The sequence below is a fragment of the Planococcus sp. ISL-110 genome (assembly GCF_018613575.1).
Classification (GTDB): Bacteria; Bacillota; Bacilli; order Bacillales_A; family Planococcaceae; genus Planococcus.
The window spans coordinates 1-57,671 of the sequence record NZ_JAGGPX010000007.1 but is presented as its reverse complement, the minus strand read 5'-3'; the positions used below and the strand labels follow the sequence as shown (position 1 = coordinate 57,671).

Genomic DNA, 57,671 nt, shown 5'->3' with positions numbered 1-57,671 from the left:
CTTATTCAGGTGGCATGAAACGGCGGCTGTCGCTGGCAATCGCTTTGGTCCATGATCCAAAAATCCTGATCCTGGATGAGCCGACCGTCGGCATCGACCCGGAGCTGCGGCTGTCGATCTGGAGTGAATTGATGCTTTTGAAGATGGAGCAGGGCAAGACTATCATCGTGACGACACATGTCATGGACGAAGCGGAAAAGTGCGACCGCATTGCCATGGTCCGTGAAGGCGGGATCCTGGCTGCCGGAACCCCGGACGAATTAAAGGCGGCATATGGTGCGGCTGATTTGGAAGGCGTCTTTTTGCAGGCGGGGAGGGATGCACGATGAGAATTCTGGCATTGATCCAACGCATCATGCTGCAGCTGCTGCGCGACAAGCGGACGATGGCGCTGCTGTTTTTCGCGCCACTTATTGTACTGACTTTGATGTATTTCTTTTTTAATGGCGACAATGAAAATCCTCAGCTCGGGGTTATAGGAGGCAATGATCCGCTCATCGCTGCTTTGGAAAATGCGTCGATTGATGTAGTTTCCTATAATGATGCTGATCAGCAAACCATCATCACGGATGAGCTCGATGGTTTGCTGGAAATCAACGAAGGCGGCTTTCGGGTCACGTTGGAAAATAATGACCCGAGCACTTCCCGGGCGTTATTGATGCAGGTCACTCAGGCGGCAGCCATGCAAGCCGGGGGAGAGGCGCCTGCCAGCATTGATACGGAATACATTTATGGTGACGCGGAAACAGAATTCTTTGACGTATTGGGACCGATACTGGTCGGTTTTTTCGTCTTCTTTTTCGTGTTTTTGATTTCGGGGATCGGTTTGCTGAAAGAGCGAGTGTCGGGAACCTTGGAACGGTTGCTCGCGACGCCGATCCGGCGCTGGGAAATTGTCCTGGCCTATCTGACCGGCTTTGGTATTTTCGCCATCATCCAGACCATCATCGTCGTGTTCTATTCGATTCAAGTATTGGATATGATCATGGTCGGCCAGGTTTGGCACGTCATTATCGTTAACCTGCTGCTGGCTTTGGTAGCATTGTCCCTCGGCATTCTGCTATCAACTTTCGCATCTTCAGAATTTCAGATGGTCCAGTTTATCCCGATCGTTGTCATTCCGCAAATCTTTTTCGCGGGGATCATCCCGCTCGAAGGCATGGCCGATTGGCTGCAGAACATCAGCCGCATCATGCCGCTGTACTATGCGGCCGATGCCCTGAAAGCCATCATGTACAGAGGGGAAGGCTTAGTGGATGTATACAGCAACCTGCTGGCACTCGCTGCTTTTGCGGCGGTTTTCATTTTCCTGAATATCATCGCCTTGAAGCGCTACCGGAAGTTATGAAATAAAAGAGGGCTGTTCACTTTGGTGAATGGTTTTTCTGTGTATTGAGGCTTTGCTTCTGATGATTTTTTAGGTGAAAGCAGCTGGCTTAATAAAATCAGCAATTCCAGTTAGTGAAAAGCAGTGCGCGCACTGCTTCCTTTTGCGGGCTTGAAATGGGGTGTGATAGGGGAATGTGAGTTTGGCCGCATGAGTATGTGTAGCGAGGTAGAAGGTTGAGGTAGAGAGATGGAAAGTTGCTGTAGAGGGGTGGGAAGTTCATGTATAGATTGAAAACTTTCATGTAGCCACACAAAATCCTTATAGGAACTCCAAACCTTCATGTAGAAACTACAAAACCTCACTTAGAACCTGGAATCCATCACATAGAAACCCAAAATCTCCATATAGAAAAATGAAGTCCGTGTAAGAATCCAAAAGGTTCAGGTAGCAGGCTCGAACGGTCATGTAGAACTCCGAAACTTTCATGTAGCCACACAAAATCTGTGTAAGAATGTTGATCTTTCATGTAGCCAACTAAAATCTTTACTTTGAAACCTCAAACCATCATCTAGAAACCCGGACCATTCACATAGAATTCAAAAATCCTTTCTAACAGCTACCTCTATCGGACGACATTTGGTAAAATTAGCATGCAGGGAAAATTTAAATTATTTACAGTACCTAAAGGAGAGAAAATAGCATGAAATACTTTTTAATTGGAATCTTAATCGTCTTGGCTGGCGTGCTGGTTGCTTATTTGACGAACGATTGGTCATTGGTTTTCGTTATTAGCGGCCTGGCTGCCGGCATCGCATTGATTTGGGGTGTATTGGCGCTTGGAAAAGGCAAGAACAAGTCGACAAGAACGACGAGTTCAGAAAAGCGTCGGGAAAAGCAGCAGCGCGTGACAAAAATGAAGAACGCGGTATTAGTAGCTGTGCCGAATATCATCGCAGTCATCGTCAACTTGACGATGATTTCATAAAGCGGATGGGGTGAGGAGTTGTTAGGGTATTACAGCAGATTGTCATCGGAAGTGTATGATCTCGATAAGCCGATCGGCAGTTCATTCGGTGACATCGAATATTACCTGGAGCGCTTGGCTTCGTGCAAAGGGCGCATCCTGGAGCCGGCAACGGGAACTGGGCGCTTGCTCGTGCCGCTGCTGGAACAGGGATTCCAGGTCGACGGTTTTGACGTTTCTGACGAGATGCTCGAAGTGTGCCGCACCAATTGCAAAGAGCGGGGATTAGCACCGGAATTGTTTGCCGGAAAAATGGAATCGTTCACGATCAATGCAAAGTACGCAGCGATCGTCATTCCAACTGGAACGTTCCTTTTGCTCCACGAACGCGAAAAATCGCTTCAGGCTTTGCAGAATTTCCATCGCCATCTGGAGACAGGCGGCCGTTTGATTGTCGATTTGCATGTACCAGCCGTTATCGAACTCGAGAAAACTTCGACTCGGACTTGGCAGGCTGCTAACGGCGATACGCTGACCGTGGAAAGCAAGAAAATCGAAGTTGACTGGATCCGGCAATATTTCGTTTCGCAGGGGCGCTATGAACGCTGGCGTGAAGGCCGGCTGGTCGAGACCGAACTTGAGCGTTACCCCATGCGCTGGTATGGCGTCGAGGAATTCAAGGCAATTCTGGAAGGGGTCGGCTTCAGCGACATCAGCATTTCAACCGGCTATCGATATGGGGAGTGCCCGGAAAACACCGATTCCCTCATTACTTTTGAAGCGATGAAATAGAAAAAACGAGGCGGATTGCGCCTCGTTTTTTTATGGTCAAAAATAGCTTTTTAAAAATATTTCCGCTTTTCTTTATTGTCCAGGCTCCAGCGCCTAGCTCTTCGGGATGTAAGCCACTCTGGCTGTGCGGCTGAAAACATGCCGCTTTGCCAGACCGGCTTACCCCTGTCAGAGCTGAACAGGCGCTTCCGCTTTTCTTTGTCCAGCTCCAGCGCCTAGCTCTTCGGGATGTAAGCCACTCTGGCTGTGCGGCTGAAAACATGCCGCTTTGCCAGACCGGCTTACCCCTGTCAGAGCTGAACAGGCGCTTTCGCTTTTCTTTATTTATCCCCGATTTAATTCCACTGCATCCCAAATCAGCCGCTTCAGCACATCGCTCTGGATTTCATCGGTTCGGTTCAGCCGAACATGGCGCATTTTATTGCCGTCGCCTTCCAGCAGATTGGACTCGTCACGAAGCTCCACGCCCCGGTAAAAGCCGAAGTTGACATGGCCTTTGGCGGTCTGCATATAGCATACGAGGCCTTCCTTGGCATAGCTCGGATTGGCCCATTTAAAGCCCTCGTCCATTTCCGGATAAGCTTCGAACACCAATGTGCGCAGCTGCGCCACGATTTCCTGCGTAGGACTTTCCAGCCCCTCGATAAATCGATCTACTTGCGGATCTTTAATCGGATGCATAGACGGACTCCCCTTAATTCGTTTTGGATGATACTAGTAAAAACCGTACATCTTGCTGGGTTAAGTTGAACCAATAATGCTTTTTGCGTGCATCGAACAGGGTCGACTGCTGCGGTGCGAGCTCGGTGCGATCGCCTTCGACTTCCACCGTCAACACTCCATCCACGACGAATAAAAACTCATAGCCGCTGTGGGCAAAGGCATTACCCTCTGAATCACCTGGCTTTAAAGTGACCAGCATCGGCACGAAGCTGGCTTCTTTCACGCCATGCGATAAATCCTGGTAATAAAATTGTTCGAGGCGCGTGGCCCAATCGATTCTCTCGGCTTCGTTCGTGAAAAACAGGCTGGGATCGACGTTCAGGGCATCTGCTATTTTGCGCAACGACTCCAGCGTCACGCTTGATTTGCCGCGCTCGACCTGCGACAGGAAGCTGATGGAGACATCGGTCTGCTCTGCCAGCTCCTTCAAGGTCATGTTGCGTTCCTTGCGAAGGCTTTTTAATGTAAGCCCAATTGTTCCATCTGACATGCAGAACCCCCACTTTGCTAAATGTTCTGCCCTCATCATACCGTACATGTGCCGGAAAATAAAATTACCGCAGGTTATTGACAGAATATTGTTAACTGCTAAACTGTTGAAAAGGGAGAATTAAAGTGTCACTTCAATTTATTCGCAAGGGGGAAAATAGGATGGATAAAAAGCAAACACGCAAAGTATTAACGGCAAGTCTCGTGGGGAGTTCGATTGAATGGTTTGATTATTTCTTGTACGGCACAATGGCGGCATTGGTTTTCAACCAATTGTTTTTCGTCAATGAAGATCCAACGGTCGGGCTGATGCTCGCTTATGCATCTTTCGCGCTATCATTCTTTATCCGTCCATTCGGCGGCATCATCTTCAGCCATATCGGCGACCGCATCGGCCGCAAAAAAACTTTGGTCATCACTTTGAGCTTGATGGGATTTGCGACATTCGCGATGGGGCTCCTGCCGACCTATCAGGCAATCGGCGTCGCGGCACCGATCCTGCTGATTACGCTTCGCTTGATCCAGGGAATTGGCATTGGTGGTGAATGGGGTGGGGCATTATTGCTCGCGACCGAATACGCACCACCTGAAAGACGCGGATTTTTCGGCAGCATCCCGCAGATGGGAGTCACCATCGGAATGGTTATGGGAACCTTGGCGTTATACATCATGACTTTATTGCCGGAAGCGGCGTTCATGAGCTGGGGCTGGCGCGTGCCGTTTATCCTGAGTGCATTCCTGGTGGTCTTTGGCTTGTGGATCCGTAAAGGCATTGATGAAACACCGGAATTTAAGGCAGTTCAGGCATCCGGTGAAATTCCGAAGCTGCCGATCGTCGATACCCTGAAATACCATTGGCGTGAAGTGCTGATCGCCATCGGTGCCAAGGTTGTCGAAACGGCTCCATTCTATATTTTCAGTACATTCGTAGTGTCATATGCGACAACAAACCTCGAATTCTCGAGAACAGCCACGTTGGTGGCAGTCATGATCGCGACTATCATCACGACAATTTTGATTCCCATCATGGGTGCATTATCCGACCGTGTCGGACGCAAAAAAATGTACGTCACCGGATCAGTGGCGATGGGTTTGTTCGCCTTCCCGTATTTCTGGATGTTGCAGCAAGGTTCTGTAACATTATTGATCATCGCGACCATCATTGGGCTTGGCATCATCTGGGCGCCGATCACAGCGGTTCTCGGCACGATGTTCTCGGAAATCTTTGATGCTAAAGTGCGCTATACTGGGGTGACATTGGGCTATCAGATCGGTGCGGCCTTAGCGGGCGGAACGGCGCCTTTAGTTGCGACATTCCTGTTGGCAACATTCGATAATTCCTATGTGCCGGTGGCGCTTTACATTATGCTGACTGCCGTCATTTCGCTGCTGTCCATCTGGGCAGTGAAGGATTTGAGCGGCAGACAGGTTGAGCCTGAACCAAAACTAGTAGTAAAAGAAAGCCGTGTTTAAGAAAATATAACTTTTAGCTCGTCAAATAATGTCTAAACTACAGCGCCCAGAATCAATGGGCGCTTACGCTTTTCTTAGGAGGATATCCATGCTTATCATCAACGAACAACAAATTCAGCAGCACTACCATATGGCCGATGCCATCCGTGATGTAACGGACATGCTCCGTGCCAAGCAGCAGGGCCAGATCAACAGCCCGCATCGCACCGTTCTCGATTTTCCGGAACGGCAGGCATCAGCGCTTTATATGCCGAGTGCCGATATGGCGAATAAAATCTCAGGCGTTAAAATTGTCACCATCTTCCCCGAAAATCCGGCACAGGGCAAGCCGACCACCCAAGGCGTCATCTTGCTGTCCGACGGTGACAATGGCGAGCATGTCGCGATGATGACCGCTTCGTATTTAACGCGATTGCGCACAGGCGCGCTCAGCGGGATCGCTACAGACTTGTTGGCGCGCAAAGAAAGCCGAGTGCTTACAGTCATCGGAACCGGTGCGATGGCGTTTGAGCAGGTACTGGGCGTACTGGCGGTACGGCCGATCGAAAAGATTATCCTGGTCAACCGGACTCCGGAAAAAGCGGAGCGCTTTGGCGAAAGCCTCATAGCATTCGGCATCGAAATTCCGTACACCGTTGAGACTATCGTCTCGTCAGCTGTTCAGCAGGCAGATATCATTTGCTGTGCGACACGTTCGAAAGAACCGGTCTTTAATGGAGAAGATTTAAAACCAGGTACCCACATCAACGGCGTCGGCTCCTATTTGCCGAGCATGCGCGAAATGGACGAAACGACCATCCTGCGTGCCGACAAAATTGTTGCAGATGACGTGGCCGGCGTCAAAAGTGAAGCAGGAGAACTGATCCACAGTGCAGAAAGCGGCGCCTGGTCATTTGATCAGCTGCACGCTGAACTTGGCCAACTCGTGGACGGCAAGATAGCAGGACGACAAGCAGAATCCGAAATTACTTTCTTTAAATGCGTCGGTGCCGCCTATTTCGATTTGGCGGTCGCCAAAGGCGTCTACAGCAAAGCAGCAGCGAGCGGATCGGGCATGAAAGTGGAGTTGTAGGTTTGAGTGTAAGGGGATTCCGTAAGCGGCAGTTGGCGCTTACGGGATCTTTTTGATTTGTGTGAGGGAGAAGTGGAGACTTGAGATTGCTGCATGAATGGCTGATTTTATATAAATGTCTCACAGTTACCTGGGGATAGAACTATAAAAAGAAAGGTGAATTTACAAAAGACAACGAATAAAAATACAAAATTTACACAAAAAAATCATTCGATTCATGGATTTTTTTGTATAATGATGGAAAGAGATGGAGGCTACGGCACCGCGACGTCCTGTCGCGCCAGCTGCATGACCCACATCCTGTGGGCCCGAAAGCGTCCGCCTGAAGCGATTTCTTCATACTGGCTTATTCAATCAAGTTAAAGAGTTATTTACTAAATTCAACTAAAATAAAAAAGCAACACGCCAGAACGCATTGCTGGTTATTCCCCAATATGGCCGATTGCTTTCGCAGGATTGCCGCCGAATATGGAATTGGCGGGCACGTTTTTGGTGACGACGGCGCCGGAAGCGATGATGGCATTGTCGCCGATCGTGACGCCGGGATTGATGATAGCACGGCCGCCGATCCAGACATTATGGCCGATGGTGACCGGCTTGCCGTATTCTTTTCCGGAATTACGGGCTGCCGGTTCGAGCGGGTGGGTCGCCGTGTAAATGTGGACGCCTGGTGCAATCATGCAATTGTCCCCGATCCGGATTTCGCAGACATCGAGAAAAACACAGTCGAAGTTGGCATAGAAGTTGTCGCCGACATGCATATTGAATCCATAATCGCAGCGTAAGGTCGGTTCGGCATGGATGATTTCACCGGTCGTACCGAACAATTTTTTCAGCAGGTCTGTGCGGTCCTGGCCATCCATTTCGGTTGTTTCATTGAACAGACGACTTAGCCGACGGGCATTCATGCGGTTTTGACGGAGCTCGGAATCTTGCGGATCGTACATTTCACCAGCCAGCATCTTTTCTTTTTCCGTTTTCATTCGTCAACCTCCCTGCAAGATATAGTAGTAAATCGATTGTATCATAGCCAATTTGAAAAATACTTAGTAAATTTATGGAATATTCTTTATAATAGAGAGAGACAGGAGTGAGATTTATGAAAACAATCGACAACAAAGTCACAGGCTATAAAGGGATTGAAGTTCCTTATACAGTCGTGTTGACAGAAGACTACACAAAAAAATTGGCCATCTTTTTGCCGGGTGCCGGATATACGACCAAAAGTCCGCTGTTTCATTTTGCAGAAGAAATTTTCCAGAATAAAAACTATGACGTCTTGCGGGTCAATTACCAATACACCAACAAAGCGTATGATGGATTCACGATGAAGGAATTGGACGAAGCGATTCTCCACGACGTGCGTTTGGTCATCAGTGAAGTGCTTAAAGGAAGAGACTATCAGGAATTCTACCTGATCGGCAAATCATTGGGCACAATCGCCATGGGCGCCGAGATGAACCGCACGGAATTCAGCGAAGCCAAAGCCGTATGGGTAACGCCGCTGCTGAACCGTGAAGAAGTCCTCAACACCATGGTCAACAGCAAAAATCCGGCCTTATGCTACATCGGCGACAAAGACCGCTACTATTCGCCGGGCGCATTTGAATTGCTGAAAACGAACCCGTACCTGGAGGCGAACCTGTTGCCCGACATCAACCACCGGTTGGATTGCGAAACCGATGCACTCAAATCGATCGATACTTTAAAGCAGATCATCGATGGAATCAAAAACTTTTAATAGAGAGCTGCCCGTGCACTTACGGGCGGTTTTTTTGTGGGCGGAAAAGGGCGGGGTTCTGCCTGCAGCTCTGCATTCGCCTCATCAAAACAAGAAAAAGCTGCCGGAAGGTGCCCGGCAGCTTGTAGAGGTATTCTTACAATAGAAACACCAGCTTTTTAACTTAGCGGATGCGCAGTTCAGACTCGCTATCAAAGAAATGTGCTTTATTCATATCAAAAGCCATATCGATTGTCGTACCTGCTTCAACATTGAAGCGTGAGTCGACGCGCGCTACAAAATCCTGGTCGTTGACTTGTGAGTAGAGGATGATTTCCGAGCCCATCAATTCCGCTACTTCAATGTACGCTTTGAGTTTGGTATGCGGCGAGTGCTCAAGGAAGAGCGGCTCGTCATGAATGTCTTCAGGGCGGATGCCGAGGACAACATCTCTCGTTTCATAGCCTTGTTCTTTAAGCATCTTCAGCTTGCCTTCAGGGATGCGAATATTGTTGTCGCCCATAACAAAATGGTCGCCGACTAATTTGCCTCGCAGGAAGTTCATGGATGGCGATCCGATAAATCCTCCAACAAACATGTTTTCTGGCAAGTCGTATACTTCTTTAGGCGTACCGATCTGGTGGATAAATCCGTCTTTCATAACGACTAAGCGCGTTGCCATAGTCATGGCTTCTGTTTGGTCATGTGTTACGTAAACAGTTGTCGTCTGCAGGCGTCGATGCAATTTCTGGATTTCTGCACGCATCTGGACACGCAATTTTGCATCCAGGTTGGATAAAGGCTCATCCATCAAGAAGACTTTTGCATCGCGTACGATGGCGCGGCCCAGAGCGACACGCTGGCGCTGTCCGCCCGATAACGCTTTTGGTTTGCGGTTCAAATAGTCATCCAGTCCAAGAATCTTAGAAGCATTGTCGACGCGGGCTTTGATGTCGGCTTTTTTCATCTTGCGCAATTTCAAACTGAACGCCATGTTTTCATAAACGGTCATGTGCGGATACAGCGCATAGTTTTGGAATACCATCGCGATGTCGCGGTCTTTCGGTGAAACGTCGTTGACTCTTTTGTCACCGATGTACAAATCACCTTCCGTAATATCTTCCAATCCAGCGATCATGCGGAGCGTTGTTGATTTCCCGCAGCCTGAAGGGCCAACGAGCACTAAAAACTCTTTGTCGCGGATTTCCAGGTTGAAGTCTTGTACAGACACCACACCTTTTTCGTATTCTTTTTTGATATTTACTAATGATAAGCCAGTCATTTGCTTTCCCCCAGTGTTGTATTGTCATTGGTAACAGCATAACCGAAAGGCGATGTTTAGAGAATGTCAAAACTGCCTAAAAATGAAAGCGCTTTTTTGTGCACATTTACTTTTGGATCAATATCGCCAAGTAGACAGCCATGGCATGATGGAACTTGCGGACATCGATGCCGGTATTTTCATGAAAACGGTCGAGCCGGTACTGAAGGCTATTGCGGTGCATATGCAATGCTTTTGACGTTTCGGAGATATTCAAGTTATTGCGAACGAAAGCTTCCAGCATTTTCACGGTTTCTTCATCGTCCTGGTACTCCTGCAGAATGGTTTGTCTGATGTCACTGAGCAGGGGCTCCTTGGATTGATCGATCAACAGATAGGGAACAGCGTCAACATAGCTGGTGACTGCTTTATTGGAATAAAGCACCATGGTCTTAGCGGTATTGGTCACTGAGCGGTAATGGGCAGCTGCAAGGGTCAGGCTATCCCGGAAAGGGCCGACAAAAAAACGGATTTTGATATATAAGTCGCTCATCAGTATATCGATGATTTCCTCGTAGGAGACGGGACCATCCTCTTTTGCCAAGTATTCGACAAGGATGCCCTCGTGATCGTTTTCCCATAAGATGGAAACTTGTTGGGCGGAAACATCGTTGACTGCATGTTTAAATGCCACTGGGCTGATCTGTTTTTCCTGTATTGAGAAATGGACAAAACGGTATAGGGAATCCAATGGAAAGTCGACCGGATCTTCCTGCGCTGCAGGGTTTACCGCAGCCAGCCATTTTGTTTCTTCAGCCGTATGGACCGGGAACTTCGGGTTATAAGGAGTGAGAAATGCCGACAACAGCGACAAATCTTTTTGCGCAAGTTCTGTTTCATGGATGCCGACAACCAGGCCATCTGCTGCGGAAAACCATCTATAGTCCGGGTCGGCAGCAAGAGCACCGTGTTTATGGATTTGAAGAGAAGGATAGATTTTACTTAATTGGTCGATCATCGAATACCTCTTTTCAAGATGAAATTTTCAGGATGAGACTCTGCTGACAGTTGTTGCAGGTCTGAAGGGGTTCTAGTTTATTCATTATACAGCAAAACAGTTTGCTGTTAGAGGACAAACATCCCCTCCTTGTGTATACTTGGCCTAGAAAAACCATGTATGGTGGTACTAACTTATTAAACGGATGATGAATTTCACAAAAATATGCTTGAACTTTTTGACGAACGGCACGATGCCCATGTGCTGTATTCGTACGATGAAACCCACAATTACATCGATCAAGTCGTTGCTTTTTCCAAGCATGGGATTAAAACGGGGGATTACGTTATCCTGATTGAAAATCCCCGGTTGTCTCCAAAGATCCTTGCTGAGTTGAAGATCCAGCTTACAGAGCAACAAATGGAGTTTATTCATTTTGTGAAAAGCTACGATTTTTATTATTCAAGCGGCAGTTACCATCCGCCTGCAATCCAGGCATATTTTGAAAAAATGATTGAGCCTTATTTAGAGGAGCAAGCAACTTTCCGGTCCTGGGTACATGTAGAGTGGGAGACGTCGCGGTGAAGGAATTGCAGTTTTCGTTGATTTGCGTTTACGCAAGCCAATCGATGTCGGAAGCCATAAAAACGATGCTGCTCGAAACACATCCGTATATTCTGGTCGAAGACGATGTGATCGTTTCAGCTCTGTACATTGCAACAGAATCCTAATATCCACAGCAATCCACGTGCCGAGCAATCGGAACGTGTTCAAACACTGTCGGGAAACTACGGTGGTTTTTATTCTACGAAATTTTCTTGAGAGACCAAAATGAAATTGGAGCTGACAAAAATATATTTTTAATAATTAGTTGGCAATTCAGCAAATTCATGTATGATGTTAGAATAATATTCACTTAAAGGAAAAGAGGGGGATTTATGGACGAATGGTGGAAAAAATCAACTGTCTACCAAATTTATCCGAGGAGCTTTATGGACTCGAATGGGGATGGCATCGGCGATATTCGGGGCATCATTCAAAAACTTGATTACTTGCACGGCCTGGGTGTGGACATTCTCTGGCTGTCGCCGGTTTATGATTCGCCGAACGACGACAACGGTTACGACATCCGCGATTATTATAAAATTATGGCAGAGTTTGGTACGATGGCCGATTTTGATGAGCTGTTATCGGAAGTCCATGAACGCGGCATGAAACTGGTCATGGACCTTGTCGTCAACCACACTTCCGATGAACACGAATGGTTCAAGAACCATCCGGATTTCTACATATGGCGCGACAAGCCCACGAACTGGCGTTCATTTTTCAGCGGCTCTGCCTGGGAATACCAGAAAGAACGAGGCCAGTATTACTTGCATCTGTTTTCCAAAAAACAGCCGGATTTGAATTGGGACAATTCGGAACTGCGCAAGGCGGTTTACGAAATGATGCGCTGGTGGCTCGACAAGGGCGTAGACGGTTTCCGAATGGACGTTATCAACATGATTTCAAAAGTGCCGAAAATGCACGATGCACCAGGTGGCGATGGCAGCCACCAATTCCTGAACGGACCGAATGTCCACACATACCTGAAAGAGATGAACCAAGAGGTGCTGTCGAAATACGATATCGTCACCGTAGGCGAAATGCCGGGTACGACGCCAAAAGAGGCGCGCCATTATACCGCTGCAAAAAATCAGGAACTGAATATGATTTTCACGTTCGAACATATGGGCCTTGACCAGGGCGGTGAAAAGTGGGATTTGAAAGCGCTGTCCCTGATCGACTTGAAAGAAAACATGGAAAAATGGCAGCAGGGCCTCCACGACGAAGGATGGAACAGCCTGTATTGGAACAACCACGACCAGCCGCGCATCGTTTCGCGCTTTGGCGAAGACACGGAATGGCGCGTTGAATCAGCGAAAATGCTTGCTACATGCCTTCATTTCATGCAAGGCACGCCTTATGTCTATCAAGGTGAAGAACTTGGTATGACCAATGTTCGCTTTGACTCGATCGATGATTATAAAGACATCGAGACCTTGAATATGTATCAAGAAAAGCGCGAAGCCGGTGTTCCGCACGATGACATCATGCGGAAAATCCACGTCAAAAGCCGCGACAATGCCAGGACGCCGATGCAATGGTCCGCAGAGCCGAACGGCGGTTTTACGACAGGGACGCCATGGCTGAAAGCCAACCCGAATTACAAGGACATCAACGCCTTGCAGCACATGGACCCGGATTCGGTTTACCAGTATTATAAACAACTGATCGGCCTTCGCAAGAAGCTGGATATCATCACCTATGGCAATTTCGAGTTGCTGTATCGTGAAGATGGCGAGCTCTTCGCCTACACACGTATGTGGAATGAGGAAAAGCTGACCATCTACTGCAATTTCTCGAAAGACATCAAATCGGCAGTTCGCCCGGAAGGCAGAGTGCTGATCGGCAATTATGCAGAGGCGAATGGTGAGGGCGATATTCTGCTCAGACCATATGAAGCAATCGTCTTTTATCAACAATAAAAAATACGAACAGTAATAGGAGGAGCTATGGTAAAAGTATTAGGAATCGACATTGGCGGCACCAAAATCCGCATGGGCGTTATTGACGACCAGGGCCAGATTTTATACGAAGAACAAATTCCCACCCAAATCCCGCTGTATCCCTATTTGGAAAAGAACATCCTGCGCGTTTTGGCTGAACAGCCTGAAATCAGTGCAATCGGTGTCGGTACGCACGGCTTCGTCGATCCGAAGCAAGGGAAAGTAATCTATGCGGCAGAGACTCTTCCGGGCTGGACCAATACGCCTGTCAAGGAATGGCTGGAAAAAGCGACAGGCAAACGCGTCGAAGTGGAAAATGACGCAAACGCTGTAGCGCTTGCAGAAGCGAAGTTTGGTGCTGCACAAGGGCTCGACCGTGTAGTTGTATTGACGCTCGGCACCGGCCTTGGCGGCGGAGTGCTGTGGGACGGCAAGCTTTTAAGCGGCGGCCCTCATGGGGGAGCGGCAGAACTTGGCCATATGATCCTTTATCCAAACGGCGTAAAATGTGCGTGCGGGAGGTTGGGCTGCAGTGAAATGTACGTGTCCGGGACGGCGCTGCGCCGACGGATCAGTGAAGCAGGCCTTGCCATCACACCGCCTGAGCTTTTTGAAAATGCAGGGACGGATCCGGCAGCCAAGCAAGTTGTAGAAGAATTCACCGCAGACCTGGCGCTTGTTATCAGCAGCCTTCAAGCAGCATTCGATATGGAGATGGTCATCATCGGCGGCGGTGTTTCAGAAGCTGCGGACTTGTGGATGGAGTCGCTCCAGCAGCAGCTCAAACCGGTGCTGTTAAATCCATTGGCTGTAGAAGTGGCACGTTTTGAAAACGATGCCGGCATTTTAGGGGCGGCATTGCTGGTACTGGAACATTAAAGAAATCAGCTTGATCAAGGGCAAGGCAGGGACGGCGAAGCAAATGGCGTTTCGGCAGATGAAATCCATGAGTGGGTCAGCACCGAGACGGGCAAATTCAACATGATCTTCCAATTCGAGGACATTGACTTGTGGAATGTGGAAGTGCAAAACGGTGTAAATGCACCCGAACTGAAAAAGGTGCTCAGCAAATGGCAGGAAAAAGTCAATGGCGTCGGCTGGAATGCCTTATTCATCGGAAATCATGACAAGCCGCGCGTCGTGTCGACTTGGGGAAATGACCATTCACACTGGCGCGAAAGCGCGACGGCACTCGCCTGCATGTATTTCTTCATGCAGGGGACGCCGTTCATCTACCAAGGCCAGGAAATTGGCATGTCCAACGCGCCGTTTGAAGAACTCGATCATTTTGATGATGTCCATACACATAATTTATATTTCCACAAAAAAGAAACGGGCATGGAACACGATGCCATCATGACCTTGCTGCGAGCAACAAGCCGCGACCATTCGCGGACGCCGATGCAATGGAGCAATGGCCCCCATGCCGGCTTCTCAACGGCTTTGCCATGGATTGGCGTCAATCCCAATTACCAGTGGCTGAACGTCGAGGCGCAGGAAAACGATCCGCATTCGGTCTTGTCCTTCTATAAACAGATGATCTGGCTCCGGAAGAATATGGACGTCTTGGTCTACGGGGAATACCAACTGTTGGAGCTGGGACACGATGCGGTGTTTGCTTACACGCGTGAATACGGCGACGACAAAGTGCTCATTGTTACAAATCTTGGCCAGCACGCGTGCCTGTGCGACATCGATCCGGAAGACGCAACGCTGCTTTTGGCGAACTACCAAAACATTGATCCGGCGCAATTGCTTCCATATGAAGCGCGGGTCTACAAAATCCCTAAAGAATCGTTTGTTGGTTAAGAAAGAGCGGCCCATAAATGGCTCTAATGGAAAGACCGGAGAAGAAATCGACTTTCTCCGGTCTTTTTATCGTCAAACAATCACTTTTCCTGTGGATTCACTTGCCCCGATCAAGGGTATAAGCCTAACAAAGCACAAAGCAAAAAGGAGTCGATCTGCATGGCGTTTGATTATGAGCTGGACTACGAGAACCTGGATTTGCGCAAGCATCCGGAGCTGTACCGGGTGGGCAAGGGCGAGCAGGGCGTGTTGATGGTAGAGCCGTATAAGGGTGAGATTTTGCCGCATTGGCGTTTCAAGACGCCCGAGATTGCGCAGGAGTCGTGCGATAAGATTTCGGAGATGTTTGAGGAATACCGCAAGCAGGATGATTTTGTGGGAATGGACATGGCGCGCAAGTTTATCCAGATGGGCTATACGCGGGCACGCCGCTACACCAATTACAAAGGCGGGCGCAAATACAACGAAGACGGCAGCATCAAGGAACGGGAAATCGATCCGGTGAAAGCCGAGTCGGCGGCCATTTTCAAAAAGCGCTGGGACGAAATCCGGGAAGACGAAGATTACTTGATGCGCAAAAAAAAGCACCAGAAAGAATTTGGCTGAGGCGCATCTTTTATTCAGGTCAAGCGTCAAATAGCAGGAGAGCAACTTACAGAAAATGGGTGATGGGATGAAGAAGATCGTATTGGCTGGAGGCACCGGCTTTGTCGGGCAATATTTGGAACGGAAATTTACAGACCAGGGGTACCAGGTCATCATCATTTCACGGAAGCCGGACCACTTGAATTGGACCAACCATACCGGAATCGTCAAGGCGTTGGAAGGCGCCGAGATGCTGGTCAACCTGGCAGGGAAATCGGTGAATTGCCGGTATACCGAAGCGAATAAACGGGAGATTTTTGATTCGCGGATGGAGACGACGGAAGCGCTGGGCACAGCACTTCTGGCCTGTGACAATCCACCGCCGCTGTGGATCAACTCCAGCACGTCGACCATATACCGCCACGCGGAAGACCGGCCGATGACGGAAGCGAACGGGGAATTCGGCAGCGGCTTTTCGGTGGAGGTCGGCAAGGCTTGGGAACAGGCATTGTTCACTTTCAATTTGCCGAACACGCGCCAAGTGGCATTGCGCTTGTCGATTGTCCTCGGCAAAGACGGCGGTGTTATGGCGCCCTATGAAAACATGGTGCGCTTCGGACTCGGCGGCAAACAGGGCAACGGGCGCCAAATGTTCAGCTGGATCCACCTGGAGGATGTTTACCGCATCATCCTGTTTGTGCGCGACCATGAAAACATCAGTGGTGTCCTAAATACGACCTCGCCTGAGCCTGTCACGAACCGCGAGCTGATGAAGCAATTGCGGATTGCGATGGACCGGAAAATCGGGTTGCCGGCAACCAAATGGATGCTAAGCATGGGAGCGGTGGTCATCGGGACAGAAACGGAATTGATCCTGAAAAGCCGCTGGATCTTGCCGGAGCGCCTTCAGCAGGAAGGATTTAAATTTACTTATCCGACACTCGATAAAGCGCTTGAAAACATCCTTCATCAATAAAAGTAATCTGATAGCACTAGAAAACTCTACTTCGGTAAAGTTTTTCTGGTGTTTTTTTATTTATTCTAACTTATTGTCTTTATTTCGAGATAATTGGGTTTAGGATGATTGCTTAACGGCTATGACAAAAGGAGGGGGTGACAAATTGACCATAGACGAGAAATTGATGACTGGAATTTTGAACCGTGAAAAACAGGCACTGTCTGATTTATACGACCGCTACCACCGGATTATATGGAATATTGCGCGCCAATCCGGTTCAGATCCGTCCGTCTGTGAGCAGCTTGTCGCCCAGGTGTTCCGCACTGTCTGGACCGAGCCGCAAAACTTCCAACAGAACCGCAAACTGCTGGCGCTGCTGATCGATTGCTGCCGGTCGCATAGCGCAGCAGCCACGATAAAAAAATGTTACTGAAAACTTCGCACCTCCGCCAATCCCCTGGCAGGAGGTGTTTTTATTGTGCCGAAAATCCGGAACTCTAAAGTTGACGAACTGCAGCAATCGGAGTAGCTTAAAGGCATCGCGAGAGATTGTTCCATTTGGAACGGTTCGGAAATGAAAGATGGTGTAATAAAATGAAGGAAAAGAAAGAAATGGAAGCGTATATGCAATTGATGCTGTCCTTTGCCAATGTGCAGAAAAACATGGTGCGTTTTATTCAAAAGTCAGCAGTGGAAAAAGGGCTATCGATTCCGCAATACTCGATTTTGATGACCATCATCAGCTGCAGTGAAATGACGCAAAAGAATATTGGGGAGAGGACCTTTCTGCCGAAAAGCACCTTGAGCCAAGCGGTGGATGGGCTGGTCAAAGAAGGCTATCTGGAACGTCAGCAAGTAGAGGACAACCGCCGTGAAACCCTGCTGGCGCTGAGCGAAAAAGGCCGGGCTTTGGTAGAAGAGCTCCATCTCCAGGAAGACGGGCTGCATCAGGTGTTCAAGGCAGCCAGTGAGCAGCTGACGGCCGAGCAGATGGACGAACTGCTCCAAGCGCACGAAAAAATCTCGGCATATTTAACAAGAGTGGAATTAGAGGTGGCTGTAAAATGATCAAAATCCTGAAAAACCTGAGCCCTTATAAATGGGTCGTGCTGACGGTAGTCGTCCTGGTTTTCGGCCAAACGATTGCGGAGCTGTTCCTGCCGACCTTGATGGCAGACATCATCGACAACGGCGTCATCAAAGGCGATATTCCGTATATCTGGAGAATCGGCGGATGGATGCTGGTGGTTTCTGCAATCGGCGCTATCGCAGCGGTCTTTGCCAGTTTTTATTCGGCCAAAGCGGCGATGGGGATGGGCCGCGACCTGCGGCAGAAAGTCTTCAAGCATGTCGGCCAATTTTCGCTGCAGGAATTCGATGAAGTGGGAACCGCATCACTGATTACACGCACCACGAACGACATCACTCAAGTGCAGCAAGTGGTCATCATGATGCTGCGCATGGTCATCAGCGCCCCGATCATGCTGGTCGGCGGAGTTATCATGGCGGTCTCGAAAGACGCCCAATTGTCACTGGTCATCATCGGCGCCATGCCGGTATTGGCCATATCGATCCTGTTGATTTTGAAATACGGGATGCCCTTGTTCCAGGAGGTTCAGCAGCGTCTGGACGGTTTGAACCTGGTCGTGCGGGAAAACTTGACGGGCATCCGCGTCATCCGCGCATTCAACCGAGAGACGGAGGAAAAAGCGCGTCTTCAAGGAGCCAATCGTGAACTGGCCGACGTCTCCATCAAAGTCAATAAAGTCATGGCTTTCCTGATGCCGGTCATGATGCTGGTCATGAACATGACCGTTGTCGCTGTCATTTGGTTCGGCGGCATCCGCATCAATAACGGCGCCATGCAGATCGGGGATTTGATGGCCTTTATCCAATACGTCATGATGATCATGTTCGCATTGGTCATGGCATCATTCATGTTCGTCATGGTTCCGCGTGCAGCGGTATCGGCCAGACGCATCAACGAAGTGCTGGAAATGAAACCGGCCTTCACGAACGATGGCACCGCCAAAGCTGACCGCAGACGCGGCACGCTGGAGTTTGAAGACGTTTCCTTCTATTATCCAGGAGCGGAAGAACCGGCGCTGTCAAACATCAGTTTTACCGCCAAACCGGGAGAAATCACGGCTTTGATCGGTGGGACGGGTTCCGGCAAGTCGACACTGGTCAACTTGGTGCCGCGCTTCTACGACGTCAAGAGCGGAACAATTCGCGTCAACGGCGTCGATATCCGGGAAGCTTCGCAGCAGGAAGTCCGGTCGAAAATCGGCTTTGTGCCGCAGAAATCGATTTTGTTCACCGGAACGATTGCAGACAATATCCGCTTTGGCAAACAAGATGCCAACCAGCAGGAAATGGACCATGCGGCATCTATTGCGCAGGCCACAGAGTTTATCAATCAAATCGAAGGCGGCTACGCAGCGGAAATCGAGCAGGGCGGCTCTAACTTATCAGGTGGGCAGAAGCAGCGCCTGTCGATCGCTCGGGCATTGATCCGTAAGCCGGACTTGTATATTTTCGACGACAGCTTTTCGGCGCTCGATTTTAAAACCGATGCCAAGCTGCGCAAAGCCTTGAAGAACGAAACAAAAAATGCCACCGTATTGCTGGTCGCACAGCGCGTCAGCACAGTGGTCGATGCGGACCGCATCATCGTGTTGGAAAAAGGCAAAGTGGTCGGGATGGGCACGCATAAAGAACTGCTCGAATCCAATGAGGTCTACCGCGAAATTGCCTTATCCCAGCTGTCAGAGGAGGAAATCGCATGAGCAGAATGGGACCTCCACATGGCGGAGCAAGTATGCCGGCGGAAAAAGCCAAGGATTTCAAAGGAACATTCCGCCGCCTTGTTTCTTATTTAAAACCGCGCCGCAAAAAACTGGCAGCCGTTTTCCTGGTCGCAATTCTTAGTACCGTATTCGCCATCGTCGGACCAAAGATCATGGGGATGGCGATCACCGAATTGTTCGAAGGCGCATATGGCCAATTGCAAGGCGTTCCGGGCGGCGGCGTCGATTTTGGTGTCATCGGCCAGATTCTCGCAATTCTTGCCGGACTATATCTGTTCAGCAGTTTATTCAGCTATATCCAGCAGTACATGATGTCGACGGTAGCGCAGGACACGGTCTATGATCTGCGCCAGGACGTCAACAAAAAACTGGGAAAACTGCCACTGATGTATTTTGATGGCCGGCCAAACGGTGAAACTTTGAGCCGCATGACCAACGATATCGATACCATCGGCAGCACGCTGCAGCAAAGCTTGACGCAATTCATCACCTCGATTGTCACCATCGTCGGAATTCTCGTTATGATGCTGACGATCAGTCCCTTGCTGACCTTGATCGCGGTCGTCTCTTTGCCGCTGTCTCTGTTCGTCATCGGACCGATTTTGAAAAGATCCCAGAAATACTTCAGCAGCCAGCAGAAAAACCTTGGACGCCTGAACGGCCATGTGGAAGAAATGTACACGGGCCACCAGGTCGTCAAAGCGTTCGGACACGAAGCAAAATCCAACGAACAATTCGATGCCGTCAATGAAGAACTGTACGATGCGGGGCGCAAAGCCCAGTTTATCTCGGGGATCATTATGCCGATGATGACCTTGATCGGCAACTTGAGCTATGTGCTGATCAGCGTTGTCGGCGGGATCCTGGTGACGCAGCGTGCCATCTCCATTGGTGATATTCAGGCGTTCATCACATATTCCAAGCAATTTACGCAGCCGATCACTCAAACGGCGAACATCGCCAACATCATCCAGTCAACGGTTGCCGCCGCTGAGCGGGTCTTTGAATTGCTGGATGAGCAGGAGGAAGTCGAGGAAGTGACAACTTCTGTCCTGGCACGTGCGAAAGGCGCCGTTGCTTTTGAAGACGTCGACTTTGGCTATGGCAAAGATTTGCTGATCGAGAATATGAATATCGACGTCCGCCCAGGACAGACGGTCGCAATCGTCGGGCCAACCGGTGCCGGCAAAACAACTTTGATCAATCTATTGATGCGCTTTTACGAATTGAATGGCGGGCGCATCACGATTGACGGTCTTGATTCCCGGGAAATGTCGCGGCATAAGCTGCGCCAAAACTTCGGCATGGTGCTGCAGGATACATGGCTGTTCAACGGCACAATCCGTGACAATATCGCCTATGGAAAAAACGGTGCCACTGAAGAAGAAATTCTTGCTGCGGCTGAAGCGGCCCGCGCCGATCATTTTATCCGCACCTTGCCGGATGGCTATGATACAGTGCTGAATCAGGAAGTATCGAATATTTCACAAGGGCAAAAGCAATTGCTGACCATTGCCCGTGCGATTCTCGCCGATCCCCCAATTATGATTTTGGATGAAGCAACGTCGAGTGTCGACACACGGACCGAAATCTTGATCCAGCAGGCCATGAACCGGCTCATGGAAGGACGCACAAGCTTTGTCATCGCGCATCGCCTGTCGACCATTAAAGACGCCGACCTGATCCTCGTCATGGACCAAGGGAAAGTCATCGAACAAGGCACGCACCAACAGCTTCTCGACAAAGACGGCTTCTACGCTGATCTTTACCACAGCCAGTTTTCAGAGAAAGTGGCTGTCTAAAACGCAAAAAGGTCCTCCGCGCAGTTTGTGCGCGGAGGACCTTTTTTCTATTTATGTATGGTTTCAGCTTCTGGTCTTTTGCGGGTATCCAGGCCGCGCGCGAGCCAGAAAATGGCGCCAATCAACAGCACCGCGCTGATGCTTAGGACAATCGCATTCGGCGCCGCTTTCGAGTAGACATCCGCCAGATCGAAAATGGCGATCGATTCCGGCCAGGTCGGTGCCAGGAACATGGCAACCGCTGCCAAGGAGTTATTGATGATGTGCAATAGGATCGGCACCAGCAAATTGTTGGTTTGCAAATACAGCAGAGACGCGACAACGCCAAACAAGAACGCGCCGATGACATCAAGGTGCAGCACACCGAACAGCAGGCTGGAAATCAAAATCCCGCCCCATACCGAGGTCTTGCCGATCAGGCGCTTCAGCAGTACGCCGCGGAACATAAACTCCTCGACGACCGGTGCCAAAATCGCGATGGTGAAAACGGTGAAGATGACGTACCAGGGGGTATCCGGTATCGGAAACTCCTCCAGCATGAAATCGACCAGCCACGGCGCAACCGGCGCCAGCATAAACAGCTGGAACCAGAACATGCTGAGCGAAAAGGCGATCGACATCACCACCAAGGCGAATAAAGCCGGCAGCCATTTGTGGATGCCGCCAAAAGACAACACGTTCCAAACGGAAGCATTGTGCTTACGGAAATAATAGCCAAAATAAATTCCAGGCACCGCAACGTAGAGCACCACTTGGCTGATCACATCAAAAGCCATGTCACTGACATCCAGGACGATCAAGGCAATCAATGTGGCAATCATCCCCAGGACAGAATACAAGATCAAATAACGCGCCTTCATTTGTTCAAACATGGAGCACCGCCTTATTTTTGCTTTAGAAGAGCATCAGTTCAAATTATGTATATAAAGTATACGCCATTTTTCGAACCAGGTTTTATTTTTATTCCAACCTGAAGAGTCGTCCATATGGTCTATTTTTAGACATTACGGCAAAAACACGGTATGCTTAAAGGAGTTTACCTGACCGTTTTGGCGGCGGGAAGAACGGAAGGATGATTCAGATGGCATTTCTAGACAAACTGAACCAATTAAAAGACAAGTCGATCGAAAAAGGCAAAACGCACTGGGAAGAAAACAAAGACGACTACAAAGAAAAAGCAACGACCTATAAGGATAAAGCGATGGTCATGAAAGACGACGTTGCCAATAAAATCAAAGAAAAAACCAAAAAATAATCCATGAGTTAGTTAGGTGAACGTCGCCTGGCTATTTTTTTTTGCAGAAAATTTTGGGGGTTCTACAAGCATCTTTTGTGTTTCTACATGAAACTTATCGTTTTCTACATGAAGGTTTCACCACTCAACCGGAAATGTGCGAGGCTAGCTGAGAGTTTGGGGTTTCTACAAGCATCATTTGCGTTTCTAGATGAAACTAATCGTTCTCTACCTGAAGCTTTCACCAGTCAACCGGAAATGTGCGAGGCTAGCTGAGAGTTTGGGGTTTCTACAAGCAGCTATCGCGTTTCTACCTGAAACTTATCGTTTTCTACATGAAGGTTTCACCGCTCAACCGGAAATGTGCGGGGCTAGCTGAGAGTTTGGGGTTTCTACAAACAGCTATCACATTTCTACCTGAAACTTATCGTTCTCTACCTGAAGCTTTCCACTCCCCCCACCCTTATTCTACGCGATTTAACTAATGCAGAAAATTCAGTCTTTATATTCTTTGCCAATAAAGCGATAATAGGAGAAAGGAAAAGAGCGGAGGTCATTTGATGGGAAAAAGAATATTACCAGCAATCTTCTTTTTGTTGATTCTCGTATTGGCAGCGTGCCAGGCGGAAGACGCGGAGCCGGCACCCGAGCAGCCGATGGAAGAAACAGCCGAGGCCGTCGAGTCGCCGGAAGAACGGGTTGCGGAATTTATTGAGCTGTGGAAGAGCGGCGACTTTTCAGGATTGCATACCAATTATTTGAACCAGGGCACACAATCCGTTTACGGGGAGGCGAGTTTTGTCACCTGGCAGCAGGAGCTCCACGAGCAGCTGGGAATCGACAATCTGGAGGTCACCTATACGGAACCTGCAGAAGACGCGGAATGGAGTCAAGAACAGCCGGCGGATTTTCCGATTCAAGTGGCGTTTGATACCATCATCGGTCCGGTGGAATTTGAAAAGACGTTGACGCTGCTGTATGAATCGCACGGAGAAGTGGAAGACTGGTTTGTTGAATGGGATCCGTCTTTTATTGTGCCGAATCTGGAGGCGGGCGATCAGGTGTCGACTGATGTAACTCAAGGGCCGCGCGGGGAAATCGTCGATCGCAACGGCAGCGCGATTGCTTCCAACAGCACCGGTTACGAAGTCCGTGTCATTCCGGAAAACTTCGACCTTTCCAAAAAGCAGCAGCTGGCAGAGTTGCTGGGCATGAGTGAGCAGGCTGTTGACGACAAACTCAATCAGTCATGGGTAGAGCCGCATTACCTCGTGCCGATTGCGCAGATCAAGGCAGACCAAGCCACGCTGGACGAGCTGTTCACGATCCGCGGCACGACGCATGAAGAAGTGGCAATGCGCAATTATCCGTATGGACGAGCGCTGTCACATATCAGCGGTTATATGGGTCCGATTACTGCAGAGCAGCTGGACGCGTGGAGCGGCCAGGGCTATTCGACGGAAACAATGGTCGGCCGGCAGGGATTGGAAGAAATTTTGCAGGAGCGGCTCCGCGGGAAAGCAGGCGGGCGCATCATTCTGAAAAAGCAGCAGGAAAATGCCATCATCACATCCGTGGACAATGAACCCCTGCCAGGTGAAACGGTGGCGCTGACCATTGATGCTGAACTGCAGCAGTCCCTGTACGGCGCAATGGGCGAACAGGCGGGAACCAGTGCCGCCATCGATCCGGATACCGGTGAAACCTTGGCACTGGTCAGCTCGCCTGGCTTTGATCCCAATGAATTTATACCGAACATCACCAACAGCCGCTTCCAGGAGCTCACCAACGATCCGCTGCAGCCGTTCTTCAACCGCTTTGCAGCCATTTATGCACCGGGCACGGTGATGCAGCCGGTCACTGCGGCCATCGGATTGGAAAGCGGGACGCTCAATCCGGCTGAAGCCTTGGACATCACCGGCAAGTCGTGGCAGCGCTACCGCTCCTGGGGCGATTACCGAATCACCCGGCCACGCGATGACGTGTCAAATCCGATTGATTTGGACAAAGCGCTAATTTATTCCGACTCGATTTACTTTGCCCAACAGGCGCTCAATATGCCGAACGACGATTTCCGGATTGGCCTGGAAAACTTTGGTTTTGGCGAAGAAATCGCTTTTCCAATCGAACTGACGCCATCGCGCATTTCGCAGGACGGCACGTTCGGCTCCGAAGGCCAGCTTGCCGGCACGGCTTCCGGCCAGGGGCAGATGCAGGTCAATATCCTGCACATGGCGTCCCTGTACAGCCCCATTTTGACTAATGGCAAGCTTTACAAGCCGACGCTGCTTCTCGACGACGAAGATCAGCAAGTATGGAATGAAAACCTGATCGACGCCGAGAACGCTGAGTTGCTGAAAATCAGCTTAAGCAATGCTGGCAAAGAGCTGGGCACAGAACTCGCCGGCACGAGCGGAACCTCTCGTGAAAGAGGCGAGCAAAACGGCTGGTTTGTCGGCTACAGCCTAATGAATCCGGATTTGATTGTTGCGATGATGGTTGAAGGGGAGGAACAGGTGGAAGGGATGGTCGAGCAGGCCCTCTCGGCGCGGGAGGAGGAGTGAGCCAGGCAGATGTTGCCTGGCTCTTTTTTGTGGAGGATCGGGTGGTGTTGGTTTTGGCGTTTACCCGGGTGTTCGGTGTTTCAACCCGGGTGTTCACGATTTCAACCCGGATTCCACCTTTTCCCCGAAGATCTTCTTGTTCTAAACAAACCTATCAATCGCCCCACAAAAAAAGCAAGCACCCTCAAAGAGTGCTTACGTTTCAAACTGATCATTCTCAGGCGGGCCCAATTTGTCGTTCAGGATCTCCAGGATATCGTCGAAATACTTGCCTTCGTACCACATTTCCTTATACGAAGCCGACCGGATGACCACGCGTGGCTCGACTTTTGTCACATCGATTTGTACCGCTTGGCTGGAACCTGTCTCTTCGATTTCTTTCTTTTTCTCAAGGATAAAAGTCTCCATGTCATCCGCTTCGTAATGCCTGAATCTTTCTATTACATCATCAAACAGCGGTATTGTATCCTCCGGGCTTTCGAACAGCCAGGAATATCCCTTGTTGTTATTGGCTAAGCGCAAAGTCAGCTGATATTCCAAAAACGCCATCTCCTTTTCCAATCTATTTGCCGAACGCGAAAATCCATTTTACGGATAAGCCCTGTGGCTGTGGACAAGATGCCAGCAAGAAATTGCTGTAATAGGGATATAGCCGTTTGGCCGGCAGTCAGTCCGGGAAACTGAAGAATCCCGGTTGATAGACGTTCATTAATATAGAAGGAAAAGAAACGTGCGCAACGGAAAATTGACGGAATGATGTCGCTTTTTCAACAAGGAATTATTTCCAGTAAAAGCAGCACGTTTTACTGTATACTTTTTGTCAGATTGTGCTATTATTTCTTATTACAAAGAGAAGTTGCATACAGCAGTGGATCCAATCGGATTTCAGCAGCCAGTATGGTTTTGGTAGTTGAAAAGAATAAAAAAGGGAGGCGTCTGCATTGGGAAGGACTTAATGAAGATTGGTGAAATTGCAAAAATGAGCGGGGTATCAACGAGAACCATCGATTATTACACGGTATCCGGATTGCTGCACAGTGAACGTTCTGATTCAAACTACCGGCTTTATCCAGCTTCTGCCCTGCAGACGCTCGAACGCATTCAGCTGCTGAAAAAACAGCGGCTGTCGATTCTGGAAATCAAAAAAATCCTCGAGGCGCCTGAAAATACGGAAACGGAGCAGCTGGTAGAGGAAGTTTACGAAGAATTCGAATGCCTGCAACGAAAAATCACAAGCCTGGAAGAGCAATTGAAAGATGCGCCCAGCACGGTGAAGACGCATGTCAGCAAAGCGCTTGAGCACCAATTGGCAGCAATTACCGCCTTGATCGCTTTGTTGTAACCAACTTTGGAGGTGAATCCCTTTTTTAGGGAAGACACGTGGATATAGTTACCTTATTGAATTTAGTGTTATTAGTAGTATTGATTGCCTTGACGGCGTTTTTCGTCGGCTCGGAGTTTGCGGTCGTTAAAATCCGCATGTCACGGCTCGACCAATTGATTGCAGAAGGCAATAAAAAGGCAGTCACTGCAAAAAAAGTGGCAGTCGACCTGGATTATTACTTGTCTGCCTGCCAGCTCGGTATTACTGTAACAGCGCTTGGGCTCGGAGCACTCGGGAAACCGACAGTCGAGCGTTTGATGTATCCGATTTTTGAATTTTTCGCAGTTTCAGATGCTGTAGCATCGACTGCTTCCTACGCCATTGCGTTCCTGCTGGTGACCTACCTTCACGTTGTTGTCGGCGAAATGGCACCTAAGACATTGGCCATTCAGTTTGCGGAAAAGATGTCCTTGCTCTTGGCACCACCGCTCTACTGGTTCGGTAAAGTCATGAAGCCATTTATCTGGTCGTTGAACGGAGCTGCCCGCGTTCTGCTGAAAATTTTCGGCGTTCAGCCGGCTGGGCACGAATCGGCCTATTCGGAAGAAGAACTGAAAATCGTCATGGCGCAGAGCTTTGAAGGCGGAGCCATCAATGAAACTGAACTTTCTTATATGGAAAATGTTTTTTCATTCGATGAGAGCGTGGCCAAAGACATCATGGTGCCGCGTACTGAACTGGTCACACTGGACAAAGATATGCCGCTGGAAGAGATCATCGAGATTCTGGATGAAAACAACTATACGCGTTATCCCGTGACAGAAAATGGCGACAAAGACCGTGTTCTCGGCTTTGTCAGTGCGAAAAAAATGCTTCCGCATATTGTTGCTGGACGCGAATGGCAGCTCGAGGGCTTTGTCATGGAACTGCCGACCATTTTTGAACAAACTGGCCTGCAGGATGCTTTATTGCGCATGCAAAATGCCCGCGTCCATATTGCCCTTGTGGCGGACGAATACGGCGGAACTGCCGGTATGATCACAATGGAAGATATTTTAGAAGAAATCGTTGGCGAAATCCGCGATGAGTTTGATGCCGACGAAGTTGCCGACATCAGCAAAGTCGCTGACAATCAATACTTGGTCAATGGCCGCGTGCTGCTGAAGGATCTCGAGGATCGCTTTGGCTTAACATTTGATGAAAGCGAAGACATCGATACCATCGGCGGTTGGATCCATTACAAGAGTCCGGGAGAAGTAGCGACCGGAGCAACCTTCACGGAAGATAATATTTTGTGGACGGTCGTAGAGATGGACAACCAGCAAATCAAGCAAGTGATGTTCCATAAACATTCGAAAAAATGAAAGAGTGCAGTGGGTAAGTTGAGTTAATTCATTTAGTGGAGACGATTCTCCGCAGTTCAACTTATAAATTTAATGGAGGTGAATCCCTCGTTTTGAGGGAGACGAATTGGATGGACAAATAGTGATCAACTTAATACTCGTGGCGTTGCTGATTATCGGTACCGCATTTTTCGTCGGTGCTGAATTCGCCATCTTGAAGGTAAGGATGTCGAGAATCGACCAACTGATTTCAGAAGGCAACAAGAAAGCTGTACGTGCCAAAGAAGTGGCCAATAATCTTGATTATTACCTGTCCGCCTGCCAATTGGGTATTACTGTCACCGCCCTGGCCCTTGGTGCATTAGGGGAACCGACAGTCGAACGCATGCTGCACCCGCTGTTTGAAACCTTTGAAGTTTCGCCTGCGGTGTCGACGTTCCTGTCCTACGCAATCGCACTTAGTGTCGTGACGTTCCTGCACGTGGTCATCGGGGAATTGGCGCCAAAAACATTGGCGATTCAATATGCCGAGAAAATGACACTCCTGCTCGCACCGCCGCTTTACTGGTTCGGTAAAATCATGAATCCGTTCATCTGGGTGATGAATGGTTCGGCACGCCAGCTCCTGCGTTTATTCAAAGTAAAGCCAGCCGGCCACGAAGTAGCCCACTCCGAGGAAGAATTAAAGCTGATTATGGCGAAAAGCTTCCAAAGCGGTGAAATCAACCAAACCGAGTTGACCTACTTGAAAAATATTTTCGCGTTTGACGACCGCATTGTCCGGAACATCATGATTCCAAAAGCGGAAATCGTCTCAGTCGACAGCCGCCTGACCCGTTCAGAACTTTTTAAGGTATTGGACAAACACGAATATACCCGTTTCCCAGTAGCCCAACATGGCGATAAAAGCCAGCTGATCGGATTTATCAACACGAAAGAACTGTTGACGAGCATGGCGGCAGGCCGCACACAAAATCCGGAATCGTTCATCCATGAGATGCCACGCTTTCCGGAAACCACACCCATCCAGACCGTATTGACTAAAATGCAGCAAAGCCGCACGCATATGGCAATCATCACCACGAAAGACGGTGTCATGTCAGGGCTTGTGACGATGGAAGACATTTTGGAAGAAATCGTCGGCGAAATCAGCGACGACTCGTTTGAAGCAGAACCGACCTGAATGGAATAAAGAAGAAGAAAAGCCTCTGGGTTTTTCTTCTTTTTTTGCTTTATATGGAAAATTATTGATATAGTAGAGGCAAAAGAATCTTTGTAAAGGAGCACTTGTATGCATAGTGGAACAGACAAAAAATCCAAGCAAGCCATCCTGTTTTTCGGCGCCTTGATCTTTTTCGCAATCGCAACCTTCTTCAGCTTGTACGAAGGCAGCCAGCTCGACGATGTGTCCTGGGAGTGGCCTTATTCCGCGGTCTTTACCAATTGGCTGAACGGGAGGGTCACTTCGGCGGATGATATCCTGACCATCGACTACCTGGTCTACGCGGCAAAATTCGAGCCATTGTTTCCCATCATCATGTTCATTTCCGGCATGATCCTGTTTCTGCAGCTGTCTTTCTGGGCGTTCAACGGGAGAAAGACTGCATTGAGCGTTTTTCTGCTGGTTTTCGCGATTGCGCTGCTGGTCCTCAGCGGGGCGTTGATGGCTTCGCCGACCGACGGACTCGAGCTGTTTTCCAGAATCTTTCTCGGAACCGGCGTCCTTCTTATGATAGGATGCATCTTTTGGTTAATAAAAACGGGGAAACTTCGAGGGTAAGTGGGCGTTGCTTGCGGAATGGATGGTTTTATTTGCAAGAGAACGTTCTGGGCGCAAAGCAGTGTCGCGAGAATGAAAGAAAAAACACGCTTCAGGCAGTCAATGCCTGAAGCGTGTTTTTTGTATTCTACTATGTAAAGTTGTCACATGCTTTTCCCGCGCAGCTCCAATTGTTTTTGCTCTAAAGCCAGCTTGTCGCGCTGCAAGTGGATTTCAGCCAGTTTGATCTGCGATTTCCGGTAGATGTCAAAGCCGACCAGAAGAAGGAAGCCGCTGCCGATGATGGCCAGCAGCAGGTATAAACCGATTTCCATAGTCATCCCTCCTTTTTAAGTAATTCAAGCATATATTTCGACCAAGAAACTTGAGGCTTAGCCGTATCAAACTATCCGTGAAATGCCTGCTGCAAATGGTTTTGATCTTTTTTTTGCTACATAAAAATCAATACTGAGTCGAGTTCGCCGTATTGTTATAAACTGCTGGAGTGGCATTGGCGTCATTTTCACCCCCTCCTCATACTTGTAATACGGCAGAGGCAGGCAAACGTTTCAAAAAAATTTATCCGATCCTGCCTGGAAATCAAATCAAGTGAAATGAAAACATCCATTTCACTTTGCTGCATAACTTGGAACTTATTACCTTATGGAACGTATTGTTAGAAAAGAAGTTGTATCGAGATCCAGCATTAAAAGGAGGGCTTTCATGGATAACTTCATATGGCTGTTCATCATAGTCGGAACTATTGTCATCATCGTCATGGCCAATCCGCATTTCAGCTGGTGGGGAAAGAGTCTGGTCATCATTTATTATGGAGCTCTAACTTTTCTCTTTATCGGCAGGACCAATCACATCAATGAAAAATACAGCGGCATCGTTCCGGTTCCAGACGCCTATTGGGATGAAAATTCGCAATGGGCATTGACCGCATCGAATCTGATGCTGCTGCCGTTCATCGGTATTTTGATTTATATCTACGCCAATTGGTTTTTGAATGCCCCCACGATAACGGCGAGGATTTTGATCGCTGTGAGCCTTTTGCCGGCGGCGTTGCTGGTTTTTTTCTTTTATTTCATTTTTAATTTCGGCTATGGCTACCGGCCGTAAGAGGCCCCGTTTTTCGTTTTTTTGTAAAAAGATTCCCTTTTTTTGAAACATTTAGATAAGACTTCCGTATTATTAGTATAAGCCTCCATCACGTGTGTGACGAAAAAACTGGAAGATAAGGCTTGATGGCAAGTTCCTGCCTCGCAGGAATCAAGGCAATCATCATATCAGAAGGAGTGGAAGCAACATGGAATCATTAGGCGTCATTACAGTCATTATTGCATTGCTGATCATCGCCGCAATCGCGGGTGTCGGTTATTTTTTCTGGATGAAGATCCGTTACCGCACCGCAAAATCCAACGAAGCGTTGATCATCACCGGACCGAAACTGGGGGATCCGGCAAAAGATACGAACATCTTCACCGACGACGAAGGGCGTTCGATGAAAATCATCCGGGGCGGCGGTTATCTGTTGAGACGCTTTCAAACCTCGACACCTGTCAGCCTAACTTCGTTTCAGCTCAAGTTGGCAACGCCGCGTGTTTATACAAATGCCGGGGTACCGATTGTTGCGGACGCTGTAGCGATGGTCAAAGTGGCGGATACGCTGAACGGCATCGCCAATTACGCTGAACAGTTTCTTGGCAAAGAACAAGAAGAAATCGAAACGGAAATCATCGAGGTGCTGGGCAGTAATTTGCGTGCCATCTTGTCGAAAATGACGGTCGAAGACATCAACAGCGACCGCGAAAAATTCAACACGGATGTTCAGGAAGTCGCCCAGAAACAGCTCGATTTGATGGGCTTTAAAATTACGTCACTCGGCTTGACTGACTTGCGTGACGCTGATGAAAACAATGGCTATCTGGAAAACCTCGGTCGGCCGCGGATCGCGGAAGTCCGTAAGCTGGCTGAAATTGCGGAAGCGAACACCGAGCGCGAAACACGTATTCACCGCGCGCAAACTGACCAGGAAGCGAAAGAAGAAGAATACCTGCGCCAAATCTCGACAGCGGAATCAAAAAAACAAAAAGACTTGAAAGACGCTGCCTTCAAAGAAGAAACCGAGCGTGCGCGTGCCAAGTCTGAACAGTCATACGAACTGGAAAAAGCCAAGCTGGCGATGGAAATTCAGGAAGAAGAACTAAGCATGCAATTCGCAGCGCGGGAACGCTCTGTTAAGCTGGAAGAAGAAGAAAGCAAAGTGCGTAAAACCAAAGCGGATGCGACCTATTACGAAACAACGCGTTCTGCAGAAGCAGACGCCCGCCGTGCCGTAATCGACGGGGAAGCGAAAGCCAAGATCAAACGCGACGAAGGGGCTGCAGAAGCCGAAGTCATCCGCGAACGAGGAAAAGCGGAAGCCGAATCCCGCAAGCTATTGGCAGAAGCGATGGAAGAGCACGGCGATGTCATCATCACCGAGAAACTGATTGAGATGCTGCCGATTTTCGCAGAGAAAGTCGCTTTGCCACTGAGCAATATCGAATCTGTGAAAATCATTGATTCCGGCAACGGCCAGGGCATTCCGTCCTTCGGCAAGAGTGTCACCAAAACGATGGTCGACATGCAGGAGCCGCTCAAAGAAATGACCGGAATCGACGTTGGGGAATTGCTGAAATCCTATGTCAACCGCTCTGCCTCGCAGCAGGCGCCGGCAGCGACATTGCCAGGCCTCCAGAAAGAGGAAGAGTCACCAACTGAAGAAAGCACCATCGACACGAAAAAAGACCGCTAAAGCGGAATAAAACCCGTCAATCCCAAGCTGCTCCAAGCACAGGATTGGCGGGTTTTTCTCTTGCCCGCAACCCCTCCAACCTACCACAGTAAGGTAAAAAAATGAGAACGCTAAAATTTCAATCTTCCGTTTAATCGACATGCTTCCATAAAAAGGTGGTAATATATCTGTAGATTGGCAAGAAAGAGATTTTAGACAATTGCCAAGTTAATGGAATGAGACAACTAATTTTATTCAAGGGATAGCCGCGCCAAAGGGGAATAGTTTTTTCTTGTGAGTTGCATTTTAAGGGGGTAAGTTCATGGGAGAAGCGTGCAAAGTTCTGATTGTCGACGATGAAATGTTGATTAGGCAAGGAATCATTAATTATATTGACTGGGAACAAGAGGGATTTCAAATTGTCGGGGAAGCTTGGAACGGCAAAGAAGCGATGCAGCTGATCGGGGAGTTTGCTCCGCATATTGTCATCACCGACATTGTCATGCCAATCATGGACGGCATCGATTTGGTCAGGGCAGCGAAGAAAGCCTTTCCGGATATTGAAATCATTGTACTCAGTAGTTTTGAAAACTTCGATTATGTGCGGTCGACATTCCAAAATGGGGTCGCCGATTATATACTAAAGCCCAAGTTGAACGGTCCTGAATTATTGCGGATCTTGAACAAGGTCGTCAGTCGGATTCCTGATTTGCAGCATTCCGCATCGGCCATAAAGCCGGAACGCTCGATTGAAAAAGTGCTGGAGAGCATGATTCTGGGCTACGACTTTTCCGTGGATAAGGACATTTTATCCGCTGTCCTGCCCAACAGCCGCTTTGCTTTGGTCGGCGTACACGGAACAAATCTGGATCCAACTCAACTAAAAACGGCGCTGAAACGGTCTATTCTTGAAGAATTTCCGGTTTTCGCCTTGAATTCCAGCGATACTGAAACCATGCTTTTGCTCAACTTCAACCCGCATCAGCTAGAAGCCATTAAACAAACCATAGAACACCAGGCGGCCGAAACTCCGGATACTACATGGATGTTGTGCGAGCCGTTCGATGCAATCGATAGCATGAAAAAGGTTTACGATGAAGGGTGCTTGAAGATGAAGAAGTATAGGTTTTATTTGCCGGACGCGAGTTTGTTTAGTTACGACAAGCTGCCGGAGGAAAATGAAAAACAAGCCAACTTCGATTTGAATCATTTTATCGAGATGTTCAAAGACCGCCTGTTCAAAACGGCTTTTACCTACCTGGAAAACCACGTGGATTATTTGGCAGGGCGATACAACAACGACAGCTTTGAATTCAAATCGTTTTTAGGCAATATCGTTTTCAACATTATTGTGCTATTGGAGGCCATGAAATACGACATCCAAGAGCTCGAACAAAAAAAATACAGCTATTTCTCGAATATCAATGAAGCCGTCCATGTCACCGAAGTGCTTGATCAATTCCACGGATTCCTGGAAAGAGTAGAGTCGATCATTCTCTCGGGTGACAAAGCAAGTGACCCGTCCAACAACCTCGATAAGATCCTGGCTTACATTGAGCAGCATTATACAGAGCCGCTGCGGCTTTCTGAAATCGCCAATCATTTCCACTTTAATGCGTCCTACCTGTCTTCTTATTTCAGCACGCACCACAAAGAAGGGTTCAGCGAGTACTTGAACCGTGTGCGGATCAAGAAATCGATGGAATTGTTGGAGAACAGTACGGTATCCATCTCGAACATCAGTGGAATGGTCGGCTATTCGGAGCACAGCTATTTTTGCAAAGTGTTTAAACGCATAACCGGGATGTCTCCAGGCAGTTACCGAAAGGAGCTCCAAGCCCGCCATGAAAATGAAGAAAAAGGCTTTTCTAGTCTTAAGAAATAACAGCCTGTTTATCAAAATGTTCCTGATCATGGTCATCAGCATCGTGGCTGTATCCTTGTTGATCACGTTCAGCTCGATCCGGATGTCTTCCAACTTGTTTATGGACACCTTCAGCATTTCAAACACGGAAGCCCTGGAACAAATCGAAAACCAATTTGAAGACTATAGCTTTGCCATCGTTGGTGCGACAAATGAAGTCCAAAACAACGGCACCATCAAAAAGGTGTTGACCCAAGAGGACCAGAATGCCGTTGAAACGTCGAAATCCTATCACGATATGAGCCGGCAGATCGAACGCATCTATCCGACCGTAGAGTCGTATGAAGCCAATATGATTGTGCTCGGGAACAACGAGCGGCTGTACAATGTGAATTATTCAAATTGGCCCGTTTCCTGGGAAGTGCTGCGAAACCATCCGATTACCCAGTACACGATCAATCGGCCCAACACGCTGCTTTACCAATTTTTGCCGTCCACTTCGTTTAATGACGAACCGATAATTGTGGCAACAAAAGCGCTCATGGAAAGGTCGACCGGTGAAATTTACGGCGTGCTGTATTTCCCGATCCGGGAAGCGCAGCTGAAAGAGTTTTACCAAGGCTACACGAGCATGGAAAACGAAGTGCTCCTGGTCGATGCAACAGGCAAGATCATTTCCAGCAACAATGAAGAAATGATCGGCGAAGAAGCGCCCGATGTCCTGGCGTTGGCAAAAAGAGTGGACGATGAACAATTGGAATTCAAAGATGTCACGGTCTTTGGTACAGACTATATGCTGATGTCGCAATACCTCCCGACTTATAATATGTATTTGGTAAATCTGGTCGACAAAGGCGCGGTCCTGAATAATTTGATCAACACGAAAGAAATTCTGCTGATCAGCCTGGGCATCGTCCTGCTTGCTGTCATCGTTGTGTTTATCATTTCCCGCCGCATGACCAATTCGATCAGCCGGCTGGTCAAGCAAATCTCGACAATGGCCAAACATGATTTCAATGTGCCGGTGGCGGAAACCGGCGGCTACGAAGCAAAGAAAATCGCCAACGCCTTCAACTCGATGCTCAGCGAACTGCAGGAATACGTTGACCTTGTCGTCCTGGCCCAGCAAAAGCAGCGCAGCGCGGAATTGATGGCGCTGCAGCATCAAATCAATCCGCATTTTATCTACAACACCTTGGCTTCCGTGAAATTCATGATCCAGCAGGGCAAAAAAGAAAAAGCGACGGATATGATCCATGCCTTGATTTCGTTATTGCAAAATGCCCTCAGCAATGTTGACCAAACCATCACCGTGGAACAGGAAATAACGGATTTGAAAAACTACGTCCTGATCAACCAATCGCGCTATGGCGACGGAATCAAAGTGAATTTCTTCATTTCGCCGGATTGCCTGGATTGCCAGTTGCCGAAGCTGATTCTTCAGCCGTTTATCGAAAACGCCTTTTTCCACGCCTTCAACGAGAAAAAAGAAGGCTTTGTCCAAATTCTGGTGTCCCAAAAAGGCGACAACCTGATGTGTGAGATTGTCGATAATGGCGATGGCATGGAGATCAAAGGCGACCATACAAAAGAAGATATTAAAGAGAAACGCCACTTGTTCAGCGGGATCGGCATCCGCAACGTCCACGAACGCATTCAATTGCTGCATGGTGAACAATACGGTGTAGAAATTACCAGCAAAAAGGGAGAAGGCACCAAAATAAGAGTGGAATTGCCTCTCCAAAAGACGGATGCTCCAGTGGAATCCAATAAAATTACAAGCACCTAATAATAGTCCAACTAAATAAGAGAGATATTTGAAATATCTAAAAATTTTCGGATAAAACACCCAAAGATTGTGCTAACAATCTTTTTTTTTTGGTCGTTATACTGTATGTAAGGCGTAAAGTTAAGCGCTTACAAAAGGGGGATTTTTGATGAAGAAATTTTATCTTATGCTAGTGCTGTTGATCGGCATGGCTGTGTTGGCCGCTTGTTCTTCTGGGGATGAAGAAGCAAGCGAAGGCAGCGGTTCAGAAGGTTCATCAGATGTGGACAGCATTACGATTTGGGCATGGGATCCAGCATTCAACATTGCAGCTCTTGAAAAAGCAAAAGAAGCTTACGATGGAGATGGCGAGTATGAAGTAGACGTCATTGAAAATGCGCAAGACGATATTATTCAAAAACTAAACACAGGGCTCAGCTCTGGTACAACTAACGGAATGCCAAACATTGTCCTGATCGAGGATTACCGTGCACAAAGCTTCTTGCAAGCTTATCCGGATGCATTCCATCCATTGACGGATGTCATCAATTCAGACGACTTTGCAGAATATAAAATTGCAACTACGAGCTTCGAAGACGAGCAATACGGATTGCCATTCGATTCTGGCGTAGCTGCATTGTATGTGCGCACAGACTATCTTGAAGAAGCAGGATACACAGTAGAAGACGTAACGAATATCACGTGGGATGAATACATTGAAATTGGTAAAGATGTAAAAGAAGCAACAGGCAAAAACATGCTGACATTGGATCCGAACGATTTGGCGCCAGTCCGCATGATGATTCAGACAAACGGTTCATGGTATGTGGATGAAGACGGTTCAACACCAAACCTTGCAGACAACGAATCACTTGAAAAAGCATTTGAAACATACAAAAAAATGATGGATGCGGACATCGCGAAAATCGTTTCTGACTGGAGCCAGTTTGTTGGTGCATTCAACAGCGGCGATGTTGCCAGTGTTCCAACAGGAAACTGGATTACGCCAAGCGTCAAGCAAGCAGCCGATCAATCCGGCAACTGGGCAGTGGTGCCAATGCCGAGATTGGATATGGAAGGCGCAGTAAACGCTTCTAACTTGGGCGGCAGCTCATGGTACGTCTTGAACGTAGATGGCAAAGAACAAGCGGCAGATTTCATGTTGAACACATTCGGTTCAAATCCTGATTTGTACCAAACACTTGTAAAAGAAATCGGTGCTCTTGGAACTTATTCACCAGCAGCTGAAGGAGATGCGTATGCAGTTGAAGATGAATTCTTTGGCGGCCAGCAGCTTATCACAGATCTTTCTGCATGGACAGACGAAATTCCAGCCGTCAACTATGGCCTTCACACGTATGCAATTGAAGACATTTTGGTCACTGGAATGCAAGATTATTTGAACGGCGCAGAGCTTACGACAGTACTTGAAAATGTCCAAGGACAAGCTGAAGCACAACTCAAATAATGGATTGGAAATAAAGAGAAACTTCAATCGGTGGGGGCTTTATCCCCCACTGATTGTTAGTCCATCCAATCGGACTTTTACGGCTTGTTGGATCTCCCGCTTTTAGAAGTGGGAGTCTTACAAACCGTTAAAGCGGGATGAATAAAGCCTTGAGTTGTCGCCGACTAACTGGTAGAAGTGCTTTATCACTTACCAGTCCGGCGCAGCTCAAGGTTTTTTTATAGGAGGAATGAGAAGCATGAGCCAGCACTCAACAAAAAAAGGCGAACTGGATTTTCCAGTGCGCTTGCGCGATAAAGAAACCAAACGCCAAAAAACCGGTGTCTATTTCAAGAGGAAAGTGGGTTGGCTGTTTGTCATTGTCTCAATCATCGCCATCACCATCTTTAACTTTTACCCGATGGTTCAAGCTTTCCTGTTGTCTTTTCAATCAGGAATGGGCGCGAATTTGGAATATGTGGGCTTCGATAACTGGCGGCGATTGTTCGGTGACCCGACGTTTATCGCAGCGCTAACCAATACATCAATTTATCTGCTGATCCAAGTTCCATTGATGATTGTATTGGCGTTATTCTTTTCCGTCTTGTTAAATGACCCCAAATTGAAATTCAGAGGCTTTTTCAGAATCGCGATTTTCTTGCCTTGTGTCACGTCACTCGTTGCCTACTCGGTCGTCTTTAAATACTTGTTCGGCATCGATGGCATCGTCAACCTGTTTTTGCTCAACTTTGGTTTTATCTCGGAAACGATCAACTTTTTAGCCGATCCCGTATGGGCGAAGGTGGTCATCATCCTCGCGATTACGTGGAGATGGACGGGCTATAACATGATTTTCTATTTGGCGGCTTTGCAAAACGTCGACAAGTCGATTTACGAAGCAGCAAGAATCGATGGAGCAAACTCCATCCAGCAGTTTTTCCAAATTACCGTTCCAATGCTGAAACCGATTATTTTGTTCACATCGATTACGTCAACGATCGGCACCTTGCAGATCTTTGATGAAATCGTCAACATCACCAACGGCGGACCCGGAAATGCGACAATTTCGATTTCGCAATACATTTACAATCTGTCCTTCGAATACACGCCTGACTTTGGTTATGCGTCAACCGTATCCTACGTTATTGTGATTTTAGTGATAATTCTTTCGATTATTCAATTCAGAGTGGCGGGTGAGAAAAAATGAAAACCTTTAAAAGAATCTTCATTTATACGTTTCTAAGTCTCGCAGCCATCGTCTCTATTTTTCCGTTCTTATGGATGCTCGTCAGCATCACCAATAAATCGGTGGATGTGACGCGAGGGCGCTTGCTGCCTGGAACCCATTTGATTGAAAACATGAAAACCTTGTTTGCAACAGTGGATATTGTTCCGGCTTTGATCAACTCAACCATTATTGCGGTCATCACTACCATTTTGACGCTCTTGCTGGCATCGCTTGCCGGTTATGGTTTTGAGATTCACCGCAGCCGAGGAAAAGACATCGTCTTCACCGTCTTGTTGTTGTCGATGATGATTCCGTTTGCGGCGATTATGGTTCCCTTGTACCGCATGTTCGGCAGCATCAGCGACACGGCGCCGTTAATCGGGATTGACTCGCTGGGCGCTGTTATTTTACCGACAGCGACCACGGCGTTCTTCATCTTTTTCTTCCGGCAGAACACGAAAATGTTTCCAAAAGATTTGGTGGAGGCGGGAAGAATTGACGGCTTGAGTGAAATCGGCGTCTTTTTCCGGATTTACATGCCGACGATGAAAACGACGTATGCAGCAGCGGCAATCATCTCGTTTATGAACAGCTGGAACAATTACTTATGGCCGTTGGTCATCTTGCAGTCACCGGAAAAAAGAACGATTCCGTTGCTGATTTCCAATCTGGGTTCGAGCTATTCACCGGATTATGGCGTCATCATGTCAGCCATCGTTATCGCCACCTTGCCGACAGCGCTAGTGTTCTTCCTCATGCAGAAACACTTTGTTGCAGGCATGATGGGGTCGGTTAAGGGTTAAATGATAGGCAGTTTTTAGGGGGGATTTCCCTTGGTAGCTTGGTGTTGTTCTTATATGCCGCTTTGGCCGCTTTGGGCATGGCTCACGCAAGAAGCCAGGAAAACCGCCTGTCTTCTTGCTTCGCCTAGCCCGTGGACGCGCCGGCGCTAAGAGATTTAACTAACTAACTATGACATTATATTTCTTCGTTAAATTACTAGTTGATATGGAGCAAAACAGTGGAGACTCCCGCGGGATAGCGAAGTGTCGAAATCCACTTGAGCGTTAGCTCAAGTTAGTTCGGCGCAAGCCCGCAGGAAAGCGTAACTGTTTTGCGGAATATCGTCAATGAACAATCACTAGTTCAACTTATATAGGAGGTAAATTGTGCCGATTTTATATAACGACTCTACGCGTGAGTTTCATCTGCAAACCGAGAAAGCGAGTTATCTATTCAGCATTTTGGAAAACGGCCAGCTGGGCCAGCTTTATTACGGGAAAAAGCTGCGCCATCGGGAGTCGTTCGAGCGGTTGTTCCATGTGGAGGCGACGCCCAACACGGCGTGCGTCAATGAAGGTGATCTTGTTTTTTCGCTCGATTTGATCAAACAGGAATATCCAGCATATGGGACGACGGATTTCCGGGAGCCAGCGTACCAGGTGCTGCAGGAAGACGGCAGCCGCATTACGGATTTTGTCTATAAAGATCACCAGATTTTTGGAGGCAAAAAAAAGCTGGATGGCTTGCCTGCTACTTATGTAGAAAACGAAGATGAGGCAACCACTTTGGAGATTTCTTTATACGATCAAGCAATCGATGTGGAAGTGCGGCTTTCTTATACGGTGTTTGAAAAGTTAAATGCGATTACCCGTTCTGCCCAGTTTATCAATCACGGACAGGCAGATGTGAATTTGACGCGAGCGTTGAGTGCCAGCATCGATTTGCCGGATTCTGATTTTGAGATGGTGCAGCTGTCGGGTTCGTGGGCAAGAGAGCGGCATATCAAAAACCGTAAACTGGTTCCTGGCATCCAAAGCATTGCCAGCACTAGAGGAACGAGCAGTGCCCAGCACAATCCGTTTTTGGCGCTGAAACGTCCAGCGACGACGGAACACCAAGGTGAAGTGTACGGAGTGAGTTTGGTCTACAGCGGCAATTTCCTGGCGCAGGTTGAAGTGGATCATTACGACGTGACGCGCTTGATGATTGGCATCAACCCGTTTGATTTTAATTGGCTGTTGGAAAGCGGCGAAATGTTCCAGACGCCGGAAGTGGTCATGGTCTATTCGGCAGACGGCTTGAACAGCATGAGCCAGACTTTTCACCGGCTGTACCGGACCCGACTTGCGCGCGGACAATGGCGCGACCGCGAACGTCCGGTATTGATCAACAACTGGGAAGCGACCTATTTTGATTTTGATGAAAAGAAAATCTTTGAGCTCGCCAAATCATCCAAAAGATTGGGTGTAGAGCTATTTGTCCTGGACGATGGCTGGTTCGGCAAGCGCGATGATGACACCACCTCCCTGGGGGATTGGTTTGAGGACGAGCGCAAATTGCCGACTGGCATCACCCAATTGGCCAAAGACATCACCGGTTTGGGAATGGACTTCGGCTTATGGTTTGAACCGGAAATGGTCTCGAAAGCAAGCGAATTGTACAAAACCCATCCGGATTGGGTGATCCATGTTCCCAATCGCCAAATGTCGCATGGCCGCAACCAATTCGTTTTGGATTTCTCCAGACAGGAAGTGGTGGATTTTATTCATGGGTTAGTGGCAAACGTCTTGCGGGACGCACCGATTTCGTATGTGAAATGGGACATGAACCGCTATATGACGGAAATCGGATCCCTGGAGTTGCCGGCAAATCGGCAGCGCGAAGTGGCGCACCGGTACATTTTGGGCGTTTACTCTTTGTATGAACGGCTGACGACCGAATTTCCGCATGTCTTGTTCGAGTCTTGTGCAGGAGGTGGCAGCCGGTTTGATCCGGGTTTGCTGCATTACGCGCCGCAAGGGTGGACGAGCGACGATACCGATGCGGTGGAACGCTTGAAAATCCAATACGGCACATCGCTGGTTTACCCGATCAGTTCGATGGGCGCACATGTCTCGGCAGTGCCGAACCACCAAGTCGGGCGGATCACCAGCCTCGAGACACGCGCAAACGTCGCCTACTTTGGCGCTTTTGGCTATGAGCTGGATGTGGCGATGATGACAGATACGGAAAAAGAAAGTGTCAAACGACAAATCGCTTTTTACAAAGAAAACCGTCTGCTGATTCAACAAGGCCAATTTTACCGAATCGAAAACCCATTTGCGGAAGATGGCAACGTGACAAGCTGGACCGTCGTGTCAGATGACCAAAACGAGGCGATACTCGGTTATTACCAAGTGTTGTCGCGGCCAAATCCGGGACTCACGCGTGTGTTCTTTAAAGGGCTGAATCCAGAATTCGAATACGCGATTGATGGTATAGATGCCACGTTTTACGGAGACGAATTGATGGGTGCAGGTCTGCAGCAGAATCGTTACCGCACGAACGAACATCCGGCTGATTTTTCTTCTGTAGTTTATAAAGTAAAGCGAGTGTAGATGCTGGTTCTAACACCGCGCTAGGCACGCTATTAAAAAAGAAAAACATCAGAATTGTCGTGTTGGAACTGGAAAACACCACAACCGACCAAATCCAATTGCTGGATCAGCCAAAGCTGAGCTGACCGAGGTTACTATAGAAGGGAATGGAATAGGATGATTAACGATAAATTGCCGAAGATTTGGCACGGTGGGGACTATAACCCGGAACAATGGGATTCAAAAGAAATTTGGGACGAAGATGTCCGGATGTTCAAATTGGCTGGAATTGATGTGGCCACATTAAACGTCTTTTCATGGGCGTTAAATCAGCCAAATGAAGACATGTACAATTTTGACTGGCTGGATGAAAAAATCAACCGCCTGTACGAAAACGGCATTTACACATGCCTCGCAACAAGCACAGCCGCACATCCAGCATGGATGGCGAAAAAATACCCGGATGTGTTGCGCGTCGATTTTTACGGCAGAAAACGCAAGTTCGGCAGCCGCCACAACTCGTGCCCGAACAGCCCGACTTACCGCAAATACTCCGAAAGAATCGCCGAGACATTGGCAGAACGCTACAAAGACCACCCGGCTGTCTTGATTTGGCACGTGTCCAACGAATATGGCGGATATTGTTATTGCGACAACTGCCAGGACGCTTTCCGCAACTGGCTGAGCGACAAATACGGAACGCTTGAAAAACTCAACAAAGCGTGGAACACCGGCTTCTGGGGACATACGTTCTACGAATGGGACGAAATCGTGGCACCGAACATGCTGAGCGAAGAACGCGAAGACAATGTTTCGGATTTCCAGGGCATTTCACTCGATTACCGCCGCTTCCAGTCGGATAGTCTGTTGGATTGCTACAAATTGGAATACAACGCCATCCGCAAACACGTGCCAACCAATATCCCAATCACTACCAACTTGATGGGTACATACCCGATGCTGGACTATTTTAAATGGGCAAAAGAAATGGACGTTGTGTCGTGGGACAATTATCCGGCCATCGATACGCCGTTCAGCTACACCGCGATGACGCACGATTTGATGCGCGGCTTAAAAGGCGGGCAGCCGTTCATGCTGATGGAGCAAACGCCGAGCCAGCAAAACTGGCAGCCGTATAACTCGTTGAAGCGTCCGGGTGTTATGCGCTTGTGGAGCTACCAGGCAATCGGCCGCGGGGCAGATACGATTCTGTACTTCCAGCTGCGCCGCTCTGTCGGTGCCTGCGAGAAATACCACGGAGCGGTCATTGAACACGTCGGCCATGAACACACGCGCGTGTTCAATGAGGTCGCCCAATTAGGGAAAGAATTAAATGGTTTATCGGATACTTTGCTTGATGCACGGGTCAACGCCAAAGTGGCCATCGTCTTTGACTGGGAAAACCGCTGGGCGACCGAGCTGTCAAGCGGACCTTCCGTGTCGCTCGACTATGTCAGTGAAGTGCATAAATACTATGATGCGCTTTACAAACTAAATGTCCAAGTCGACATGATCGGCGTCGAAGAAGACTTGAACAAATACGACGTCGTCATTGCGCCAGTTCTTTACATGGTCAAAGAAGGCTATGCAGCAAGAGTCGAGCGGTTCGTTGAAAACGGCGGCACCTTCTTGACGACGTTCTTCAGCGGCATTGTCAACGAAACCGACATCGTCACACTCGGCGGCTATCCAGGCGAACTGCGCAAGGTTCTTGGCATTTGGGCAGAAGAAATTGATGCACTGCACCCGGATGAAACCAATCAAATCGTCGTAAAAGGATCCCGCGGAAGTTTAAGCGGCAAGTATTCATGCAATTTGTTGTTTGACCTGATCCACACGGAAGGCGCAGAAGCCATCGCTGAATACGGCTCCGACTTTTATAAAGGCATGCCGGTCTTGACCGTCAACAAATTTGGAAAAGGAAAAGCGTGGTACGTGGCTTCAAGCCCGGACGCGGACTTCCTGGTCGACTTCCTGCAGACAGTGTGCGAAGAAGCGGGCGTCGAGCCGTTGCTTGACGTACCGGCAGGCGTCGAAACAACCGAGCGCGTGAAAGACGGCCAAACCTACTTGTTCGTATTGAACCACAACAACGAAGAAGTCACAATCGAGCTGCAGGACAGCGAGTATAAAGAAGTGCTGACGGATGAACAAGTGAGCGGAAACCTGGTCTTGAAAGAAAAAGGCGTGTTGATTTTGGCGGAAGTGTAAAATAAACAATAGAATAGATAAAGAGCCCATGTGGACGGCACCAAAATTGTTGGATACTAATCTGACGATGGAGATGCCGTTCACATGGGCTTTTCTATTGGTTATCGAAATGGTTCCGGGAAATTCATAAGCTCTCAAGCAGGAAAACAGACTCCGTTTATCGAATGTACAGCTAACTTATTTATTCGGAATAAAGGAAAGGAGAGGCGGGACCGATGAAGAAGGTTGGAAAGCTCCTTTGCATGAGCGCTGCATTGATGCTGTTGGCGGGCTGCGGGGAAGAAGATGCGCCGATCATGGATCCTTCAAGAGAATGGAAGGATCCGGAGGACAACATACCAGCAATTGAAGAAGAAGCGGAGATGGAAGAGGGAGATGCCTTGTCCGAGTATTCCAGCGAGCAGATTGAATACGCCAGAGTGTGGCTGCAGCTTGGGCCAAACGAAGAGATAGACAGCTTGTACGTCCAGCAAATCCCGGCAGGCACACCGTTCAATCCGGACGATGACACGAGCGCTGCTTATCCGGAACCTGTTATCCAACTGGCGGGACCGCGTTTGGTGGATGGATCTGTTACTTACAGCAGCAATGGAGATGGCACGATCAACGTATACAATGTGCCATTGCGCTGGGACGGTGAGTATCCTGCGGGCGAGGAGTTCTACAACGACATCATTGAAGATACGGAGCTGGTGATGCTCAATCCGGGGGAGGACGAGAAAGTGATCCAGTTGATTGAGTTGTTGGAGGTTCAGGAGTGAGTGGATGGATCTTAATAATAGAAGAAAAAAAGATTGGACAGAGTTATCTGTCCAATCTTTTTTAAATTGATGAAGCGAGATTCCTTTTATTACTGAGGCAGCTGAACTTTCTCAACCGGAGCAAAACCCTGCGTCTTCCTGAATTTCATATTGTGCTGGAAGTTGACCATAGAATCTGAACAATCGATGGCTTCGAAGTTCAGGCTGCTCAATGTAGCTTTATCAAAACGAACAGAAAGAACCGGGAGGATATCGGTTTTGCCGGTTTTCGTCAGAGTCTTTTGTTCAGTAGGGACGACGTTTTTCGAATGGACATTAAATTCAACTTCAAGTGTTTTGGGATCTTCGGTAATGAATTCAAAACCACTTCCGAATTCCAGCAGGTCATCCAGCGGTGATAGCTCTTCGATGACTTGCAGGTAGGCATCCGTATCCTGCTGCAGAATGCGGTTTGCCAGGCGGGTGGTACGAATGAGTTCTTTCGATTCTTCACTGTCTTTTTCTCTTGCTAAAGACACTTCCTGGCGTAATTTCTCTTCTTCTTTCTCCGCAGTCTTCAGCAGCTTTTGAATCATAGAAGGCTTAAATGAATTCAGTTTTTCTTGTGCTTCTAGCTCGTGAAATCCGGTTTCTTTTAGGTGATTTGAGTAGCGCCCAATGAATAGGAAGAAAATAAAGAAAAGATCCGATGAATAATCAAATTTTTTCAATTTTTATGCATGAAAGAGGAAATATGAGGTAGCATAAGACAGGTAGTGAGAAAGCAAACAAAGGGGTGGCAGAAGATGAAAGGAATTATCCGCTTTTCCAATAATTTGATGGAAAGATATTTACCGGATCCATTTTTATTCGTCATTATTTTGACGGTGGTGGTGTTCGGACTGGGCTTGGGGTTGACCGGTTCCACACCTGTTGAAATGGTGGCATTTTGGGGTGAAGGATTCTGGGCCTTGTTAGCGTTCTCCATGCAGATGGTGCTGGTACTGGTTACCGGATTTGTTTTGGCGAGCAGCCCGATTTTCAAAAAGGGGCTGGGGAAACTGGCGAGCTTTGCGAAGTCGCCGGGCAGCGCGATTATTTGGGTCACCTTGGTGTCACTTGCCGCAAGCTGGATCAACTGGGGATTTGGTTTGGTTATCGGTGCGTTATTTGCGAAAGAGTTGGCGAAGCGGGTCGAGCATGTCGATTACCGGCTGTTGATTGCAAGCGCTTACTCTGGATTTATCATTTGGCATGCCGGATTCTCGGGTTCGATTCCGCTGTCGATTGCGACAGACGGACACCCGTTTATGGATCAAATCGGCATTATTCCGACCGGAGAAACGATTTTTGCCAGCTATAATTTGATTATCATTGCGGCGTTAGTTATTATTCTTCCGTTATTAAACCGTTTGATGATGCCGAAAAAAGAAGAAACTGTGGTTGTTGATCCGAAAGTGCTAGTGGAACCAGAAGTCGAGGAACAAGCAGCGAAAGCGGACAGGACTCCGGCAGAGCGGTTGGAAAACAGCTGGATTTTATCTGTGGTCATTGGTGTACTGGGGATTTCGTTTATCGCTTATTACTTTATTCAAAACGGCTTTGCCTTAACACTTGACCTGGTTAACTTTATGTTCTTGTTCCTCGGCATCCTTTTCCACGGGACGCCTCGAAAGTATTTGATTGCGGTTCAAGAAGCGGTCAAAGGAGCGGGCGGCATCATCATCCAGTTCCCATTTTATGCGGGAATCATGGGGATGATGACAGCATCCGGTTTGGCAGTAGTCATCTCGGATGCGTTCGTCAGCATTTCAACAGAACAGACCTTCCCGCTTTTCGCATTCTTGAGTGCAGGGCTCGTCAACTTCTTTGTCCCTTCAGGGGGCGGACAGTGGGCAGTTCAAGCACCGATTATGCTGGAAGCTGCAGAAATGCTCGGCAGCGATCCAGCGAAAGTAGCGATGGCTGTTGCATGGGGAGACGCCTGGACGAACATGATCCAGCCTTTCTGGGCATTACCAGCACTGGCAATCGCCGGCCTCAAAGCCAAAGACATCATGGGCTTTTGCCTGATCGTGTTGTTTGTCAGTGGCGTGGTGATTGGGCTTGGGTTGTTGTTCTTGTAAATAAAACCGATAATTTCGGCCTTGCCTGTTTTGCGGCAAGGCCGTTTTTTGTTGTTGGAATAAAATAAGTCTATGCAGGGAACGATAGATTTCAGGCATATCTTGAAAATGGATTTATGAAACTTAATTAAACAAGCGCTATATAAAGCCACTGAATATTGTGGTATATTAGCATTTATATAGTTCAAATGAAATAGTCTTGTAGGAGATAAAGACCTATTAATATGTGTAAATAGTTTACTGGAATCTCGGATTTAATAAAATAATCAATATCAAATCTTCACTATCTGAAAGGGGCGTGTACTTATGGGGAAAAGTAAAAAGGTATTATCGGCTGCTGGACTAATTGTTCTTTTAAGCGGTTGTGGACAAGAGGCTGTTGAGACAGACGAACCTGTGATTGAAACGGCAGAAGTTGATGCTGCAGAGACAGAAAAAGCTGAAACAGAAGAGAAAGCGAAAGCTGAAGCTGAAGCAAAAAAGAAGGCTGAAACAGAAGCAGCAGAAAAAGCTGAAGCAGAAGCCAAGGCAATAGCAGAAGCAGAACGTCAAGCCGCAGAAAATGCTGGATCAGCTTCACAACAACAAGCGGTAGGAATGGCTGAAGATTATATAGCGTATACTGCGTTTTCGCAAAGTGGACTCGTCGAGCAATTGGAATTCGAAGGTTTTGATAACGCCGATGCAACTTACGCTGTAGAGCAAATCGATGTAAATTGGAGCGAACAGGCAGTGAAATCGGCTGAAGATTATATATCGTACACTGCGTTTTCGCAAAGTGGATTGGTCGAACAATTGGAATTTGAAGGTTTTAGTAACGCCGATGCAACCTACGCAGTAGGTGAAATAACGGTGGACTGGAGCGAACAAGCCGTACTAGCAGCCGAAAACTATATCGAGTACACTTCTTTTTCAAGATCCGGATTGATTGAACAATTGCAGTTTGAAGGGTTCAGTAATGCGGATGCAACTTATGCAGTGGATGCATTAGGGCTTTAGTAAAAACAATCAAAGGTTTTAGAATAAGCAGTTGCTGTCTTCGAGTTGCGCCGTCTAATCTAATAGCTTAAATCAAATAAAAACAAGTTTAAGACCGCTAAATAACTTTGTTATTAGCGGTCTTTTCGATGCCGTAAATTAATGATTTTGAAATCGGGCCGTTGCTCCAAAAAAATTCAAAACATCAACATTCTAAGCTATTCCAAATATTGATAAGTTTTTATGCTAACAAAATCTCCAAGCAGTGTTCATGCTTGGAGGTTTCTTTAGCTTGAAGACGAAAACCCACGATTCACCATCAGCAAATTGTCGCCTCACCCATCTCGATTTCGCCACTCTGCCCATCCACGTAATCCACGCCCCATTCGCAATTCCCGTCGTTTTCCCATTCAACTACATACCGGCCGCGCTCATAGCTGATCGAAATGATTTCCATTGTTCCAAACGAATTCGTATGGTGCTGCTCGACAATCGCTTCTGCCTCAGCTTCAGTGATTTCAGGATCTGATTGGGAGCATCCGCTGAGAATCAAGAAGAATGTAATTAAAACGATAGATTTAGTGCTTTTCATGTCATTCACCCCTTAGCAGGTAGACGGACATAGAAGAAATAAGGTTACATAGAAATTTAGAATCAATAAAAAAGTAGATATAAAAGAGAAAAATGATAAAAATGTAAAAATATTTCGTTAATTTAACTAATAACAGTTAAATAATGTTAATATATTTGTATTGAATATCCATATTTAGAGAGGAGCACCCCCATGATTATCTACAACGAAAGCTCTTCAAAATTCATCAACCACGTGCTGGAACAGCGCATTGAATCTGTGCTCCTTGAAAAAGTCCAGGAGAAGATGAACCATTCCGTATCCCCAAGCGAAATCCGTTCGTGGACCAACTCCTTGCCAGAAATGGCAAAGATCCTGCGCGATGCCGATTTGAAAGAAGGCACTCACGTGCTGCTGGAATACAAGTTGCCTTCAACTGAAAAGCGTATTGATTTCCTGATTACCGGTGAAGACAAGACTGGCCAGCAAAACGCAGTCATCATCGAACTGAAGCAATGGCAGAAATCGCAGCTGGCTGAAGGAGATGGCATTGTCAGAACTTACCTGGGTGGCCGGGAACGCGAAACCGTACACCCATCCTATCAATCGCTGTCCTATAAACGCTATCTCGAGAATTTCAATGAAGCCTTATACGAAGATACATCCATCAGCTTGAGCTCCTGTGCTTATCTGCATAATTACATCCCGAACAAACTGGCAGAGCCTTTGCTCAATGAACGCTATACGAACTACGTCGAGCAGTCGCCGATCTATTTCCAATTTGATGACCTGTTGCTGCGGAAGCGAATCAATGATGCGGTCTCTGAAGGGAAAGGTACAGACATCGCCCGGAAAATTGAAGAAGGGCGTATCCGTCCCTCCAAGAAGCTGGTCGAAGCCGTCAATTCCTTATTTGAAGGAAACGAGGAATTCATTCTCCTCGATGAACAAAAGGTCGCTTATGAGAAAGTACTGTCCATCTATAACAGCATGGAACTGGAAACGGACCAAAAGCATACGATCCTCATCAAAGGCGGACCAGGAACCGGAAAATCGGTCATCGGCTTGAACTTGATGAACTTCCTGTTGGGCGAAGAAGCAACAATTGAGTACATTACGCCGAACCAATCGTTCCGCGAAATCCTCCGGAAGAAACTGATCGGCCGGAGCGGCTTTGTGGAAATTCGCAGCCTGTTCAAAGGTTCAGCATCGTATGTGGAAACACCTGCGAATTACTATGACGTCCTGGTCTGTGACGAAGCTCATCGACTGAAGAATCAAGGACATATGAAACGCAAAATCGAAGGCGAAAACCAGGCCACTCAAATCATTCGCTCCAGCAGAGTCAGCGTATTCTTTATCGACGATGAGCAGGTTATTTCGAATAAAGACATCGGCCGCTTTAATCTATTGAAAGAAGAAGCCGAAAAGCAGAACTCCACAGTCCATGTCGTCGAACTCGATTCACAGTTCCGCTGCGCCGGTTCAGGAAATTATCTGGAGTGGCTCGACAATGTTCTTTATGACCGGAAGCAGGACATCCAGCTGGACGGTGACTTCGACTTCCAAGTCGTCGACTCCCCGCATGAACTTTACGAGAAGGTAGTCAAAGAAAAATGCGGCAGGCTGCTCGCAGGCTATGCATGGGAATGGAACACCAAAAGAATTAATGGAGAGTTGCCGAAAGATGTGGTGGTCGAGGTTCATGACTTCGCCATGCCGTGGAACGATCCAGCACGCATCGACTGGGCCATCCATCCGGAAGGCTCCGAACAAATCGGCTGCATCCACACTGTTCAAGGACTTGAAATGGAATACGTCGGCGTCATCATCGGCAATGATTTGACCTATAATCCAGAAACTCAATCCATTGAAGTAAAGCGAGAGAACTTTAAAGATAAAGGCGCCAGACCGGCGAAGCCGAAAGGGAAGTACGAGGTTGATCCGCTTGATCAGTTGGTGAGGAATACTTATAAGACGTTGATGACTCGAGGGATGAAGGGTTGTTATGTTTATTGTATGGATGAAGAATTAAGAAGTTTATTGTTGTAGGTATTTTTTTATTAAATAGGGGGAAATGAAATGGCAGATTTATTTTTGAAGGATGAGGAAATAAAAGAAATTTTTAAAAATCATATAAAAATAGACTCAAAAGTAATGTCTATAGAGACTTTATTCGCTAATGAACGGAGGACAAGAAGCACTGTATTTGATCCTTATTATCAAAGGAATTATGTATGGGATACTGACAAGGCTTCTTATTTTATTGAAAGTATACTTCTGGGAACTGAAATACCTCCTCTTGTTTTTTTTAATACAGGGAAAAATATTGAAGTGATTGATGGAAGACAACGTTTTGAAACAATTAAAAGATTTAAGGATAATAGATTTCATCTAACTAAAAATGGACTAAACATTTTTAAGGATTTACAAAAAATGAGTTTTGAAGATTTTGACGTCAGTCTGCAAGATGTATTTTGGGATACGAAATTAAGGATAATCGAATTTAGTATTGTAAATGAACCCACTTTAGATTATAGAAAAGAGGATCAGATAAAAAAAGAGATATTTAGAAGATATAACTCAGGGATAACACCTTTAAAAAATGCAGAGATTGAAAAAGCTATTTATATAAATGATGATACAACTACGTTCTTCAAAAAGAAATTCAAAGAAGGAGAAAAAGATTATATAGACTTTTTAGATTTATTTTTTTCTGAAAGAGAAAAAGAACTGAGTAAGAAAGGAATAACTCTTGAAAAAGCTATGTCAAAAGTAAGGGTATTTTTAGTTTTGCATAATATACCAATAAATTATTATAGTACTTCCAAAGGAAGAAAAGAATTAATTCAAAGATTCTTTGAAAGTCTTAGTGAAAATACACAAGACGTTGAAGATTTATATAATAGCTTTTTTAATAAAATAGAAACATTAATAGATATAAAAAATCACTTGTCTGATAAAAAAATTGAGCATAATAAGTTAGTATTTGAATGCTTATTTTGGGCATTCACTATTTTAGAGCAAGAAGGCATAAATTTAGAAGAAGTAAATGATAAAGAAGTTAAAGGGAAATTAATTGCATTCATTGGAGAAAATATAAATATTTATACAACTGAAAATAGTCATTTCTATAAGGAAATGAAAGAAAGATATTCAGGAACAGCATCATTTTTTGAAGATATATTTAAAGTGAATTTTGATATATATATGAGAAATAATATAGTAACTCAAAAGAAGCTAAAAACTATTATGAATAATTCCTCTGATACTCAACAGATTATAGAGGTGTTTGAAAGTTTGAGGTTAAATAAACCTGATGCAAGTTCTACTACTATAGATGATATATGTAGACTTATGAACAGAAAACGTTTTTTAGTCAGGCCTTCATACCAAAGAGGTGAGTCAATAAATCAAATGAAATCCTCTGCTATAATCGAAAGTATACTGCTGGGCATAAATTTGCCTCCCATATTTATTTATAAAAGATTAGATGGAATATTAGAAGTAGTAGACGGTCAACAACGACTTTTATCAATTTTAGGATTTATTGGAGAGGAATTCTTAGATGAAAACAGTGAATTGACAAGATCAGAAAAAAATAACTATAAACTTGGCAAATTAAGAATTTTAGATGAACTAAATGGTAAATCCTACACAGATTTAAACGACGTATTAAAAGAAAAAATATTGGATTTCAATTTATCCTTAGTGACAATAGATGCTAAAATTAATCCGCAATTTGATCCTATTGATTTATTTATCCGGTTAAATAACAAACCTTATCCGATTAGAGAAAATACATTTGAAATGTGGAATTCATATGTTGATCATGAAATCGTTAGTAAGATTAAACAGGTAGTTAAAAAAAATGAAAATTGGTTTTATTCTAAACAGAAGAATACAAGAATGGAAAATGAAGAATTAATAACGACTTTAGCTTATTTTGAATATAAGGAAACTTATCCAGATACAAATGATGATTTAGATATCTATCAGAGAACTGATAAAATTAATTTTCGAGTAAAATCCAAAGTTGAAATAACAAAGATTTTAAACTTAGCATCTGAACAAGATGAAGTTAAAAAGAATTTTTTGAAAAGTATCAGTGAGGTAGAAAAATTTCTAAAAAAACTTAAAATTTTACTAGTAGACAAGGATCTAACCGAAGAAGTAGATGAGTATTTAAAAGATGAACTAACGAAACTATTCTATCTGCAACATACTAAAAGTGCTAGAAGAACCCTACAATCTTTTTATGCTCTTTGGAGCGTGTTTTCGAAAATTCCCTATGAAATGGTAAAATTAAATCGAATAAAAATTAAAGAAGAAATCTCAAGTTTATTTAAATATACTAAATCACTTCCATTAGAAGATCAGAATGGAATTGGTATAAAGAAGTATCAAAAAATGGTTCTAGAACTTTGGGATACTTATAAAGTCGATGACAGGAAAATTATTTTAACTGTTGAAGAGAAACAAAATATGCTGAAGAAACAACAAAACTCCTGTTCACTTTGTGGAGGCTTGCTATTTATTTCTGATGACCTAGAGGTAGATCATAGAATTCCTTTAGGAATTGGAGGAAGAGACAAGTTTTTAAATTTACAACTTGCTCATAAAGACTGTAATAGAAAGAAAGGTGTCAAGTCTTGAACTGATCCCCATATGATAGATAATTTAAAAGAGTGAACTCATTTTGAACTGCACTCCAGTTGTTAAAAATCGCGTTCCTGGGAAAGAAACAATTCTAAACGATTTTGACAATACACTAAAATCTTTATTTTATGCATGTAAACACCTACTGCAACAATATTTTAGACGTTTTTTTTCATCGATATAAATTGTTTGGTATTTCTCTCGCTCCTTGGGAAGTGAGATGATAAGCAGAGGTGCAATAAATAATGAGAACAGAAGAAGAGATCGAGCAATAGTTGATCGGTACACAGGGACCATTTGATAATCTGAATTTTATGGTTAGTATAATAGAATTTTATTAAAAGGAGATTTATTAATGGAGTTGAATATATATTTAGTTGGAGCTTTAGCAGAAGAAAAGAAGCTAAAAGAATATCATCCTAACCTACTACCAGTTAAACAAACACTTCAATTCAATCAATTTCAGTTCTTTTTAGATATATTAAATATTGATGATATTCCTTTAGAACATCAAAAACTATTTAAAAACAAGTTTGTAGCAGGTTATGAGAATAATATTAGGGATTCTCAATGGGAGAAGTTTTCGGAAGGCCATACATTTTTTAAGGAGGAAATTTTTAGTGAGTTTGCTTCGAAAAAATTATTTATATTCAAACCTTATATTGATGAAAACAATTATGGTGAAAAAAATATTAAAATTTCAAAAAATACATTAAAAATTATTGATCGTCCTAAAGGGATTTCTGGAAATGCAATTGGTAGTTTAGTTACAATTCCAATTTTTAATGATTATAATCAATATGCGTTTGAAAAAAAATTGTTAGAGTCAAAAGCTATTGGTAATTATAGTTTTCTGGAAAAAATTACAACCTCATGTTTGGTTTCTGGAGATTTCTTATATGGTGAATTTAAAGATTTTGAAAAGTTAAATGATGGTTGGCATGTTACCCCAGAAGATACAATTAAAAAGATTCCGTTAGATTTTGGAGAATACCGAGATATCATGATTATTGAATCACATGCTATTTATATTGATTATGATTACTTCCATGAAATTATTCTGGGAGAAGGTTTGGCAAAGCTAGGTCAAATAGTGAGTCTCGATAAAAAAATCAAATTAAAGGATATTAAAGAAGATCCTATTGAAGAATATGAGGAAGATCTTTATTCTGAAAGTGATTACTTAGAAAGTTTGTTTACTAATTTAAAACAAAATGGATTAATTTTTGAAAAGAAGCATGTTATTAATTTTCATACAGCTTTAAAAACGAGAAGATTAGTGATTTTAAGTGGTTCTTCTGGTACGGGTAAATCTCAATTAGTTTATAACTATGCTCAATCTTTAGGTTTAGTTAATAAGGACACTCACCAGTTTAAAATGATTCCAGTTAAGCCAAACTGGAAGGATGATTCGGACTTAATTGGTTTTTTAGATACTATTAATAATATTTATAGACCATCAGAATCGGGGTTAGTGGACACGCTATTAGAGGCGAAAAGTAATCGCGACAAATTATATTTAATTTGTTTCGACGAAATGAACTTAGCAAAAGTAGAACATTATTTTTCTCAGTTTTTGAGTGTTTTAGAATTAGAGGGAACTGAGAGGAAAATTTCTTTATACAGCAAAAATTTAGTGGGGCGAGTGTTAAACGGTGAACAGTACCCATACGAAATCCCAATATTATCCAATGTTTTGTTTGTAGGTACAATTAATATTGATGAGACAACAGAAACCCTGTCTGATAAAGTTTTAGATAGAAGCAATTATATTGAATTTAATATTCCAGCAAATCATATTAACAATTGGGTTCATACTTTAAACTCCCTATCAGTAGAAACGGCAGTTAGAGAAAATAAGAACGAGAAAAAAATTGTTGATTATTATCATTTCGACAATTGGTCGAATAATAAAAAAGAAATAAAATTACTCGATAAAGAAATTGAAGTACTAAACAACATTAATCGTTTATTAATTAAAATTGATTCTTCGAAAGGAATTGGTTTCAGAGTATTAGACCACATTAATTCGTATATGTTAAATTTGCCTTTGAACAATTCTCTTAAAAGAGAGGAAGCGTTTGATTTGCAAATTTCACAAAAAATCATTCCTAAAATTAGAGGCACTGTGGAAGAGCTCGAATTTATATTGCAAAATTCGGAAGAAGATATTTTGAGTGTTCTTAATGAAGAGGAATTTAAAGTCACGACTGCGTCTTTGAAACGTAAGATAAGAGAGTTGAACTTATATGGATATACTTACTAAAGATTTACCATTTAAAGTTGAATTTGTAGTTTATAGATCTGAAAAAGAAATTAAGCAAATTATTCAACTTCCCAAATTTTCATTAAATGCAGATGTGGGCTTTATCGAAGATTTGAATTTACTGGAGTATGATAGTCTTTCAGTTAGATTTTTAAGTGATAAAGATGAGGAAGATAATAATAAAACTAAATTATACATGGATTGTTTCGAATATATTGACGAGATTCAGGAACCAATTGAAATTGATGAAAGTGGTTTTGAATATATAACACCAAATAACGAGACGATGATTCATAGGCACTTTAACAATGATGTAGGTTATCCGTTAATTCCAGGAATATACAAAATTAAAGTATATTGGAATGGAAAGGATTATTATAGCCAGATTCTAATAAAACCAAATAATTTAGAAATTATAGAACATAATCAAATGATTCGTGAAATAGAGTCACACGCTAAAGGGTTAGCAAGAGACTGGATAAAAAAAAATAATTCAATAGATATATTAAAAGATGTTAATTCAATTGATCCTACATTTATCGATCTTGCTGCCATTTTGATTAAGAGGGAAAAAATTATAAAAAAGGCAATGCACGTTATTCTCAATAGACCTTTTACAAAATTAGAGAAGAGCTATGCAATAGTATCAGTTACTAAAAGTAGAAAGATGGACAATAAATCTTTACGTCTTAGTCAAATTAAAAATAGCTCTTCATTATATAATTTGAGATCTTTTAATGATGGAGAAATTTATTCTTATACAATGACAGATAATTATAGTAACAATGTAAATTACTATTTGATTAAAATTATTAATGATTTCCAAAGGATATTAAAAATGGCTAGTGTTAGCACTGTTGAACTCAAAAAGTACTTGGAACTGGAATTAATTCAACTAAAAAGATACAAAAAAGAATATAGTGTTGGGGACCATATAAAAATTTCTAGTAGAGAAAAACAATTGCTTAAAGTTGGAGAATTCGAAAAATCTATAGATTTACTTAATCGAATGTTAATTAATTCTATAAATAGTTCCTTTTTAAAAAATATAAAAGTTCCCCAAAAAATTATTCTTTCTCAACAGCTTATTAAGACACCTGGATACAATATTTTTTATAAAGTACATAAGTTAATCAATGGGGGATTAGATAACCAAATAGAGGACATGTATGATTATACTTGGAAGTCATCTGAAGTTCTCTATGAATACTGGTGCTTTATTAAAATTATTGAAATGCTAAAAGAATTAGAATATGAGCCTGAATCTGGTTGGATATTTAATCTTTCCTCTGAAGAACATAAAATTTCAATACCTGCAATTCCAGACAATACATTTGTTGTTTTTGAAAAAGAAAATATTGTTTTGAAATTAATCTTCAACTCGGCAATGGGGAAGTCTCCTGAAAAAGCTGATAAATTAAACTCTCCTTATTGGACTAGATCTAATAGAAACAAACCCGATTTTCGACTTGATATTTACAAGGATAAAATTTTTATGAAAACAATAATATTAGATTCTAAATATAGTCCAGCAAATCGCGTGTGGAATAAAAAGTATGTTAATAGTGCAAGCCCTAGTAAAGTAGTTGAACAATTCAAAATGTATGTAAATATGGTTATAAAAGTTAATACTAGGAATGAACATGTTGTGGATGAGGTTATAGCATTATGTCCAACAAATATTGAAAATAATAAAATATTAGAACATGATTATAATCATTTGGTTACTATCGCCACCTTAAAACCAGGCATGAAAAATGATTTTTTGTGTGAAAGACTAGAAAAGCTAATTGTAGGTATTATTTAAGTAAGTTTTTTAGAAAACTGTTTCCCTATGTCAAATATAATTCAGGTTATACACTAAAAACCGCCTCCTTGTGTTGAACACAATTGAAGATATACATTAATACTGCATACGATATTTGACAAACTCAACAGTAAATAGAATTACCGGTAAATATTCATAACTAAGTGGTATACAGGGAGAATCTGAGGGTGCTGGAAAGCGGAAAGGCAAAGGGGAATATTTCTGTTTAATTTTACAGTAGCCACTGCTCTGATAACTGTGTCGCATATAAGGGGAAGTTCTTGAAAAATCGCGCCCCTGGGAAAGA

49 protein-coding genes and 1 pseudogene (1 of these 50 running past the window's edge) are annotated in these 57,671 nt (G+C 45.7%); 40 read left to right on the top strand and 10 right to left on the bottom strand.

The genetic code is table 11. The features are described from left to right. The 4 genes from J7I83_RS04085 to J7I83_RS04070 form a co-directional block, all read left to right on the top strand. Positions 1–329, top strand: partial view of an ABC transporter ATP-binding protein gene (locus J7I83_RS04085; protein WP_215099411.1) — the end only. It extends 397 nt beyond the left edge of the window; the window shows 329 of its 726 coding nt (coding positions 398–726); its start codon lies beyond the left edge, outside the window; it ends in the stop codon at positions 327–329. After that, positions 326–1,348 (top strand): ABC transporter permease, encoded by a 1,023-nt coding sequence (locus J7I83_RS04080; protein WP_215099410.1) that lies wholly within the window; start codon positions 326–328, stop codon positions 1,346–1,348. Before J7I83_RS04085 ends, J7I83_RS04080 begins: the two co-directional genes overlap by 4 nt. A 682-nt stretch (positions 1,349–2,030) precedes the next feature. Next, complete coding sequence (locus tag J7I83_RS04075) at positions 2,031–2,315, top strand: DUF5316 domain-containing protein (RefSeq protein WP_215099409.1); 285 nt, start codon at positions 2,031–2,033, stop codon at positions 2,313–2,315. 18 nt (positions 2,316–2,333) lie between these two features. After that, positions 2,334–3,086: a class I SAM-dependent methyltransferase gene (locus tag J7I83_RS04070; RefSeq protein WP_215099408.1), complete on the top strand. Its 753-nt coding sequence runs from the start codon at positions 2,334–2,336 to the stop codon at positions 3,084–3,086. A 324-nt stretch (positions 3,087–3,410) separates the two neighbouring features. Here the strand turns inward: J7I83_RS04070 and J7I83_RS04065 are convergent, their stop codons facing one another. Continuing rightward, positions 3,411–3,767 (bottom strand): DUF1801 domain-containing protein, encoded by a 357-nt coding sequence (locus J7I83_RS04065; RefSeq protein WP_215099407.1) that lies wholly within the window; start codon positions 3,765–3,767, stop codon positions 3,411–3,413. A gap of 13 nt (positions 3,768–3,780) precedes the next feature. Beyond that, a complete protein-coding gene (locus J7I83_RS04060) occupies positions 3,781–4,299 on the bottom strand; it encodes a helix-turn-helix domain-containing protein (RefSeq protein WP_215099406.1) in 519 nt (172 codons plus the stop codon). Positions 4,300–4,460: 161 nt separating this feature from the next. Between J7I83_RS04060 and J7I83_RS04055 the strand changes: the two genes are divergently transcribed. After that, positions 4,461–5,771, top strand: coding sequence for an MFS transporter (locus J7I83_RS04055; protein ID WP_215099405.1), 1,311 nt, complete (start codon positions 4,461–4,463; stop codon positions 5,769–5,771). A gap of 88 nt (positions 5,772–5,859) precedes the next feature. Beyond that, positions 5,860–6,843, top strand: a complete 984-nt coding sequence (locus tag J7I83_RS04050) for an ornithine cyclodeaminase family protein (protein WP_215099404.1) — start codon at positions 5,860–5,862, stop codon at positions 6,841–6,843. 422 nt (positions 6,844–7,265) lie between these two features. On the opposite strand, the gene J7I83_RS04045 is transcribed toward J7I83_RS04050, so the two are convergent. Next, positions 7,266–7,826 (bottom strand): maltose acetyltransferase domain-containing protein, encoded by a 561-nt coding sequence (locus J7I83_RS04045; protein WP_215099403.1) that lies wholly within the window; start codon positions 7,824–7,826, stop codon positions 7,266–7,268. Positions 7,827–7,942: 116 nt separating this feature from the next. On the opposite strand from J7I83_RS04045, the gene J7I83_RS04040 reads away from it, so the two are divergent. Further along, positions 7,943–8,584: an alpha/beta family hydrolase gene (locus tag J7I83_RS04040; RefSeq protein ID WP_215099402.1), complete on the top strand. Its 642-nt coding sequence runs from the start codon at positions 7,943–7,945 to the stop codon at positions 8,582–8,584. A gap of 163 nt (positions 8,585–8,747) precedes the next feature. Here the strand turns inward: J7I83_RS04040 and J7I83_RS04035 are convergent, their stop codons facing one another. Both J7I83_RS04035 and J7I83_RS04030 read right to left on the bottom strand, forming a co-directional pair. Further along, positions 8,748–9,845: an ABC transporter ATP-binding protein gene (locus tag J7I83_RS04035; protein WP_215099401.1), complete on the bottom strand. Its 1,098-nt coding sequence runs from the start codon at positions 9,843–9,845 to the stop codon at positions 8,748–8,750. Between the two features lie 106 nt (positions 9,846–9,951). Then, on the bottom strand, positions 9,952–10,842 hold the full coding sequence (locus J7I83_RS04030; protein WP_215099400.1) for a PucR family transcriptional regulator: 891 nt from the start codon (positions 10,840–10,842) through the stop codon (positions 9,952–9,954). A 204-nt stretch (positions 10,843–11,046) separates the two neighbouring features. Here J7I83_RS04030 and J7I83_RS04025 point away from each other — a divergent pair, with 204 nt between their 5' ends. The 11 genes and pseudogenes from J7I83_RS04025 (at position 11,047) to J7I83_RS03980 (ending at position 21,334) form a co-directional block, all read left to right on the top strand. After that, complete coding sequence (locus J7I83_RS04025; protein ID WP_251047447.1) at positions 11,047–11,406, top strand: MEDS domain-containing protein; 360 nt, start codon at positions 11,047–11,049, stop codon at positions 11,404–11,406. Continuing rightward, entirely contained in the window at positions 11,403–11,552 is a 150-nt protein-coding gene (locus J7I83_RS17740; RefSeq protein WP_251047446.1) for a hypothetical protein, read from the top strand. The genes J7I83_RS04025 and J7I83_RS17740 overlap by 4 nt, the downstream gene beginning before the upstream one ends. A 207-nt stretch (positions 11,553–11,759) precedes the next feature. Further along, on the top strand, positions 11,760–13,349 hold the full coding sequence (locus J7I83_RS04020; protein WP_215099399.1) for a glycoside hydrolase family 13 protein: 1,590 nt from the start codon (positions 11,760–11,762) through the stop codon (positions 13,347–13,349). 27 nt (positions 13,350–13,376) lie between these two features. Next, positions 13,377–14,249 (top strand): ROK family protein, encoded by an 873-nt coding sequence (locus J7I83_RS04015; protein ID WP_215099398.1) that lies wholly within the window; start codon positions 13,377–13,379, stop codon positions 14,247–14,249. 45 nt (positions 14,250–14,294) lie between these two features. Then, positions 14,295–15,179: pseudogene (locus J7I83_RS18195) on the top strand (alpha-amylase family glycosyl hydrolase); the annotation flags it as partial. A 159-nt stretch (positions 15,180–15,338) separates the two neighbouring features. Continuing rightward, complete coding sequence (locus J7I83_RS04005; RefSeq protein ID WP_215099397.1) at positions 15,339–15,785, top strand: DUF4385 domain-containing protein; 447 nt, start codon at positions 15,339–15,341, stop codon at positions 15,783–15,785. A gap of 67 nt (positions 15,786–15,852) precedes the next feature. Beyond that, the gene (locus J7I83_RS04000) at positions 15,853–16,740 is read left to right on the top strand and encodes a TIGR01777 family oxidoreductase (RefSeq protein ID WP_215099396.1); all 888 of its coding nucleotides are present in this window, start codon (positions 15,853–15,855) and stop codon (positions 16,738–16,740) included. 145 nt (positions 16,741–16,885) lie between these two features. Beyond that, entirely contained in the window at positions 16,886–17,155 is a 270-nt protein-coding gene (locus tag J7I83_RS03995; RefSeq protein WP_215099395.1) for an RNA polymerase sigma factor, read from the top strand. A 161-nt stretch (positions 17,156–17,316) separates the two neighbouring features. Next, entirely contained in the window at positions 17,317–17,790 is a 474-nt protein-coding gene (locus tag J7I83_RS03990; protein ID WP_215099394.1) for a MarR family winged helix-turn-helix transcriptional regulator, read from the top strand. Next, positions 17,787–19,511 carry an ABC transporter ATP-binding protein gene (locus J7I83_RS03985; protein WP_215099393.1) on the top strand — a complete coding sequence of 575 codons (1,725 nt, stop codon included), beginning with the start codon at positions 17,787–17,789 and terminating at the stop codon, positions 19,509–19,511. The genes J7I83_RS03990 and J7I83_RS03985 overlap by 4 nt, the downstream gene beginning before the upstream one ends. Then, a complete protein-coding gene (locus J7I83_RS03980) occupies positions 19,508–21,334 on the top strand; it encodes an ABC transporter ATP-binding protein (RefSeq protein WP_215099392.1) in 1,827 nt (608 codons plus the stop codon). Before J7I83_RS03985 ends, J7I83_RS03980 begins: the two co-directional genes overlap by 4 nt. Positions 21,335–21,381: 47 nt before the next feature. On the opposite strand, the gene J7I83_RS03975 is transcribed toward J7I83_RS03980, so the two are convergent. Next, entirely contained in the window at positions 21,382–22,206 is an 825-nt protein-coding gene (locus J7I83_RS03975; RefSeq protein ID WP_215099391.1) for a CPBP family intramembrane glutamic endopeptidase, read from the bottom strand. A gap of 209 nt (positions 22,207–22,415) precedes the next feature. Between J7I83_RS03975 and J7I83_RS03970 the strand changes: the two genes are divergently transcribed. After that, entirely contained in the window at positions 22,416–22,589 is a 174-nt protein-coding gene (locus J7I83_RS03970; protein ID WP_215099390.1) for a hypothetical protein, read from the top strand. Positions 22,590–23,128: 539 nt separating this feature from the next. Next, a complete protein-coding gene (locus J7I83_RS03965) occupies positions 23,129–25,132 on the top strand; it encodes a penicillin-binding transpeptidase domain-containing protein (RefSeq protein ID WP_215099389.1) in 2,004 nt (667 codons plus the stop codon). Between the two features lie 195 nt (positions 25,133–25,327). Here the strand turns inward: J7I83_RS03965 and J7I83_RS03960 are convergent, their stop codons facing one another. Continuing rightward, a complete protein-coding gene (locus tag J7I83_RS03960) occupies positions 25,328–25,672 on the bottom strand; it encodes a hypothetical protein (protein ID WP_215099388.1) in 345 nt (114 codons plus the stop codon). 415 nt (positions 25,673–26,087) lie between these two features. Here J7I83_RS03960 and J7I83_RS03955 point away from each other — a divergent pair, with 415 nt between their 5' ends. The 4 genes from J7I83_RS03955 (at position 26,088) to J7I83_RS03940 (ending at position 29,579) form a co-directional block, all read left to right on the top strand. Further along, the gene (locus J7I83_RS03955) at positions 26,088–26,474 is read left to right on the top strand and encodes a MerR family transcriptional regulator (protein WP_215099387.1); all 387 of its coding nucleotides are present in this window, start codon (positions 26,088–26,090) and stop codon (positions 26,472–26,474) included. A gap of 38 nt (positions 26,475–26,512) precedes the next feature. Then, positions 26,513–27,820, top strand: coding sequence for a hemolysin family protein (locus J7I83_RS03950; protein ID WP_215099386.1), 1,308 nt, complete (start codon positions 26,513–26,515; stop codon positions 27,818–27,820). Between the two features lie 106 nt (positions 27,821–27,926). Then, positions 27,927–28,982 (top strand): hemolysin family protein, encoded by a 1,056-nt coding sequence (locus J7I83_RS03945; RefSeq protein ID WP_215099385.1) that lies wholly within the window; start codon positions 27,927–27,929, stop codon positions 28,980–28,982. A 108-nt stretch (positions 28,983–29,090) separates the two neighbouring features. Then, the gene (locus J7I83_RS03940; RefSeq protein ID WP_215099384.1) at positions 29,091–29,579 is read left to right on the top strand and encodes a DUF4306 domain-containing protein; all 489 of its coding nucleotides are present in this window, start codon (positions 29,091–29,093) and stop codon (positions 29,577–29,579) included. 143 nt (positions 29,580–29,722) lie between these two features. Here J7I83_RS03940 and J7I83_RS03935 read toward each other — a convergent pair whose 3' ends face one another. Continuing rightward, positions 29,723–29,893, bottom strand: coding sequence for a hypothetical protein (locus tag J7I83_RS03935; protein WP_215099383.1), 171 nt, complete (start codon positions 29,891–29,893; stop codon positions 29,723–29,725). Positions 29,894–30,281: 388 nt separating this feature from the next. Here J7I83_RS03935 and J7I83_RS03930 point away from each other — a divergent pair, with 388 nt between their 5' ends. The 10 genes from J7I83_RS03930 (at position 30,282) to J7I83_RS03885 (ending at position 44,978) form a co-directional block, all read left to right on the top strand. Continuing rightward, positions 30,282–30,683, top strand: coding sequence for a hypothetical protein (locus J7I83_RS03930; RefSeq protein WP_215099382.1), 402 nt, complete (start codon positions 30,282–30,284; stop codon positions 30,681–30,683). A 187-nt stretch (positions 30,684–30,870) separates the two neighbouring features. Further along, positions 30,871–32,361, top strand: coding sequence for a flotillin family protein (locus J7I83_RS03925; RefSeq protein ID WP_215099381.1), 1,491 nt, complete (start codon positions 30,871–30,873; stop codon positions 32,359–32,361). A gap of 301 nt (positions 32,362–32,662) precedes the next feature. Next, a complete protein-coding gene (locus J7I83_RS03920; RefSeq protein ID WP_215099380.1) occupies positions 32,663–34,225 on the top strand; it encodes a response regulator transcription factor in 1,563 nt (520 codons plus the stop codon). Continuing rightward, positions 34,185–35,993, top strand: coding sequence for a sensor histidine kinase (locus J7I83_RS03915; protein ID WP_215099379.1), 1,809 nt, complete (start codon positions 34,185–34,187; stop codon positions 35,991–35,993). Before J7I83_RS03920 ends, J7I83_RS03915 begins: the two co-directional genes overlap by 41 nt. Positions 35,994–36,141: 148 nt before the next feature. Continuing rightward, positions 36,142–37,440 (top strand): ABC transporter substrate-binding protein, encoded by a 1,299-nt coding sequence (locus J7I83_RS03910; protein WP_215099378.1) that lies wholly within the window; start codon positions 36,142–36,144, stop codon positions 37,438–37,440. Between the two features lie 238 nt (positions 37,441–37,678). Beyond that, positions 37,679–38,626, top strand: coding sequence for a carbohydrate ABC transporter permease (locus J7I83_RS03905; protein ID WP_215099377.1), 948 nt, complete (start codon positions 37,679–37,681; stop codon positions 38,624–38,626). After that, positions 38,623–39,450: a carbohydrate ABC transporter permease gene (locus J7I83_RS03900; RefSeq protein ID WP_215099376.1), complete on the top strand. Its 828-nt coding sequence runs from the start codon at positions 38,623–38,625 to the stop codon at positions 39,448–39,450. The genes J7I83_RS03905 and J7I83_RS03900 overlap by 4 nt, the downstream gene beginning before the upstream one ends. A gap of 366 nt (positions 39,451–39,816) precedes the next feature. Next, positions 39,817–42,027, top strand: coding sequence for an alpha-galactosidase (locus tag J7I83_RS03895; RefSeq protein ID WP_215099375.1), 2,211 nt, complete (start codon positions 39,817–39,819; stop codon positions 42,025–42,027). A gap of 156 nt (positions 42,028–42,183) precedes the next feature. After that, positions 42,184–44,217 (top strand): beta-galactosidase, encoded by a 2,034-nt coding sequence (locus J7I83_RS03890; protein WP_215099374.1) that lies wholly within the window; start codon positions 42,184–42,186, stop codon positions 44,215–44,217. A gap of 215 nt (positions 44,218–44,432) precedes the next feature. After that, positions 44,433–44,978, top strand: a complete 546-nt coding sequence (locus J7I83_RS03885) for a hypothetical protein (protein WP_215099373.1) — start codon at positions 44,433–44,435, stop codon at positions 44,976–44,978. Positions 44,979–45,067: 89 nt separating this feature from the next. Here the strand turns inward: J7I83_RS03885 and J7I83_RS03880 are convergent, their stop codons facing one another. Continuing rightward, complete coding sequence (locus tag J7I83_RS03880; RefSeq protein ID WP_215099372.1) at positions 45,068–45,688, bottom strand: hypothetical protein; 621 nt, start codon at positions 45,686–45,688, stop codon at positions 45,068–45,070. A gap of 75 nt (positions 45,689–45,763) precedes the next feature. On the opposite strand from J7I83_RS03880, the gene J7I83_RS03875 reads away from it, so the two are divergent. After that, complete coding sequence (locus J7I83_RS03875; protein ID WP_215099371.1) at positions 45,764–47,083, top strand: short-chain fatty acid transporter; 1,320 nt, start codon at positions 45,764–45,766, stop codon at positions 47,081–47,083. A 306-nt stretch (positions 47,084–47,389) separates the two neighbouring features. Beyond that, entirely contained in the window at positions 47,390–48,082 is a 693-nt protein-coding gene (locus J7I83_RS03870) for an Ltp family lipoprotein (protein WP_215099370.1), read from the top strand. Positions 48,083–48,380: 298 nt separating this feature from the next. Here the strand turns inward: J7I83_RS03870 and J7I83_RS03865 are convergent, their stop codons facing one another. Then, positions 48,381–48,653: a hypothetical protein gene (locus J7I83_RS03865; protein WP_215099369.1), complete on the bottom strand. Its 273-nt coding sequence runs from the start codon at positions 48,651–48,653 to the stop codon at positions 48,381–48,383. A gap of 192 nt (positions 48,654–48,845) precedes the next feature. Here J7I83_RS03865 and J7I83_RS03860 point away from each other — a divergent pair, with 192 nt between their 5' ends. The 4 genes from J7I83_RS03860 to J7I83_RS03845 all read left to right on the top strand — a co-directional run bounded on the left by J7I83_RS03860 (position 48,846) and on the right by J7I83_RS03845 (position 57,364). Further along, on the top strand, positions 48,846–50,684 hold the full coding sequence (locus J7I83_RS03860) for a DUF2075 domain-containing protein (RefSeq protein WP_215099368.1): 1,839 nt from the start codon (positions 48,846–48,848) through the stop codon (positions 50,682–50,684). Between the two features lie 30 nt (positions 50,685–50,714). After that, on the top strand, positions 50,715–53,288 hold the full coding sequence (locus J7I83_RS03855) for a GmrSD restriction endonuclease domain-containing protein (RefSeq protein WP_215099367.1): 2,574 nt from the start codon (positions 50,715–50,717) through the stop codon (positions 53,286–53,288). Between the two features lie 358 nt (positions 53,289–53,646). Next, on the top strand, positions 53,647–55,557 hold the full coding sequence (locus J7I83_RS03850; RefSeq protein ID WP_215099366.1) for an McrB family protein: 1,911 nt from the start codon (positions 53,647–53,649) through the stop codon (positions 55,555–55,557). After that, positions 55,541–57,364 (top strand): nuclease domain-containing protein, encoded by a 1,824-nt coding sequence (locus J7I83_RS03845; RefSeq protein WP_215099365.1) that lies wholly within the window; start codon positions 55,541–55,543, stop codon positions 57,362–57,364. The genes J7I83_RS03850 and J7I83_RS03845 overlap by 17 nt, the downstream gene beginning before the upstream one ends. Positions 57,365–57,671 lie beyond the last annotated feature (307 nt).

Bases quoted from the DNA above. Each gene is read 5' to 3' on its own strand.
- J7I83_RS03860 (WP_215099368.1), top strand. From the start codon at position 48,846: ATGATTATCTACAACGAAAGCTCTTCAAAATTCATCAACCACGTGCTG.
- J7I83_RS03925 (WP_215099381.1), top strand. From the start codon at position 30,871: ATGGAATCATTAGGCGTCATTACAGTCATTATTGCATTGCTGATCATC.
- J7I83_RS04075 (WP_215099409.1), top strand. From the start codon at position 2,031: ATGAAATACTTTTTAATTGGAATCTTAATCGTCTTGGCTGGCGTGCTG.
- J7I83_RS03905 (WP_215099377.1), top strand. From the start codon at position 37,679: ATGAGCCAGCACTCAACAAAAAAAGGCGAACTGGATTTTCCAGTGCGC.
- J7I83_RS03965 (WP_215099389.1), top strand. From the start codon at position 23,129: ATGGGAAAAAGAATATTACCAGCAATCTTCTTTTTGTTGATTCTCGTA.
- J7I83_RS03920 (WP_215099380.1), top strand. From the start codon at position 32,663: ATGGGAGAAGCGTGCAAAGTTCTGATTGTCGACGATGAAATGTTGATT.
- J7I83_RS03890 (WP_215099374.1), top strand. From the start codon at position 42,184: ATGATTAACGATAAATTGCCGAAGATTTGGCACGGTGGGGACTATAAC.
- J7I83_RS04080 (WP_215099410.1), top strand. From the start codon at position 326: ATGAGAATTCTGGCATTGATCCAACGCATCATGCTGCAGCTGCTGCGC.
- J7I83_RS03875 (WP_215099371.1), top strand. From the start codon at position 45,764: ATGAAAGGAATTATCCGCTTTTCCAATAATTTGATGGAAAGATATTTA.
- J7I83_RS03970 (WP_215099390.1), top strand. From the start codon at position 22,416: ATGGCATTTCTAGACAAACTGAACCAATTAAAAGACAAGTCGATCGAA.
- J7I83_RS04020 (WP_215099399.1), top strand. From the start codon at position 11,760: ATGGACGAATGGTGGAAAAAATCAACTGTCTACCAAATTTATCCGAGG.
- J7I83_RS03990 (WP_215099394.1), top strand. From the start codon at position 17,317: ATGAAGGAAAAGAAAGAAATGGAAGCGTATATGCAATTGATGCTGTCC.
- J7I83_RS03935 (WP_215099383.1), bottom strand. From the start codon at position 29,893: ATGGAAATCGGTTTATACCTGCTGCTGGCCATCATCGGCAGCGGCTTC.
- J7I83_RS04030 (WP_215099400.1), bottom strand. From the start codon at position 10,842: ATGATCGACCAATTAAGTAAAATCTATCCTTCTCTTCAAATCCATAAA.
- J7I83_RS03940 (WP_215099384.1), top strand. From the start codon at position 29,091: ATGCATAGTGGAACAGACAAAAAATCCAAGCAAGCCATCCTGTTTTTC.
- J7I83_RS03910 (WP_215099378.1), top strand. From the start codon at position 36,142: ATGAAGAAATTTTATCTTATGCTAGTGCTGTTGATCGGCATGGCTGTG.
- J7I83_RS03885 (WP_215099373.1), top strand. From the start codon at position 44,433: ATGAAGAAGGTTGGAAAGCTCCTTTGCATGAGCGCTGCATTGATGCTG.
- J7I83_RS04040 (WP_215099402.1), top strand. From the start codon at position 7,943: ATGAAAACAATCGACAACAAAGTCACAGGCTATAAAGGGATTGAAGTT.
- J7I83_RS04025 (WP_251047447.1), top strand. From the start codon at position 11,047: ATGCTTGAACTTTTTGACGAACGGCACGATGCCCATGTGCTGTATTCG.
- J7I83_RS04015 (WP_215099398.1), top strand. From the start codon at position 13,377: ATGGTAAAAGTATTAGGAATCGACATTGGCGGCACCAAAATCCGCATG.
- J7I83_RS03855 (WP_215099367.1), top strand. From the start codon at position 50,715: ATGGCAGATTTATTTTTGAAGGATGAGGAAATAAAAGAAATTTTTAAA.
- J7I83_RS04055 (WP_215099405.1), top strand. From the start codon at position 4,461: ATGGATAAAAAGCAAACACGCAAAGTATTAACGGCAAGTCTCGTGGGG.
- J7I83_RS03955 (WP_215099387.1), top strand. From the start codon at position 26,088: ATGAAGATTGGTGAAATTGCAAAAATGAGCGGGGTATCAACGAGAACC.
- J7I83_RS03930 (WP_215099382.1), top strand. From the start codon at position 30,282: ATGGATAACTTCATATGGCTGTTCATCATAGTCGGAACTATTGTCATC.
- J7I83_RS04045 (WP_215099403.1), bottom strand. From the start codon at position 7,826: ATGAAAACGGAAAAAGAAAAGATGCTGGCTGGTGAAATGTACGATCCG.
- J7I83_RS03900 (WP_215099376.1), top strand. From the start codon at position 38,623: ATGAAAACCTTTAAAAGAATCTTCATTTATACGTTTCTAAGTCTCGCA.
- J7I83_RS03865 (WP_215099369.1), bottom strand. From the start codon at position 48,653: ATGAAAAGCACTAAATCTATCGTTTTAATTACATTCTTCTTGATTCTC.
- J7I83_RS03870 (WP_215099370.1), top strand. From the start codon at position 47,390: ATGGGGAAAAGTAAAAAGGTATTATCGGCTGCTGGACTAATTGTTCTT.
- J7I83_RS04065 (WP_215099407.1), bottom strand. From the start codon at position 3,767: ATGCATCCGATTAAAGATCCGCAAGTAGATCGATTTATCGAGGGGCTG.
- J7I83_RS03975 (WP_215099391.1), bottom strand. From the start codon at position 22,206: ATGTTTGAACAAATGAAGGCGCGTTATTTGATCTTGTATTCTGTCCTG.
- J7I83_RS03980 (WP_215099392.1), top strand. From the start codon at position 19,508: ATGAGCAGAATGGGACCTCCACATGGCGGAGCAAGTATGCCGGCGGAA.
- J7I83_RS03985 (WP_215099393.1), top strand. From the start codon at position 17,787: ATGATCAAAATCCTGAAAAACCTGAGCCCTTATAAATGGGTCGTGCTG.
- J7I83_RS03915 (WP_215099379.1), top strand. From the start codon at position 34,185: ATGAAAATGAAGAAAAAGGCTTTTCTAGTCTTAAGAAATAACAGCCTG.
- J7I83_RS04050 (WP_215099404.1), top strand. From the start codon at position 5,860: ATGCTTATCATCAACGAACAACAAATTCAGCAGCACTACCATATGGCC.
- J7I83_RS03850 (WP_215099366.1), top strand. From the start codon at position 53,647: ATGGAGTTGAATATATATTTAGTTGGAGCTTTAGCAGAAGAAAAGAAG.
- J7I83_RS04060 (WP_215099406.1), bottom strand. From the start codon at position 4,299: ATGTCAGATGGAACAATTGGGCTTACATTAAAAAGCCTTCGCAAGGAA.
- J7I83_RS04035 (WP_215099401.1), bottom strand. From the start codon at position 9,845: ATGACTGGCTTATCATTAGTAAATATCAAAAAAGAATACGAAAAAGGT.
- J7I83_RS04005 (WP_215099397.1), top strand. From the start codon at position 15,339: ATGGCGTTTGATTATGAGCTGGACTACGAGAACCTGGATTTGCGCAAG.
- J7I83_RS03845 (WP_215099365.1), top strand. From the start codon at position 55,541: ATGGATATACTTACTAAAGATTTACCATTTAAAGTTGAATTTGTAGTT.
- J7I83_RS04000 (WP_215099396.1), top strand. From the start codon at position 15,853: ATGAAGAAGATCGTATTGGCTGGAGGCACCGGCTTTGTCGGGCAATAT.